General features: G+C 37.4%; 39 protein-coding genes (1 of these 39 cut by a window edge). 23 read left to right on the top strand and 16 right to left on the bottom strand.

The annotated features are described in order from the left end of the window. The 3 genes from KO02_RS17065 to KO02_RS17075 all read left to right on the top strand — a co-directional run. On the top strand, window positions 1-16 hold the 3' end of the coding sequence (locus KO02_RS17065) for a SusC/RagA family TonB-linked outer membrane protein (protein ID WP_235212280.1). Its footprint begins 3,092 nt before the window's first position; 16 of the gene's 3,108 nt are visible here — the last part of the coding sequence; the start codon falls outside the window, past its left edge; the stop codon is at window positions 14-16. Between the two features lie 10 nt (window positions 17-26). Next, on the top strand, window positions 27-1,547 hold the full coding sequence (locus tag KO02_RS17070) for a RagB/SusD family nutrient uptake outer membrane protein (RefSeq protein ID WP_038700227.1): 1,521 nt from the start codon (window positions 27-29) through the stop codon (window positions 1,545-1,547). A 146-nt stretch (window positions 1,548-1,693) separates the two neighbouring features. After that, window positions 1,694-2,617: a glycerophosphodiester phosphodiesterase family protein gene (locus tag KO02_RS17075; protein ID WP_235212281.1), complete on the top strand. Its 924-nt coding sequence runs from the start codon at window positions 1,694-1,696 to the stop codon at window positions 2,615-2,617. Window positions 2,618-2,784: 167 nt separating this feature from the next. On the opposite strand, the gene KO02_RS17080 is transcribed toward KO02_RS17075, so the two are convergent. The 5 genes from KO02_RS17080 to KO02_RS17100 all read right to left on the bottom strand — a co-directional run bounded on the left by KO02_RS17080 (window position 2,785) and on the right by KO02_RS17100 (window position 8,816). Then, entirely contained in the window at window positions 2,785-3,390 is a 606-nt protein-coding gene (locus KO02_RS17080) for a hypothetical protein (protein ID WP_235212282.1), read from the bottom strand. Then, a complete protein-coding gene (locus KO02_RS17085; RefSeq protein ID WP_051960010.1) occupies window positions 3,371-4,192 on the bottom strand; it encodes a metallophosphoesterase family protein in 822 nt (273 codons plus the stop codon). Before KO02_RS17085 ends, KO02_RS17080 begins: the two co-directional genes overlap by 20 nt. A 1,096-nt stretch (window positions 4,193-5,288) precedes the next feature. Next, the gene (locus KO02_RS17090; protein WP_038700229.1) at window positions 5,289-7,346 is read right to left on the bottom strand and encodes a heavy metal translocating P-type ATPase; all 2,058 of its coding nucleotides are present in this window, start codon (window positions 7,344-7,346) and stop codon (window positions 5,289-5,291) included. A 72-nt stretch (window positions 7,347-7,418) separates the two neighbouring features. Next, window positions 7,419-7,844, bottom strand: coding sequence for a Fur family transcriptional regulator (locus KO02_RS17095; RefSeq protein ID WP_038700231.1), 426 nt, complete (start codon window positions 7,842-7,844; stop codon window positions 7,419-7,421). Window positions 7,845-8,423: 579 nt separating this feature from the next. Continuing rightward, the gene (locus KO02_RS17100) at window positions 8,424-8,816 is read right to left on the bottom strand and encodes a group III truncated hemoglobin (protein ID WP_038702902.1); all 393 of its coding nucleotides are present in this window, start codon (window positions 8,814-8,816) and stop codon (window positions 8,424-8,426) included. Window positions 8,817-9,333: 517 nt separating this feature from the next. On the opposite strand from KO02_RS17100, the gene KO02_RS17105 reads away from it, so the two are divergent. Beyond that, a complete protein-coding gene (locus tag KO02_RS17105; protein WP_038700233.1) occupies window positions 9,334-9,771 on the top strand; it encodes an RrF2 family transcriptional regulator in 438 nt (145 codons plus the stop codon). Between the two features lie 53 nt (window positions 9,772-9,824). Here KO02_RS17105 and KO02_RS23845 read toward each other — a convergent pair whose 3' ends face one another. Together KO02_RS23845 and KO02_RS17110 are read right to left on the bottom strand one after the other, a co-directional pair. Next, on the bottom strand, window positions 9,825-9,962 hold the full coding sequence (locus KO02_RS23845; RefSeq protein ID WP_158500309.1) for a hypothetical protein: 138 nt from the start codon (window positions 9,960-9,962) through the stop codon (window positions 9,825-9,827). Window positions 9,963-10,132: 170 nt separating this feature from the next. After that, on the bottom strand, window positions 10,133-10,555 hold the full coding sequence (locus KO02_RS17110; protein ID WP_038700235.1) for an NUDIX hydrolase: 423 nt from the start codon (window positions 10,553-10,555) through the stop codon (window positions 10,133-10,135). Between the two features lie 140 nt (window positions 10,556-10,695). Here KO02_RS17110 and KO02_RS17115 point away from each other — a divergent pair, with 140 nt between their 5' ends. Further along, window positions 10,696-11,022 carry a winged helix-turn-helix transcriptional regulator gene (locus KO02_RS17115; protein WP_038700237.1) on the top strand — a complete coding sequence of 109 codons (327 nt, stop codon included), beginning with the start codon at window positions 10,696-10,698 and terminating at the stop codon, window positions 11,020-11,022. Here the strand turns inward: KO02_RS17115 and KO02_RS17120 are convergent. Then, on the bottom strand, window positions 11,019-11,474 hold the full coding sequence (locus KO02_RS17120) for a VOC family protein (RefSeq protein WP_038700239.1): 456 nt from the start codon (window positions 11,472-11,474) through the stop codon (window positions 11,019-11,021). The two genes, KO02_RS17115 and KO02_RS17120, sit on opposite strands and share 4 nt — an antisense overlap. A gap of 163 nt (window positions 11,475-11,637) precedes the next feature. Between KO02_RS17120 and KO02_RS17125 the strand changes: the two genes are divergently transcribed. From KO02_RS17125 to KO02_RS17175, 11 genes are all read left to right on the top strand, one after another. After that, entirely contained in the window at window positions 11,638-12,939 is a 1,302-nt protein-coding gene (locus KO02_RS17125; RefSeq protein ID WP_038700241.1) for a DUF389 domain-containing protein, read from the top strand. A 168-nt stretch (window positions 12,940-13,107) separates the two neighbouring features. After that, complete coding sequence (locus KO02_RS17130) at window positions 13,108-13,482, top strand: DoxX family protein (protein ID WP_038700243.1); 375 nt, start codon at window positions 13,108-13,110, stop codon at window positions 13,480-13,482. A gap of 705 nt (window positions 13,483-14,187) precedes the next feature. Continuing rightward, entirely contained in the window at window positions 14,188-14,715 is a 528-nt protein-coding gene (locus KO02_RS17135) for an STM3941 family protein (protein ID WP_038700245.1), read from the top strand. 692 nt (window positions 14,716-15,407) lie between these two features. Further along, the gene (locus KO02_RS17140; protein ID WP_038702904.1) at window positions 15,408-22,388 is read left to right on the top strand and encodes a type I polyketide synthase; all 6,981 of its coding nucleotides are present in this window, start codon (window positions 15,408-15,410) and stop codon (window positions 22,386-22,388) included. A 19-nt stretch (window positions 22,389-22,407) separates the two neighbouring features. Then, on the top strand, window positions 22,408-26,688 hold the full coding sequence (locus KO02_RS17145) for a type I polyketide synthase (RefSeq protein ID WP_038700248.1): 4,281 nt from the start codon (window positions 22,408-22,410) through the stop codon (window positions 26,686-26,688). Then, window positions 26,676-26,975 (top strand): acyl carrier protein, encoded by a 300-nt coding sequence (locus tag KO02_RS17150; RefSeq protein ID WP_038700250.1) that lies wholly within the window; start codon window positions 26,676-26,678, stop codon window positions 26,973-26,975. Before KO02_RS17145 ends, KO02_RS17150 begins: the two co-directional genes overlap by 13 nt. Next, a complete protein-coding gene (locus tag KO02_RS17155) occupies window positions 26,966-27,748 on the top strand; it encodes an alpha/beta fold hydrolase (RefSeq protein ID WP_038700251.1) in 783 nt (260 codons plus the stop codon). Before KO02_RS17150 ends, KO02_RS17155 begins: the two co-directional genes overlap by 10 nt. Then, entirely contained in the window at window positions 27,741-30,146 is a 2,406-nt protein-coding gene (locus KO02_RS24150) for a glycosyltransferase (RefSeq protein WP_038700253.1), read from the top strand. The genes KO02_RS17155 and KO02_RS24150 overlap by 8 nt, the downstream gene beginning before the upstream one ends. Before the next feature lie 3 nt (window positions 30,147-30,149). Then, entirely contained in the window at window positions 30,150-31,424 is a 1,275-nt protein-coding gene (locus tag KO02_RS17165) for a condensation domain-containing protein (protein ID WP_038700255.1), read from the top strand. Next, complete coding sequence (locus tag KO02_RS17170) at window positions 31,418-32,665, top strand: condensation domain-containing protein (RefSeq protein WP_038700257.1); 1,248 nt, start codon at window positions 31,418-31,420, stop codon at window positions 32,663-32,665. Before KO02_RS17165 ends, KO02_RS17170 begins: the two co-directional genes overlap by 7 nt. Further along, window positions 32,662-33,213 (top strand): hypothetical protein, encoded by a 552-nt coding sequence (locus KO02_RS17175; RefSeq protein WP_051960011.1) that lies wholly within the window; start codon window positions 32,662-32,664, stop codon window positions 33,211-33,213. Before KO02_RS17170 ends, KO02_RS17175 begins: the two co-directional genes overlap by 4 nt. Before the next feature lie 174 nt (window positions 33,214-33,387). Here the strand turns inward: KO02_RS17175 and KO02_RS17180 are convergent, their stop codons facing one another. From KO02_RS17180 to KO02_RS17215, 8 genes are read right to left on the bottom strand one after another with little or no spacing between them, the layout of a single operon-like run. Further along, a complete protein-coding gene (locus KO02_RS17180; protein WP_081918414.1) occupies window positions 33,388-34,182 on the bottom strand; it encodes a DUF1080 domain-containing protein in 795 nt (264 codons plus the stop codon). 26 nt (window positions 34,183-34,208) lie between these two features. Next, on the bottom strand, window positions 34,209-35,366 hold the full coding sequence (locus KO02_RS17185) for a Gfo/Idh/MocA family protein (protein WP_038700259.1): 1,158 nt from the start codon (window positions 35,364-35,366) through the stop codon (window positions 34,209-34,211). Window positions 35,367-35,385: 19 nt separating this feature from the next. After that, complete coding sequence (locus KO02_RS17190) at window positions 35,386-36,423, bottom strand: sugar phosphate isomerase/epimerase family protein (protein ID WP_038700262.1); 1,038 nt, start codon at window positions 36,421-36,423, stop codon at window positions 35,386-35,388. 24 nt (window positions 36,424-36,447) lie between these two features. Beyond that, window positions 36,448-37,659, bottom strand: a complete 1,212-nt coding sequence (locus KO02_RS17195) for a hypothetical protein (protein WP_038700264.1) — start codon at window positions 37,657-37,659, stop codon at window positions 36,448-36,450. 16 nt (window positions 37,660-37,675) lie between these two features. Continuing rightward, window positions 37,676-38,749 carry an aldose 1-epimerase family protein gene (locus KO02_RS17200; protein WP_038700266.1) on the bottom strand — a complete coding sequence of 358 codons (1,074 nt, stop codon included), beginning with the start codon at window positions 38,747-38,749 and terminating at the stop codon, window positions 37,676-37,678. A gap of 6 nt (window positions 38,750-38,755) precedes the next feature. Next, the gene (locus KO02_RS17205; RefSeq protein WP_038700269.1) at window positions 38,756-41,437 is read right to left on the bottom strand and encodes a c-type cytochrome; all 2,682 of its coding nucleotides are present in this window, start codon (window positions 41,435-41,437) and stop codon (window positions 38,756-38,758) included. A 45-nt stretch (window positions 41,438-41,482) separates the two neighbouring features. Beyond that, the gene (locus KO02_RS17210) at window positions 41,483-42,958 is read right to left on the bottom strand and encodes a RagB/SusD family nutrient uptake outer membrane protein (protein ID WP_051960013.1); all 1,476 of its coding nucleotides are present in this window, start codon (window positions 42,956-42,958) and stop codon (window positions 41,483-41,485) included. Between the two features lie 16 nt (window positions 42,959-42,974). After that, the gene (locus KO02_RS17215; RefSeq protein ID WP_051960014.1) at window positions 42,975-46,259 is read right to left on the bottom strand and encodes a SusC/RagA family TonB-linked outer membrane protein; all 3,285 of its coding nucleotides are present in this window, start codon (window positions 46,257-46,259) and stop codon (window positions 42,975-42,977) included. Between the two features lie 1,448 nt (window positions 46,260-47,707). On the opposite strand from KO02_RS17215, the gene KO02_RS17220 reads away from it, so the two are divergent. From KO02_RS17220 to KO02_RS17250, 7 genes are all read left to right on the top strand, one after another. Further along, the gene (locus KO02_RS17220) at window positions 47,708-48,379 is read left to right on the top strand and encodes a nitroreductase family protein (protein WP_038700273.1); all 672 of its coding nucleotides are present in this window, start codon (window positions 47,708-47,710) and stop codon (window positions 48,377-48,379) included. Window positions 48,380-48,737: 358 nt separating this feature from the next. Next, window positions 48,738-49,958: an efflux RND transporter periplasmic adaptor subunit gene (locus KO02_RS17225; RefSeq protein WP_081918416.1), complete on the top strand. Its 1,221-nt coding sequence runs from the start codon at window positions 48,738-48,740 to the stop codon at window positions 49,956-49,958. Window positions 49,959-50,078: 120 nt separating this feature from the next. Next, window positions 50,079-53,213 (top strand): efflux RND transporter permease subunit, encoded by a 3,135-nt coding sequence (locus KO02_RS17230; protein WP_038700275.1) that lies wholly within the window; start codon window positions 50,079-50,081, stop codon window positions 53,211-53,213. 41 nt (window positions 53,214-53,254) lie between these two features. After that, window positions 53,255-54,685 carry an efflux transporter outer membrane subunit gene (locus KO02_RS17235; RefSeq protein WP_038700278.1) on the top strand — a complete coding sequence of 477 codons (1,431 nt, stop codon included), beginning with the start codon at window positions 53,255-53,257 and terminating at the stop codon, window positions 54,683-54,685. A gap of 96 nt (window positions 54,686-54,781) precedes the next feature. Continuing rightward, window positions 54,782-55,669, top strand: coding sequence for a helix-turn-helix domain-containing protein (locus KO02_RS17240; RefSeq protein ID WP_038700280.1), 888 nt, complete (start codon window positions 54,782-54,784; stop codon window positions 55,667-55,669). Between the two features lie 106 nt (window positions 55,670-55,775). Next, window positions 55,776-56,441: an SDR family NAD(P)-dependent oxidoreductase gene (locus KO02_RS17245; protein ID WP_038700282.1), complete on the top strand. Its 666-nt coding sequence runs from the start codon at window positions 55,776-55,778 to the stop codon at window positions 56,439-56,441. 30 nt (window positions 56,442-56,471) lie between these two features. Beyond that, complete coding sequence (locus KO02_RS17250; protein ID WP_038700284.1) at window positions 56,472-57,359, top strand: NAD(P)-binding domain-containing protein; 888 nt, start codon at window positions 56,472-56,474, stop codon at window positions 57,357-57,359. Window positions 57,360-57,671 lie beyond the last annotated feature (312 nt).

Consider the following 57,671-nt stretch of genomic DNA (forward strand, 5'->3'; position numbering starts at 1 on the left):
AAAAATAACTTTCTAAACGCAATTTCATGAAAAAAATATATTTACTACCCTTTGCCCTCTTAGCTTTTACAAACTGTAAGAAAGATTTTTTAAATCAAGAAAATCCTAATGCCGTTTCGATAAAGAATTATTTCAAATCTGAAAACGATGTCCTATTGGCTATTAACGGAGCCTATCAAGCATTACGTTCAGGAAACACCCTTGGTGAAACTGCAGCGTTGTATAATGAGGAACGTTCTGATAATACCGGTCGAGATGATAATCAATCTGCAGCAGGAGAACCTTTCCAATTTAATGATTTTTCACTTTTACCAAGTAATACGTATCTAAAAACACATTGGGTTGCAATGTATGAGGGTATCAACCGCTGTAATATTATCTTATCGAATATCGATGATGTTAATTTCAGTGTAGTAGAAAATAAAGAGCGTTACAAATCAGAAGTTAAATTTATTCGTGCACTTATATATTTCCATCTCGTTCGTAAATGGGGCGACATCCCCTTATCAACAACGATGTTAGTATCAAAAGATGATGTTGATAAACTCGCTTTTAGGCAAAAGGAAGAAGTAATTTATACACAGATTGTACAAGACCTAAAGGAAGCTTTAACTAGCAACCTACCCAATACCCAATGGGAATATCAAGTAGGTCGTGTGTCCAAAACAGCAATCAATGCACTTTTAGGTCAGGTTTATCTAACTATGGGCGCTGGCTTATCTTTAAATAAAGGTGAAAACTTCAAACAAGCTGAAACATTTCTAGCGACAGCATATCAAATGCGTACTTTCGGAAAATTATCTGAAATCCCTTATGCGGATGTATTTGATGTTAGCAAAAAAATGACCAATAAAGAATTGATATTGCAAATTCAATATATACAAGGTGATCAAAATTATAAATCTTCCATCGCTGCTAATAATCAAGCTAAAGGTGAAAAATTCATTTCCAAAAAAGAGTCAACAGGTGTTGGTGGAAATGTAAAAGCAGATCTAGTGAAGGATTATGAAACAAAAGATCTCAGAAAAGATTTCTCAATCAAATTTGCATCCGACCCACAGGTAAATGATTATTACATCACCAAATTTAGAGATACTTCAGCTACGGCTGGAGTAAATGGATGGGGAGGTAATGATTGGATTTTGATGCGCCATGCTGATGTAATGTTATTATTGGCTGAAGCAAAAATGAATCTAGGAAAAGATGTTGAAGCGATTATATTACTAAATGAGGTTCGCGAACGTGCAGGATTACCATCTTATGCCGACTCACGAAAGGATGCAACTTACTCCGCTAATTATCCGACGTTAAAGGATGCTATATTACACGAACGCCGTGTAGAACTAGCATTTGAAAATCAGCGCTGGTTTGACTTGGTCAGAAATTATAGCGCAGAAGAATTAGTAAAGTACTTTCATTCGAAGAAACAAGAAGATTATGGTAATGCCAAAATACGCAACATTTCTACGAAAGATCGCTTTTTCCCAATTCCATATGATGAATATAAACTGAATCCTGAAAAAATGTATCAAAATCCAGGATATTAAAACTATTCTATTGATCTTGCCCCTGCTATTATAAACCATAATTTCAGGGTCAAGATTTTATCTTTATGCACCCCCTAAGAACGGAGCTTGCAACCAATGAACACTCTCCCTATAATTTTTAATTGACTGAGACAAACCTACCTATAATGAAGAATAAATTAAAGCTAGCACTAATGAGCTGCTCCTTCTTCTGGAGCTTAATATCGATTGCACTTGCACAGCAGAAGGATTTTGAAAAACTGCTCATCGCTTTTGAAAAGACTCCTAGTTCGGAGCAAATATTTGTTGCTGCTCATCGCGGTGATTGGAGAAATGCTCCTGAAAACTCCCTATTATCTTTAAAATATGCTATTGATATGGGGGTAGATATCTATGAATTAGATTTAAAAAAATCCAAAGATGGTGTATTGGTTTTGATGCATGATCGTACATTAGACCGCACGGTAAATGCAAACGGAAAACCAAGTGATTACACCTTGAAAGAATTAAAGTCCTTTCGTCTAAAAAATGGTTTAGGAAGAACAACGCCTCATCAGATACCTACTTTCGAAGAGTTCTTGATCGCTTCAAAAGGACAGATATTAATTGATGTAGACAAAGGGTACGAATATTTTCCAGACGTAATAAATATGATAAAGAAGTACGAGATGGAAAACCAGGTTATGGTGAATATAGATGCCGATATACCCTTTTTTGAAGTAGAAAAAAAGTTTGGTCAAGTTCCGAATGAAATTAAATTGATGCCTGTCATCAATTTAAATCAAGAAAATTATCAACAAACCATAATTTCATATAAGAATAGAAAAAACACCATCTTTCAATGTGTTTTTAAAGAAGAAAATAAAGATGCTTTGACGTACATAAAAGATTTGCAAAGTCAAAGTTATCACATCTGGTTAAATTCACTTTGGGCTTCTTTAAATGCTGGACATGATGATGATACTGCTGTAGACCTACAACAACCCGATCATTCCTGGGGTTGGCTAATAAAGCAGGGAGCTTCGGTCTTACAAACCGATAGACCACAAGAGCTTTTAAAGTATTTGAAGCAGCAAGCGCTTAATCACTAGAATTAAAAATAATTTAACCAATGTAATATATTCACTAGCGTATTGAACTATTTAGTCTAACGAACATTTAAAGTCCAGTTTTGTACAATCGGAAAACTGGACTTTATTTTTATAGAACCTAACGCCCCATATACGGAATACTAATACTTAAATTTAGTAACGATAATTTAAAATTTAAATCTTACCCCAACTCCAAGTTGAAAGACATCCGCGAGTGATAGCGCTTTTATATTTTGAAAATAATTAATGATATAATAATCATTGGTATTAAATTCTGAATAAATACCAACCTTTTTAATTCCTGTACCACTCCATATTCTCTCCATATTTAGCTCGATTTCATTTGAAAAAGATAAATGAGGCCTAAGCGCTGGAGACCAATAGTAGTAACCAGATGGGTATTGCGATGAATGAAATTTAAAAGGTAGATCTTCGTGAAAAGAATAGCTCAGAAAGACCCCTGGATTAAAAGGATACAGCTTCCCCCACTCTTTCATTTTTATCTCAATAGGTTTATACGCAAATTTAGCCGTCAATGTATGCAGTTCTCCCCCCTTAGAAGCTGGCACATACCCATAATTCAAATCAATATAACCTCTTTTATTCTTAAAAATCTCATATCCGAATCCTAGGCTTCCGTAACCAATGCTGCCCGCATATTGCACGATTATTGCATCCGGAATTAAAAAATTCATTCTTTGTGCAACTCCTTTACCGACTAATCCAAAAGTAAGAATACATAACGCAACTAGTTTAGAAAGATATCTGTTCAAAGCTCAATTTTTTATTTACTATTTCCACCAATAAGAATTCATTACTTCCAATAGCATTAGTGGTCACATATGGAGTCGTAAAATTTTCGAACCGAAACTCTTCAAAAACATGATTGTGTGCATGAAACGATGTCAGAAATCCAGTTGCATTCCCGAAAGTCGCGGAATAATCATCGACGAGATTTTCATCAAAATCTGAAGATGTAGGCGGAACATGAGATATCGCCACATAACTACTGACATCAGCCTGAGATCTTAATTGATTTTTAAGCCAAGGTATATTCGATACCTGTCCATCAAACTGATATTCTCGACTATTAGTATCGTGACAAATAAATTTGACACCTCCATATACAAAGGAGTAATTTGCTTTACCATACATCCTTTGGAAAGCTTCTCTCCCTCGCGAGGTAAGATCATGATTTCCAATAACCGCAACATAAGGAATATTTAATTTATTGAGTCTTTCTGCCACCCACTCCATCTCTTTAAGATTCCCAAACTCCGTAATATCTCCTGCCACGACTACAAAATCAATACCTGACATTGTATTTATCTTTTTATAGAAATTGCTCACCGCACTATGAGACCGCTGGGTATCACCTGTTAAGACAAAACGAACTGTATCGTCATGTTGACCATCTCCTAGTTTTCTAAGGTTAATTTCATTAATATCTTGATATGAACTCTTGTTGAAAATTTGATTGGGACTATATTCAAACTCACTGCATCCAACAAAAACGATGGGTAATAATAATAAAGTCGCAGCGATTAACCGCTTAATTACTTCTTCTCTAAACATTAAAAAAAAATAGATAAATCAGATAAAATAAGATAATGCCGAACCAATTGTTCTGTGAGGCATTTGTTCTACTACCATGGTACTGAGTAGGACCTATATTCCCTAACCATTTGTTAAATATCGATAGCATTACAAAGATTAAAATATTTATTGACCTTTTGACTTTAAAATTCAGAATAGGATTTATTCAGACTTTTAAATGACATAAAAACATACATGCAACATCAAAAAAATTGATAAAAAAAAACATGCTATAAAATAAATTTACATAAACAGCAAAACAACATTTTAATTGCTTAAACAACCTAAGTAACCCAACATATACATATCAGCAAAACAGATGGAATTAAAACCATAACATATTTGAAATGTATATAAATATATAATAAAACAGAAATAAAAATGAAAAAAACGTTTAAAACATCACTATCACAACATACTTAATTGAATAATAGATTCAAAGACAACTAGCTTTACTTCATGAAAAACATGAGCACTAAGTTACAGAAACAACCTATTATAAATTTAGATTATGGCATATTTAAACAAAGCACATTCAATCAAATATATCCATTAAATTTACTGACCTTATAAGACAGATTACTTCATTCTATCCAAATAAAATTGATATTAGTATAGGTAGAACGCACAAGAAACGACATCTCACGAGCTATAAAACTTAAAAGATAAATTAGAGTAATTTAGATAATCGATGTTAAAAATAAGCTGTTCAAACCAAACAGCGATTTCTTCACTTTCAGATAAATATCTCAAAGTGAAGAGAGAAAGAATCGTAAATACAGGCACATTTATTAACGTCTTAATACCATTAAAAAATGATAAGTAATTTAACAGGAATAATTCATTTGGATATTTCGAGGGTTATTTCAGATAAAATACACCAATTAAAATCTGCTTGCCAATAATTGGATATAAGCCAAAAAGAAATAAGTTCAGCGATAGCATAACTGAACTTATTTCTCATATAGAATCTCCCACATTTTGACACATAAAAATTATTACTTATTGGTTCGTGTCTATAGAGCAATCATGGTATCATTTGTAATACCATGATTGCTCTTATTTTCGTGAGCTATTAAAATTTCATTTTTTGTATTCTAATTGCATTTAGTATGGCAATCAAGGAAACACCAACATCAGCAAAAACAGCTTCCCACATTGTAGCGATACCTCCTGCACCCAATATCAGCACAATTCCTTTCACTATAAAAGCAAGGGTAATATTTTGCCATACCACACGTTTAGTTTGCTTGCCAATTTTTATAGCTAACGGAATTTTAGATGGTTTATCATCTTGTATGACCACATCGGCAGTCTCAATAGTAGCATCACTACCCAAGCCCCCCATAGCAATACCAACGTCGCTCAACGCTACGACTGGCGCATCATTGACACCATCTCCAACAAATGCAACGCGTTGTTTTTGATTTTTTATTTCTTTAAGCTTGTTAACTTTATCTTCAGGTAGCAAATCTCCAAACGCATAGTCCACTCCTAATTTTTCAGCTACATGACGAACAACGCTACTTTTATCGCCACTCAGCATGGTCGTCTTAACATTGAGTTCATGTAATGATTTGATCGTTTGCAAGGCATCCTCTTTAATACTATCAGCAATCGTTATATAACCGACAAAATTACCATCATAGGCAATGGCAATCAGGGTATACACAATGGCAGCCGAATCGAAATCATAAGTTATGGAAAATTTATCCATCAACTTAAAATTACCTACAAGCAGTTGCTTTCCTTGCACCGACCCTCGCAATCCAAAACCTCCGATTTCTTCCACATTATTCAAGCTTATGCTATGATCAACCTCTCCTGCGTACTGATGAATAGCGGTTGCTACTGGATGGGTGCTGTTACTTTCTAGCGCATTCACCATCTTTAGTATTTCAGCTTGGTCATAAGCCGGATTAAAATTAACTTCCTGAACCTGAAAGACACCTTCTGTCATCGTTCCAGTTTTATCCATAATCACATGATCAATATTGGCAAGTGTATCAAGGAAATTGCTCCCTTTAAACAAAATACCATTGCGACTTGCTGCGCCTATACCTCCAAAATATCCAAGGGGTATGGAAATCACCAACGCGCAAGGACAAGAGATAACCAAAAAAACCAATGCTCTATACAACCAATCATTAAACTGATAATCCGGTACGATTAGTGCCGGTAACAAGCAGATCGCAATCGCTAGTAAAACGACAATTGGAGTATATACTTTTGCGAATTTACGAATGAACAATTCAGTAGGAGCTTTTTGGGCCGTAGCATTTTGCACCAATTCCAATATTCTACTCAGTTTGCTATCTGTATATTCGGCTGTCACCTTCACAACACTAACGGTATTTAAATTAATCATTCCAGCAAACACGGGCTCCCCTTTGGATTTGCGATCGGGTTTGCTCTCCCCTGTCAAAGCCGCAGTGTTGAAAGAAGCTGTATCTGATAATAATTCTCCATCCAAACCTAGCTTTTCTCCAGGTTTAAGTTGAATTATAGCACCTACCTGGACCTCTTTAGCTTTAATCGTTACGGGTAGATTATCCATCAAAACCGTCACTTCATCAGGCCTTTGATCCAATAGCGATTTGATATTTCCTTTAGCTTTAGAGACTGCTAAAGTCTGAAACACCTCGCCTATAGCATAAAATAACATAACCGCTACTCCTTCCGGATATTCACCAATAGCAAATGCACCAATAGTGGCAATAGCCATTAAAAAAAATTCAGAAAAGACATCTCCTTTACGTATACTCACGAAGGCATCCTTAATTACCGGCATTCCAACCGGTATATAAGCTACAAGATACCATAAGATACGAACCCAACCGCTAAACCAATCTTTCATTATCCAATTATCCATAGCGACAGCGGACATCAGCAGAACGAAAGATATCAATGCAGGAGCAAACAATCCAAAGGTACTACCAGCTATAGTATCGTGATCATGTCCGTCATGATCGTCATGTACACTATGGTCATGAGAGCTGTGGCTATCCTCTGAGCGTGCACTAGAGCCTTCAATCAATTCCTGAGCGCCAGCTTCTCTGTATATTTTCGTCGTTTGCGTGCAGCAAAGTTGATTACCTGCTGCATCATAAGTATGCTTATGTTGTGTACTCATCTTTTATTATTGTCTAAGTCCATTTAACGAATTAATTATTGAAACAAATATAAGAGACACATCAATGCAATGCTATTGCATAGTTTGATCCATGCAGTCTTGACATATACCTTTGGCAAACAATCTTACCTCATCAATACGAATGGAATTATTATTCGGTAAGGAAAAGACAATATCCGCCCGACATGTAGTTTGTTTACATAATTTACAATAGAAATGTAGATGTCTATCTTTATGCGTTACTTCATTACAGTCATCGTTACAAAGCATATACTTGCTCGTATTATTTTCTTGAATACTATGAACAATTCCTTTTTCTTCAAAAGTCTTAAGGGTGCGATATAATGTTATCCTATCTGCTGGATAAAAATGTGCCTCAATTTCGGAGAGCGATAATGCAATAACCTGTGTCGCCAAAAAGTCATACATCAAAATCCGCATACTTGTCGGTTTTGTGTTTTTATCCCGTAGCTTATTCTCTATTTCATTATTTAACATACACACTTACTTTTTAATTACATCTTGCCTTGAGTCCAGAAACAACTATTCATACATGGTACCAATATCACTTACCCTATTATGCCATAAAGAAAATTCCATCATAAATATATGACCTGTGCTATTCACCAACATATAAATATAGACATAAATACATATATTGTTTTTGCAATAACATAACCTGTTAGCTAACCCTATACAATTTAGATACCATTATTTTTGCATGACCATCATGTGCTGTAATTTTAAATATAAACCGGGTATTTAACTAGACTACAATACATGACTTCCTGCATAAATACTTTTGAACACTATTGAGGTTTCAAAAAAATAAATACACGAATTAAATGGAGGGATTAATTGAATAAAAAATTGGCAAAAGATTTAAGGAATAATCGTGCCTAAATTTAAATTCTGATAATAAGATAGATATAACTAATAGAGTAAATACTAACCCTTTCAATCGCCAATTAAAGAACGTCACAAGGACCTTTCCCACTCGTGATTACTATACTCCTTTTTAAGTGTAAAATGCGACTTACTAACTTATTTTAATCAAAAAAAAGGACTATCATGAATTTAAGTTAATGGCTTTGTGTCTAATTTATTAAAATAAGTGATTTTTGAAAGAAACATCGTTGCCATTTTTTCACCTCTCAATATTGCTTCTTCTGCTTTTTGTCCATCAAAAAATTCACGTACAGTGCTACGCCAAAGGTCCAACCAGGCATCAAAATGTGCTTGGCTTAACGCCATAGTTGCATGTGGTGGAAAAGGACTCCCAAAATAAGTGTGCTGTTCAAGAAGGATAGTTTGCCAGAATTTATACATTTTCCCTAAATGCTCTTCCCAGCGCCCCTCTAAAGAATTTGTAAAAATAGGACCAATGAGATTATCCAATCGAACTCTACCATAAAATGTATCAACAAGTAGTCGAATATCTTCCAATGAATCTATGTCTTTCTTTTCCATATTGCGCATCCTTTAATTACTGTTGATTACCTGATATCAAACGAGCATGTACTTACAAATATACCAATAATTAAAAGAGTATAACGTCTTTTATAATAGTATTTGTTAGGCTTAAACAAAACTGATATGAAAACAAAATAATGTTCCGATTTTGCTGTACAATACCGTATTATTTGCCGTAACACTCCCCATTGCGCTAAAAAAGCATTAAAAAAGGAGATAAACAAAGGCATGACCAAAAGCTGTTTGCTCATGACCTAACATAAATTTCTTTTCCCAATCATCGAACACAACCAATAAGCTTTTATCTAATTAGGTATAGAAAAAAGCATCTTTAAAATAACTAAAGCAGAAATTATCATAATAGATAGCTAGAAAGTTCAATACCCAAGCGCACTAAAAAGTGAATTGTCTAACAATCCATATGAATGACACTTTGAACGTGCATGATATGTAATAAATACCAATTAGATCAGTATCTTTGCACTCTTGGTTACAATTAAAAATAAAGTCAAAAATGGGTGTTTTTTCCAAAACTTGTGAATATGCCATGCGCGCTGTATTTTATATCGCGCAAAGCTCCCATGAAGGTAGAAAAGTGGGAATAAAAGAGATTGCTGAAAAAGTGAAGTCTCCCGAACCTTTTTTAGGAAAAATTCTTCAAAATCTGAGTAAGGTGGGGGTAATACAGTCATCGAAAGGACCAAATGGGGGATTTTTCATTGATCCTGAAGGATTAAAAAAACCCATTGCTGACATCGTCCTTGCCGTAGATGGAGAACAAATTTTCATAGGATGTGGCATGGGGTTGGATTATTGTTCTGAAAAAAATCCATGCCCGCTGCATAATGATTTCAAAAAAGTAAGAAATCAACTTAGTATCATGCTTAGAAACACCAGTATTGGTCAATTTAACCTCGAATTAATCAAAGGAAGCGTAACCCTGTATAAGTAATGCTAACTTAGTTTTTATCTACTACAACAACTTGAAGCAGCTCTTTTTTGTGTTTATGTGCTACCGCAGCACCGATAAGCATTGACATAATAATTGATTTCAAAATCTGCTTTAGCTATATTAATTCCTTTTTCAGAACCTTCAACTTCCAAGACAAAAGTAACGACTGCTAACAATATTGATCTGTACATACTTCTACGAACTCCTTTATTTTATAGACTAAGCTTATTCGTATTTAACTCACTGATACACTAGATTCTACTTTCTGATTCGAAATTAAAAATAAGAGAATACCCTTTTATTACATTTATACCACTAACAGATAAAATTCCGTAAATGAAAGAAATATTAGGGTGAAACATTATCTAATAATGAGACCGTCGGTCTCGAGCTGGTCAAATACCATTAATACACCAATAACTCGAATTTGCTCTTGCTCATATTCAGTCCGGGAAAAATAACGCACAGCACCAATTTCGTTACTTGGCTGGATCTCTTCTCGAAGATCATAGATAAAACAATCCTGCTCCATGATGACACTTGGATTTTCACCATAAGCTGGAGCTGTGATATGACAATAATAACGTAACCTTTCGTTATCCAGATCAACCAACAATTCTTCGAGTACCTCTCGCCTCAGAGATTGTACGGAATCTTCCCCGTGATCTACCTTACCTCCAGGAAGATACCATGCTTTTTTATTATTACTATAAGCTAAGAGTAATTTCCTGTCCTTTAATGTAACAAGACCTGCGGTGAGAAGAGTGGAATTTAATTTGTGCATATAAAAAAAGTCTGATAACAATTCATCAAATAAAATACAAATAAACTATTTAAAGTATGAAATTCATTTGCTTTTGTCCACTAATTTAGAAAATTAATATAACTTTATTACACTTACTATAACGCTACACAATGATATCTATGCGCAAAGAAAACTCAACAAATTCTCTAAATGAAAAATCGTTGCAGACATTTTGTAACGTTCATAGGGTACTTTCTCAAATCAGTGGAAGATGGAAAGTATCGCTCATTCTTGCCTTACAATATGAAAACTTGAAGTATTCGAGTTTTAAATCAATACTTCCTGATGTATCTGACAGAATTCTCGCAAAACAATTAAAGGAATTGGAAGATGCTAGCATCATTTATAATGAAAAAGATAAAACCCAATCGCTTTATATATTAACAGAAAAAGGAAAGAAAATTGTGACAGTGCTCATTACTTTAGGGAATATTGATAAAAATTAGAATTTAACTTGCTCTAAAAACTCAATCACTTCTCCATTCGGACTATAAACCAAACTATTATGGACATTAACCGTCTTTTGTTTATTCACTAAATCAATATCAAAAACGCCATGACTCAAATCTCTCGCACCTATTTTCAGAGCTTCATCCCTCGCCGTAGCCGCATCCTTAACTACGAAACAAATATGAAGAATTGAATTTTCTAACATCTCCTCATCGATTTTTCTTTTTCTTCCTTGTGCAGGTATATCCGCATTCCCGTCACAGATTTCGATATAAGCGTTTATTCTTTCATGAAATAACATCACGCATCTCTCAAGTTTAAATTCCGGTAAAGACCACTCATGCAGCGTTTTAAAACCTAAGTGTTTGTAAAAATTTACTGTCTCATCAAATTTAGGAGCCTTCAATGAATAATGATGAAACCCAATAATGTTTTCTGATAATTTCATACTGAATATTTTAAACAAACTTATGAATCACTTTACATTCGGTAAAGAACTTACAAAATTGTTAGCATATCATTACTGCATTAACAAGAACTAACTTCCTAAAAAACAATTTAAAAAAAAACGATTCTCACAAAATATTGTTAATGTGTAAAACATGCAAATAATGGCAAAATCTAAATTTTTACGATTCTTTAATCTACATAGTGGCGAAGATAAGAAGGAAAATGTACTCGAAAATGTTGTAAATAACATTTCTTTCCGCGGTGCAAATCTTTGGATTTTGGCTTGTGCCATTGTAATTGCATCCGTAGGATTAAATGTAAACTCGACCGCAGTCATCATTGGTGCGATGCTCATTTCTCCTTTAATGAGTCCGATTGTAGGCGCCGGATTTGCTTTAGGAGTATATGATTTCCCATTATTAAAAAAGTCATTAAAAAATTTATTAATCGCCACCTTTGTAAGTTTATTGGTATCCTTTTTATATTTTACATTAAGTCCTTTTAAAGATGCACAATCTGAATTATTGGCTAGAACGTCGCCCAATATATATGATGTATTAATTGCCTTTTTTGGTGGACTTGTTGGCGTTATCGCGATAACACGTGTCGAAAAAGGCAACCCCATACCTGGAGTTGCAATTGCGACAGCATTAATGCCTCCTTTATGTACAGCTGGCTATGGTCTCGCCATAGGAAATTTCTCCTATTTTGCAGGTGCATTATATTTATATACTATTAACTGTTTCTTTATTTGTCTCTCTACCTTTATCATCGTAAAATACCTCAATTACCCAAAAGTAAATTTTGTGGATTCAAATCGGGAAAAGAAAATAACACGAGTTATTACGCTTATTATTCTCGTACTTATCGTTCCCAGTGTATATTTTGCCTACACATTATTACAACAAAAACAATTTGCTCAAAAAGTCAGCAATTTCATCCAAAATTCCTTTACAGATAAAGGATATACTGTCGTCTTTGAAAGAACTAACTATAACACCAATCCCAAAAAGTTAGAATTAGCATTTCTAATCAAAAAATTCAGCAAAGAGGAAGTTGAGGGCTTAAAAGAGCAATTAAAGGATTACGGCATAACCAATACAGAATTAATCATCCGCCAAGATAATAATGATCTAAAAGCAGATATACTCAATGAGATTAATAAAAAAGAGCAGAATCTTTCTGATAAAGACTTAAGAATAAAACAATTAAATGCCGAACTGAACAAATATCAAATCAACACACCAAATTTGCAACAAAATATCCAGGTATTATTCCCTCAAATAACGAGTTACAGCATAGGGATCCAAAACAAAATAATTAGTCAAGATAGCGTCAACAACACAATTTCATTAATCTATCAGACGGATAAAAAACTAAGCCCAGAAGAATCCTTAAAACTAGAAAATTGGATGAAAATTCAATTTCCAGAAAGAGAAGTTACAATCATTGAGAACAACTAGAATATCGACCATAAAAACTTGAAATAAAAGTATTTATAAAACTTATTTTCTTGCCATATGCCAAGTGCAAGCATAAAAATATGATGTAAATTACAACGGACAACTATGGGTAAAACCTCACTTTTGCCTCACTAAAATACTGGAGTAAATGTTCCTAAATATAAATAAATGAAAAAGAATAAAATAATTTTTTGGTCCGCTACGATTGTTATATTTTTATTTGAAGCAATCATGCCGCTATGCACCCTCATCTTCTCTCCCGAAAACTTTAATGTCGGAACGAAACCTTTGGGATATCCCGATTACTTCACTTATGCCCTCATTATTTGCAAATTACTTGGAGCGACTACTCTAATTATCCCCAAAATCCATCCAAAAATAAAAGAATGGGCATATGCCGGCCTAACCTTTAATTTGGTATTTGCTGTTATCAGTCATGCTGTTGTAGATCATAACATTAGCTATATACTAGCTCCGGTTGTAGTGGGTGCTATACTAGCAGTGTCTTATATCTATAACCAAAAAATAAAACCCATAGACTAAAACAAAGAAATAATAGCTACAAAGGTTTGATCATCTTTAAAACCAACACGTAAAATAATATTCTCTTTACGAGCTTTCATTAATAATGATTTTTTGATAAAACCATTATTAATGAAAGCTTTTATATAAAAACTTGCGCTAACAATCCTATTTTTCAGCTCAGTTTCTTCGGGTTTACGACGATATAATCTGAAAAATTATTTTTTTTATATTATTCTTTGCATCTTTTTTTGTTACCTGTCAATCTGTAGGTTCCCAACATCATTTTTTGAGATTGCTATATTAAACACCAATTATACAATGATTTTTTTCTGAAGTTCTGGTAAATGATTGTGCCAAGTAAGAGTTGAATATCCAGATATCGCATCAATTAAAACAAAGGAATGAAGCTAATCAAATTTTGAAGTGAAAATTCTTTCTATTGAAAAAGCAACTGTAAATATAGAAAGGATACGTATAACCGATGAAAAAACCATCCTTTACAGAAAAGTTGATTGAGATATTCGAAAAGTACTCCTGTTTATAAAATGGATATGCGAACTTGAACGACAGACAAGGTTCTTGAAGGTAAACAAGTATAATCTTACAACGAATTCAAAGTAACTACATACCTAAAGTAGATTCTTTATTTAATGAATTTTATACCTTTGAAAAAAATGTTCTGAAAAAAGTCAATTATAATTTAAACAGGGAAAAATAATCGTAATGGAAAAAGAAACAAAAATATATCGGAACTCAAAAAAGACAAAAAAACTATTATTGACTTCTATAGGAGTATGTATCATTTTGTTAATTGTTATTATATACAGCGCAGGAATATTTGATGGCGAGTTGAAAACTAAACCACTTGTATTTTCGTCTGCCGCATTTTTAATCATGCTCATTCTTCTGCTGAAGACCCTCCTAAGTTTAAAAGATAAAAGTCCCTTAATTGAATTAAATAATCAAAACTTTTATGGGAAGACCACGCCCTTGTCAAAATCTTTTGGAATTGTGAATTGGGAAGATGTCGCTGATATCCAATTACAAAAATCAGGGGGCGACACGTTAGTCGTTGTCACGTTAAACAATCCTGAGAAATACGAGGGCAGACTTTCAAAAATGCTTTGGAATATGGCCTATAATAACACGACTAATCAGTTAATGCTAATGTATTCATCTTCTGAGATTGACATTGACCACAATGCACTATTCGACCTATTTAGTAACTTTTGGAAGAAAAGTACGGATTAAAAAGCTTAAATCATTTCTTTCAAGTTTTACAATTGTTAAAAGTCCTGAAATCTAAGACTTTTAACAATTGTAAAACAAAAGCCTTATTAAAAGACACCCATAATTCCCTGCATTTGAATCGAACCTATGTCCCCCCTATGTCCAAACCATAGCATGATAAAATTGTTCTAACTCAAAAAAAATCCTACAACTGCTAATGACCTTATATAAAATAACAAATCTTTAAGCAGCCATCGCACAAATGACTAATCAGCAATTTACAAAAAACAGGAACATACTATTTCTTACAATTTTGGAATATTAATTTTTAACCCTATTCTCTTTTCTGAAATAACAAAATTTTAAAAAATAAATTACGCCAATAATCTGGGCTAAATGGTGCACTTCTAAAAGTTATTTTAATTTCCAGCATTAGTCATAGCTGACAAAATAATGTACTGAGAGCCCATCTAAGCCCAAAACATACCAATAAATTAATATTCTCCAAAATAAATCAAACTATAACATCTTAGTTAATCATACACAAGCTATTAATACTTTTTTGTTAAAAAACTATTATCAAATTTCCCTTATTATTAAAAACACGATAAAAATTAGCTATTTTTATGGCGCCATAACCATCTACCGCTATTAATACCGAAAGGTGTTACTGCTTTGTTATGGAAGCTCCTGCTATCATCTCAAAAACATCAATGAAAAATTTAACAATAATTGGATTAACGCCATTTGAAAAGCCTGACGTCAACCTTATGCCAAAATTGTATCAGGCAGGTGCATATCCATTTTTAAGCTTAGGCAATCAGTTAACAAGTGCTCAAGAATCTCTAGATGAACTTGAACAGTTAGCTATACCTGCATGTGGAATTTACATTCCTAACGCTGAATTTAAATCACTCCAGATTCCAGAAAAAGTAAAGTATATCATACTTCCTGCTGGTAGTTCGATACAACTGACTTCGGATATACCGATTTTGTATCAAGTAAATAGTATTGAGGAAGCTAGACAAGCCGAGAAATCAGGTGCAAAAGGTATTATTATAAAAGGAAACGAGGCCGGTGGTTTAGTCGGTTACGAATCAACTTTTGTGTTATTTCAACGCGTAATTAAAGAAATTCAGACCATCCCAATATGGGTGCAAGGAGGGATAGGGCTCCACACAGCTGCGGCGGCCAAAGCCTTGGGAGCTACTGGAATTGTATTGGACAGCCAGTTGGCATTATTCCCTGAAAGTGTAGTTCCCAAGACATTCAAAGAACTATGTTCAAAGCTGAATGGCACAGAAACTAAGGTTATTGCGAACCATCGGGTATTGGTCAGACCAAATTCCCCTAAATTACCCGAAAATATCAATGCTCAAGATCTCGTACAATATTTCAGTGATTTAGACCCTACCCAAAGCTATATCCCCATGGGACAGGATATTTCACTTGCCATAGATTTATATGAAGATTTCAAAAATCTAAAGAAAATGATTTTTGGATTCAAGGAAGCTATGTATGGGCATTTAAAACAGGCGAAGACGTTAAACATCATCCGTCAGGACAATATTATGGCGAAGCAACTTGGCTTACGTTATCCGATTGCTCAAGGACCAATGACACGAGTTAGTGATGTTCCTTCATTTGCCAAGGCCGTTTCTGAAGCGGGTGCACTATCTTTCGTTGCCCTATCTTTACTTAAAGGAGAAGCAGCAAAAGCTTTAATTACAGAAACTAAAGCCCTTGCTGGGGGAAAAACATGGGGTGTTGGCATTTTAGGATTTGCTCCTCAAGAATTAAGAGATGAACAAGCTTCCTATATCTTAGCGGCAAAACCTCCTGTGATACTAATTGCCGGAGGAAGACCTGCACAAGCGAAAATATTCGAAAAAGCAGGAATACAAACCTTCCTGCACGTTCCTTCACCTGCGCTATTAGATATTTTCTTAAAAGAAGGTGCTAAAAACTTCATCTTTGAAGGTCGTGAATGTGGTGGTCACGTTGGACCACTCTCAAGTATGGTCTTATGGGAAAAACAAATTGAGCGCATTTTAAAAGAAGAGCATCCTGAAAACATCAGTGTATTTTTTGCAGGTGGGATCCATGACTCTTTTTCAACTGCTTTTGTTTCCATCATGGCAGCTCCATTAGCAGCTAGAGGTGTCAAAATTGGGGTATTAATGGGAACAGCTTACCTCTATACACAAGAAGCGGTAAGTACTGGGGCCATCCAACAAGAGTTTCAGAATCAAGCCCTCGATGCAAAAGATACGGTCTTATTAGAGACAGCTCCGGGACATGAAACACGTTGTTTGAATACTGCTTTTGCGGCTCATTTTAATACCGAAAAAACGAAACTACTAACCGCTGGTGTAGATAAAAAGCAGGTCTGGGAACAACTCGAAAAACTAAATGTAGGTCGCTTACGCATAGCGGCTAAAGGTGTGGAACGTCAAGGCGATAAGCTTATCGATATACCTAAAAACAAACAATTAGACTTAGGTATGTATATGATCGGTCAAGTCGCTACGATGCAAAATCAAGCAATGTCCCTTGCCGAGCTCCATGAAAACGTGAGTACAGACAATTTTATACATATTCAAGAGGCCTCCTTACCTGAAGAACCCACATCATTGGAAAAACCATTGGATGTGGCTGTAATTGGTATGGAATGTATTTTCCCAGGTGCTAAAAACTTGGAAGAATACTGGCGCAATATTATTTTAGGAAAAGACAGCGTAACGGAAGTACCTGATGAACGCTGGAATAAAGATTTATATTATCACCCAGATGTAGATGGTCCAGATGTATCCCATTCAAAATGGGGTGGATTCATTCCTAAAATAGATTTTGATCCTTTGGCATTTGGAATCCCACCTCAATCTCTTGCTGCTATCGAGCCGACACAGTTATTAACATTATTGGTCGCTAAACGTGCCATGGACAATGCTGGATATGGAGATAAAAGTGTTAACAGAGAAAATATATCGGTTATTATCGGTGCTGAAGGAGGTAACGACTTAGCCAATAGCTATAGCTTTAGAGGATATTACAAGCAGGTTTTTGGAGAGCTCCATGAAGAAGTAAAGATTGCATTACCGCATACTACTGAGGATTCCTTCCCTGGTATTTTAGCCAACGTTATCGCTGGTCGTATTACGAATCGTCTCGATCTTGGTGGGCGAAATTTCACTGTAGACGCAGCTTGTGCATCATCTCTAGCAGCTGTTGATTTAGCCTGTCAAGAATTGATTTTAGGTAAATCGGATATGGTATTAGCGGGTGGCGCCGATTTACATAATGGTATCAACGACTACCTGATGTTTTCAAGTACTCACGCTCTTTCTAGAAAAGGTCGGTGCGCGACATTTGATAGTGATGCCGATGGTATTGCATTAGGTGAAGGTGTTGCCATCATGGTATTAAAACGATACGAAGACGCTATACGGGATGGTGACCGCATCTATTCTGTGATAAAAGGTGTGGGCGGATCAAGCGACGGTAAAGCTCTTGGCCTTACTGCTCCAAGAAAAATTGGCCAAGTACGTGCGCTAGAACGGGCATATGCGCAAGCGGGCATCAGCCCAGCACGTGTTGGATTAGTAGAAGCTCATGGAACAGGAACAGTCGTTGGAGATAAAACGGAGCTGAGTGCACTGACAAATCTATTCAGCCGCTCGGGTGCTTTGCCTGGCCAAACTCATTTGGGATCTGTAAAAACACAAATTGGGCATACCAAATGTGCTGCCGGATTAGCTGGACTAATTAAGGCTTCATTGTCCGTATATCACGGGATAAAACCCCCTACTCTTCACCTTCAGCAACCAAATGCTTATTATAATGCAGAAACTAGCCCCTTTGCATTTTATGCTGAAAGTGGATTATGGACAGAAAAGAATCGTTATGCTGGAGTTAGTGCCTTTGGTTTCGGTGGAACAAATTTCCACACCGTAATTGCAAATCATCCTATAGAGAACAGTACCGCTACTCTTCAAGCTTGGCCATCAGAACTTTTTGTCTTCCGTGGGAATACCTACGATGCAGCTAAACATCAATTGATACAGATTAAATCCATATTAGACACCAACGATGATATCCCTTTAAAAAATATAGCCTATAGCTTAGCCACTGGATCTATAGATCCAGTTCAATTAAGCATCGTTGCCGATACTGCAGAGGATTTGATGATGAAAATCGAATTGGTACTCTCTGGTATTGAAAGTAAAGACACATACATCGTCAAACAAAAAGCTGGAAAAGTTGCCTTTCTATTCCCTGGTCAAGGTAGTCAACGTATCAATATGGCTCGCAACCTATTTGTATTATTCCCTGAAATGCGCAAACTACTAGTAGGACATCCTGAACTGGAACAAGTCGTTTTCCCTTCTGCTACTTTTGATGACCAGACACTGAAACAACAAAAGGAAACCATTAAAGATACCCGTTTAGCGCAACCATTATTGGGTATTATCGATCTTGCTATTGCTAAATTTCTGCAATCTTTAGGTATCATTCCAGATATGCTTGCAGGTCATAGTTATGGTGAATTACCTGCTCTATGTTTTGCTGGTGTATTTGCCGAAGATAAATTGGTAGAATTAAGTACCAAAAGAGCTCAAGCTATTCTAGACGCAGTAGAAGATGGTGATGCAGGCACGATGGTGGCCATAAACGCAACAGCAGGTCGTTTAAAATCTATTGTTGAACAAGTAGAAGATTGCTATTTGGTCAATTTTAATGCGCCATCACAATGTGTAGCAGCCGGAAGCACAATCGGCATCCATAAATTAATGGACCTGTTAAAGCAGGAACGCATTTCTGCTAAAAAACTGGAGGTTGCTTGTGCTTTTCATAGTCCCCTGGTCAATCAATCTAAAGAACTGTACCAAACGGTCCTAAATGATATTTCTTTCCAGAATATGAAAATTCCGGTTTGGTCCAATACCTCTGCCGCATTATATCCAACAGATAGCACGGAAATCAAAACAAGATTAACAGATCATTTAGTTGAACCTGTTCGTTTTGTTGAAGAGATTGAGGCCATGTATGATGATGGAGCCCGTATATTTATCGAAGTGGGTCCTGGAAAAGTATTGACAGGCTTGACTAAATCTTGTTTAGATAAAGACGAGGTAACGCTCCATGTCGAAGATAACAGCCATGATAAGCTGCCCCATCTGCTGGGAATGCTGGCACAATACTTAGGTACAGGGCGTAGCTTTAACATTAGTCAACTTTTTGATGGTCGTGATGTTGCTTTTATCCATATTGACCAACCTGAACTTTATAAGAAAAATTCTGCTATTTGGCGTGTTAATGGACAATCTGCCCTACCTACTACGGGTACATTGCCTACCAATGGCGCTTTACCCATATTAACTCCTTTGCAAATGAACAACTTTGCCAATCAACCGGCATCTGCATCTGAAAGTCAACTTGCTACCGAACGCATGTTGCAAGAGTATTTGAATAGTATGAAACTACTGATACAAGCGCAACGTGATGTCATGCTGACCTTTTTAGGTCAAAATCCAGGTGTAAATCCAATGCCTGTTCCTACTCCAATCTTGCCTAATGTCGTTATTGAACGTCAAGCAGCATTACCTGCAGCTCCAATTGTACAACAATTACCAAGCGTAAGCCAAGTAAGAACAGCTCCGGTAAAAGATATTAAAACGATATTACTACAGGTTGTAAGTGAAAAAACGGGCTATCCGCAAGAAATGTTGGGTATGGAAATGGATCTTGAAGCGGATTTAAGCATTGACTCCATCAAAAGAGTGGAAATCATTGGAACTCTCCGTACTGAACTGAACCTTTTCTCGGGTGGTAATAGCAACGAAGATACGATCATGGAACAGTTAGCAGCGATTAAAACCTTAAGTGGTTTGGTCTCTTGGTTAACAGAATTAACGGGTGAAACAGTCTTAACGGAAATACCGATAGCAACTGAATCTACAGGTTCAAATATAGCAAATTCGCCACTTACACTTCAAGAACTACAATCGGAAATTTTGGATATTGTAAGTGAAAAAACAGGCTATCCCAAAGAGATGCTTGGACTTGACTTAGATATGGAAGCTGACTTAAGTATTGACTCGATTAAACGGATGGAAATCATCAGTGACCTTAAGACCAAAATTGGTTTTGGTAATGATATGGACCAAGCAGATGATTTAATGGAAAAACTGGCTGCAATCAAAACATTGAATGGATTGGCTACCTGGATTAAAGACATGAGTCAAGATGATGAACCTGTTCAAAGCACCCTATCACGTTTGAGCCTCGGATTAGCTCCTGCAGCATTGCCACTCACTCAAAACATGGAACTCATCAAGGGAAAACGTTTTGCCATTACAAAAGATAATAGTGAGCAAGCGATAGCGATAAAAAACAGTCTGCAGAAGTATGGAGCTTTTGTAGAATTAATCGACATCGATGCTAATCTTTCTGATTTTGATGGACTGATTATGCTTCATCTTTTCACTTCAACAGTTAAACATAGTATCATTGATTATATTTCATTGATTCAGAAACTTGATTTTGATAAAGCGAAGTGGATTTATTTAATCTCAGATACTTCATCACATCTCAATGAGTTAAAAGACATCAATGTACTAAGGCATTATCAAGGTTTCTCAGGTTTATTCAAAAGCTTAGCTAGAGAATTTGAACAGACAAATTGTAGATTAATTAATTTAAGTACAATTCAAGAAACTGAACAGATTGCCGAAATAGCGCTTAAGGAAATACTGACGACAGAAAAACAAGCTGAAGTTATCTATAAGAATGAGCAACGACACCGTATGGATTTGACACCTACACCATTTCCAAATAGTTTAGAAAAGGCACATATTCAATTGGATTCTAAATCTGTCGTATTGGTACTTGGTGGTGGACAAGGTATTACCTCCGAACTCGTCAAACACATGGCAGAAGCGCATCCCTGTACCTATATTCTTGTCGGTCGATCAGCAGACCCAAGAACTGGAGCTTCTCATATGAAAGAAATAGAAGGTCTGAAAACCAAAGAGGAGATTAGAAGTCATCTCATTCAATCTGGGAAATTTAATGCTCCTGCACAAATCGAAAAGGAGACCGTAAGAATTTTCAAGAACAACCAAATCCTACGGACTATCCGTCATATGGAGCAACTTGACAGTACTGTTGTTTACGAATCGTTAGATCTTTGCGACGAACAAGGACTAAGGACCTTGTTGCGTGACATCTATGGAAAATACGGAAAAATTGATGGTGTCATCCATGGCGCAGGCTTATTGGAAGATAAACTTTTCAGACAGAAAACGACGAGTTCTTTCAGTCGTGTCTTTGATACAAAAGTAAAACCATTGCGTGTATTAGCAGAACAGTTACACACGGATTGTCAATTTGTTGTTCTATTTTCAAGTATTGCTTCCGTTTATGGCAATAAAGGTCAGACCGATTATGCTGCCGCTAATAGTGTGATGGATGACTATGCTCAAGCATTGAACCAACGCATAGCTGGTAAAGTCATTTCAATCAACTGGGGGCCTTGGAAAGGTGCGGGAATGGTATCGCAGACTTTAGAAACAGAATATGAACGTCGCGGTATTTCATTAATTCCTTTAGAAGAAGGAAAAGAAGTTTTTCTGAATGAAATAAATTACGGAACTGAGAATCAAGTATTGATTATGTCGGGAAACAATTGGTAAACATCGGTACAGAATAGTTATGAAAAATACAGATGTTGCGATAGTTGGACTATCTTGTGTCTTCCCTGGAGCAAAAGATGCACATACTTTTTGGCAAAATATTGTCAATAAAGTAGATGCTACGCAAGAAGCTCCGGAAGACCGGATCGATCCCGTTCACTTTGACAAAAACAGCAATGCGATTGATCGTTTTTATTGTAAGCGTGGAGGTTTTATACCTGACTATACTTTTGACCCAACTGCCTTCGGTATATTACCATTGGCAGTTGAAGGGACAGAACCTGATCATCTACTTACGCTCGATCTAGTACAAAAAGCGTTGGAAGATGCTGGTGTATTCCGCAAGCAAACCTCGCTTGAGAAAACAGGTATCATTATTGGCAAAGGAAACTATGCGGGTCCGGGTGCGACACGCGCTATCGAAATCGTACGTACTGGTGAGCAGATTTCTTCTTTATTACAAGAACTGTTACCGCAAGTATCTGCTGCAGATTTAGAGAAAGTTAAACATGCCTTTCAGGAAAGAAAAGGGCGATTTAGTGCCGATACAGCAATGGGGTTAATCCCCAATCTAGTTGCTTCTTTAGTTGCCAATCGATTTAATTTAGGAGGAGTTGCTTTTACTGTTGATGCAGCATGTGCGAGCGCCTTAATTGCAGTCGACCATGCGGTACAAGAACTCCATCGCGGACGTTGTAATATGGTAGTCGCAGGTGGCGTACATACTGGTCAAAATGCTGCCTTTTGGAGTATCTTCACACAATTAGGTGCTTTATCACGTCAAGAACAAATCAAACCATTCAGTCATGATGCAGATGGATTATTGATTGGAGAAGGTTGTGGCTTTGTAGTCTTAAAACGAATGGAAGATGCGATACGTGATCAAGATAAAATCTATGCAGTCATTAAAGGTGTAGGCGTAAGTAGTGATGGTAGCGGTACTAGTGTGATGAGTCCCTCAGTCAAAGGTCAATTAAAAGCCTTACAGCAGGCTTGGTCCAATTCGAGTTTAGATAAACAACAAATAGGATACTTAGAAGCCCATGGTACTGGAACCCCACTTGGAGACAAGACTGAGCTCCAGACTCTAGCACAATTTTTTGGTAAAGAAGATTCGTTTCCTATCGCTGGAATCGGATCTGTTAAATCAAACATCGGTCACGCCATGCCAGCAGCTGGCATAGCGGGATTGATAAAGACCTGTTTAGCGCTTCATCATGATATTTTACCCCCAACACTATACTGCGAAAATCCGACAGCAGACATGCAATTTACCAGATTTGCACCCGTACAGGATGCTAAAAACTGGTCCCAGTCGGGCTTACCAAAAATTGCTGCTGTCAATGCATTTGGATTTGGAGGGATCAATGCACACGTCGTACTCGAAGGCTATGATATGCCTAAAAAAGATACAGTTTTACTACTCGCTAGAACTAGCCAAGAGGAACTTCTAGCTGCATTAGGAAACAACGAGAGCACAGTAGGCCATGGCGACCATCGGCTTGCTATTTTTGATCCTACACCAGAAAGAATACAAAAAGCGATAAAGATTGTCTCCAAAGGCAATCCTTGGCGTAACAAACAGGATATTTGGTATACCGCTGCCCCTTTACTGAAAGATGGTGGCAAAATTGCCTTTGTGTTTCCAGGCTTAGATGGTTTAGCCAAAGGTGAAGTAGAAAGTGTAAGTCGCTATTTTGGATTAACAGAACCTATCGAAACAGAAGGAGAAGGTTTATTGACAGATGCTTTAGCCATTTTCAACAAATGTAGCATACTAGATAGTGCCTTGAAAAAACTGGGTATTTTCCCCGATATGAATGCCGGACATAGTTTAGGTGAATGGCTCGCTGGCTACTCATCCGAATTAGCAGAAGCCAGCTCTGTAACAGCATTAATCAATGTGCTCCATCCATCAACGTTTGAGTTAAAGGATTCTAAATTTATTGCCATAGGTACGGGTATTGAACAAATAACGCCAATCATAGCGCAAATACCCAATCTTTATATCTCGAACGATAACTGCCCACACCAAGTCATACTTTGCGGCAGCAATGCGGCACTAGATGAATTAGTCCCAGTATTAAAGTCGAAACAAATATTTCATCAAATATTACCGTTTCAATCGGGATTTCATACACCCTTTGTAGCGGACAAACTCGATGTGATTTTAGCGGGGATGGATCAGGTTCGTTTTCAACAAACAAAAATCCCATTATGGTCTGCAACAACTTTAGCCCCCTACCCCAAAGAGCAAGATGCCATCAGGCAATTAAGTGCAGAACATCTCGTTCAACCGGTTCGTTTTAGAGAACTGACTGAAAAACTTTATGAAGAAGGCGCAAGATTCTTCATCCAGGTCGGTGCCGGAGGATTAATTGGTTTTATCGATGATACCTTAAAGGGGAAAGCTTTCAGTACAATAACTTCAAGTGGACCTACCCGATCTGCACTAACCCAATTGCAGCGTGTAATCAGCGCTCTTTTTGTGGAAGGAAAAGAAGTGGCATTAGACTTTCTAGATGTAAATACTAAACCAATAAAGTCGTCAACAAATAGGATTAAGTTGCAATTAGGTTTACCTATTATTCGAGACTTTAATGAGATGAAGGTTTTAGCCAAGTCTTTTGAGACTTCGAAAAAAGTAGGTACTACATCAAACAAAGCGAATCACCCACTTGTACAAGCTTTTCAAGATAATATAACGGATATGATCAGTATGCAAGAAGAAGTACTGGCGCTCTTCCAACAGCGTTCTGAAAACAGGCTATCGAATCAGACAACTTTTCCGGTTCCAGCACAGACTAATATTGTAAGCTTACCTGCAAATACATCCGTCCTTAATAGACCCACAAGTACAAGTTTCGATAAACTTTTACAAGTCAGTTTGGCAAGTGACCCTTATTTAATCTATCATAGTTTGCTTAGACAACCTGCGGGATGGACTCCTGTAGCGGATATGGAACCCGTTATTCCGATGACTATGATCTTTGAACTATTGGCAGAAACTGCACAAGCTGAAATACAGGGAACACAAGTGCATAAAATTATGCATGTGAATGTATTCCAATGGATGAATGTGGCGAAAACATTTGAGAAAACCATAAAGGGTGAATGGCGTGCACTCCACCATGCTTATCTAGATATTGAGAATTTTGCGAATGCCGAAGTGTTTTTAAAAACATCTCCAATTCAAACTCCTGAATTCAACCTGTCTATTGGAGATCTGTTACCAATCCATAGAACGCCAGAAGAGATCTATGAGAATCACATGTTTCATGGTCATGCCTACCAAGGTATTACAGAAATCGTAGCTGTGGGAACTAAAGGCATTATAGGAATGATCAAAGGTAATGGTGGTAAAGGGTCATTATTGGATAATGCAGGCCAATTATTTGGTCTGTGGCTACAACTTACGCTAACACAAGATAGGATCGCTTTTCCTGTTAAAATCAAGGAAATTGAGTTCTTTGAAGAGATGCTTGATCAGGAGGGTATGTTTGAATGTACCTGTATGCTAACAGAGTTGAACGCAGAATTTGCTATCGGAAAAATTGTACTGAAAAGAGATGGAAAAATATGGTGCGCCATCAGCGGATGGCAAAACCGAAGACTGGAAATAGACGACGCTTTATGGAACGTTTCCATGTCTCCTTCACATAACCGCCTTTCTGAACAAATTACACCAGAAGTATTTTTCTTTCATCAGGCTTATTCTCGCGTTGCTTCCTGGGATTTTGTGCTCAAGCGTTATTTCAATCAAAAAGAAAAACAATACTACCAACAGTTGATGCCTAATAAACGAAAAACCTGGATGATCAGTCGTGTTGCGGTAAAAGATGCTGTACGTCATCTTTTACTCGAACAAAAAGGGTATGCACACTACCCGATTACTTTTGAAATAAGTGCTGATGAGGCTGGTAAACCATATCTAATTGGCGATGCTACAGATCAAATACATGTTTCATTAGCCCACAAAGGAAAAGACGCAGTAGCTATCGCACGATATGATAGACCAGTTGGCATTGATATGGAAATTATCGAAGAGCGTAGCTCGGGCTTTTACCCATTGGTATTTACTGATGCTGAACGCGCGTTATTAAAAGACAGAGATCAAGCTGAATGGACCACCCGCTTTTGGGTAGCTAAAGAAGCTTATGGGAAATATATTGGAAAAGGACTCCAAGGAAACCCTAAAGCATACGAGGTGACGGTTATTCAGAACGATCACCTATGGATCAACAATATTGAAATTAAAACTATAAAACACAATAATTATATTATCGGATGGACACTGTAAATTCAACATTAAAAATGAACCACGAAGAGTTATTCACCCTTTTAAAAGGTTTTATTACGGAAGTGATAGGAGAAGAATTTGTAGAAGAAATGGATATTACGCCAGAAAGTTCTTTTACGAAAGATTTGGAAATGGACAGTATCGAGATTGTCTCTTTTTCAGAGAAAATCAAAACACATTTTGGAGAGCAAATTGATTTTACGGGCTGGTTATCTTCCATGGATTTGGATCAATTAATCAACCTTGACCTCCGCATGATTATCAACTATATCTACGAATGCCAATAATTGACGTAAACAATAAAAAAGTTCATATACAAGAACTAAACAAAGGAGCTAAACAAACCGTGGTATTGATCCATGGTATGTTTAGCAATCTTTCTGTTTATTATTTTAATATCGCGCCCATTTTGGCGCAACACTTTCACGTGGTGATGTATGACTTGAAAAGTCATGGTATGAGTGAACGTATTTTGACTGGATATGATCTGAATAATATGTCTACCGACTTATTAGACCTGATGGACAATCTTCAGCTCGAGCAAGTTTTTCTAGTTGGTTATAGCTTTGGTGGACTAATTGCCCTGAAAACAGCCCTACTAGAGCCCGATCGTATACAAAAACTGGTCATCATGGAGGCGCCTGATCCACAAGATGAAAAAGCGCGTGATATCATCGAGGAGTATAGTAAGGAGTTTCTGGAACATTATGTAGCCAATTTCACCGACACAACAAAGGTAAAAATGGGTAAAAGACAAATGGAAAAAAATCACCGTCAATATGAATTCTTATTTCAACAGACCAGCATCAAAACAGATATGGTCACGGAGAAGCATTTTCTAGAAAACATCATTACGGCCCAATTGCCTATACCTACCTTGTTATTGTACGGAGCAGATTCCAATTGTAGACCTACTGGCGAATGGCTGAAAGAACAGATTGATGAGTCAACACTTGAATTGATACCAGGCGATCATAACATTCCTATACAAGAACCGACTCGTATAGCAGAAACCATCGTTCATTTTTTTACCAAAATCTTTATCAAAAACTATGGCTAAATATGTATTCGTTGTTCCACCTTTGACAGGCCATGTCAATCCAACTTTAAGCATCGGCGCCGAATTATTGAAAAGAGGCCATGAAGTTGCATGGATCAGCCTCGATAAAAATCTGATTTACAAGCTACCAGAAGGTGGACAGCTCCTGCTTATTCAATACGATCAAACCGACAAAGAAAAACAAGAAAGCGAGCAATACTTAGATATCATCTCTCAAAAGGTTGTTTATGGTATTGATAGTATCAAATTCTTATACGAAGAGGTTCTTATCCCATTAAATAGACATTGCTATAAGGGTATCATTGCTTTATTAAAGACCTTCCAGCCCGATTTGGTCATTACAGACCAGCAGTTATTTGCGGGTCCGATAGCGGCAAAGATGCTTGGAATACCTTATTGCACCTCTGTTACGGCTCCTGCGGCGATTAAAATCATGAATGAGCTACCAAAGGTTCACGAATGGGAAATCAATCAAATCGTATCCTTGCAACAGGAATTAGGCATCATGGGACATCATTCGCTCGCTTGCTCGGATTTACTCACATTAGTATTGACTTCCAAGCATTTCTTTGGCGAAATGGACTTACCACCAAATTATCAATTTACTGGCCCTGTCTTAACCGAACGCCGTACTTCGTGTTCATTTGATTGGGACAGATTTCATCAAGACACCAAGAGAAAAATCTTGGTCAGTATTGGTACAACATTCGACCATGAACATAAAAAAGCTTTTTTTCAAAAAGTAATCGATGCATTCCAAGGAGAGCAAATTACTGTTATCGTTGTATCAGACCCGCAGCTTTTTGATTATTGGCCAGAAAATTTTATGGTCTATGAACAAGTTCCTCAATTGGAATTACTGGCTCATTTGACGGGGGTCGTTTGTCATGGCGGACACAATACCGTATCTGAAACATTACTTCATGGATTACCCCTCGTTGTTATCCCTATTGCTTATGACCAATCTCATGTAGCCGGACGCGTGGTACGTACAGGTGCTGGAGAACGACTAAATTTCAATAGATTCAAATCACATCATTTAAAAGAAGCTGTAAATACGATTTTGGATAATCCAAGTTATCGTGAAGCTGCCCAACTCGTTAGCCGATCATTCATTAATGCAGGAGGCACTTCTACTGCCGCCGATATTTTAGAAAGAACACTTCACTCCATTTCAACTCATTCCATGGTAAAATCAAAATTCTTATTTGTAGTTCCACCATTTTTTGGACATATAAGCCCAACATTAAGTGTGGGAGCAAGTCTTATTGCTCGTGGGCATGAGGTAAAATGGTTTGGTATTACCCCTTTGGACAACAAACATATTCCAGAAGGTGGAAGCTACTTTTATCCTGAAGAAGATCTTATTCCGTATCAGGATGAAATCAAACGTATTCTAAAAAGACAGGATGACGGACCTGCTTGTTCTGGTCCTGAGGTGATGAAACTGGCATTGGAGGAAACTTATGTACCATTTGCCAAGATGATGATGCCAGGATTAGCGCGTTTGATAGAAAACTGGAAGCCCGATGTGATTGTCAATGATTGTATTGCATTTGGGGGAGCACTCTTTGCTCATAAACACAATATTCCGTGCGTAACGACAACTCCAGTCCCTCCAGACGTCATGGGAGACACCGAGAAAAGCGCTCCAAAAATATTCGAATGGCAGCAAAACCTGATTAAAGGTCTCCAAAAAGAAATAGGGATTTATGAAGATGGAATTTTCATTCATTCTCATAAATTAAATTTGGTGTTTACTTCACAAGCTTTTGCCGGTTTTGATACCGTTCCATCACATATGAAATTTGTGGGCCCAGTAAAAGGACGTCCAAACGATGCTTCATTTGATTGGGAAAAGTTAAATGCGTCTACCACACCAAAAATATTTGTATCGTTAGGTACACTCTTGGTCGAAATCCGAAAAGCCTTCTTTGAAAAAATCATTGCAGCCTTTGCTGATCAGCCTGTCACGATTGTAGCAGCTACTCCGCCCGAAATTTTTGAAGAATGGCCTTCCAATTTCATCGTAAGTAGCTTTGTCCCCCAATCAGCATTAATGCCTCATATGGATATGGTCATCTGTCATGGTGGTTTCAATACCGTTAATGATACCTTCCGCAATGGATTGCCAATGTTAATTACTCCAATTGCTTATGATCATTTTCATATTGCAAAATTAATTGAACAAGCAGGTTGTGGTATCAGTATCCGATACAAACGATTACGTGTGGAAGCGTTACGTGAAACCGTTTTTGAATTATTGGAAAATCCTAAATACAGGAATGCTGCCAAAGAAGTGCTAGACACCTTTACCGCTGCTGGCGGAAATGACAAGGCGGTAGAATTGTTAGAAAATTTTGCAGAAAAAGAACAAGCAACATTAGCTACTGTATAGAGTATGAAGAGAAAATTGTTATTTGGAGAGCGTATGCTTTTGGGCGATGGAGCAGAACCGTTCAATGCTGTTATTCCATTTAGACTAAAGGGTTCCTTTAAAGAGGCAGATATACAACATGCCTTATTTAAAATTCAAGAGAAACATCCTTGGTTAAAAGCACTCATTAGTCTTGATCAGAAACAAACACCTTGGTTTGAAGTGCCCGAAAAGGGCATTTCAATACCTATACGTGTGATGACTAGAAAAACTGAAGAAGATTGGCTGCAAGAATCAAAAAAAGAATGGAATACCTCATTTGATGGTAGTAAGCTGCCAATGATACGATTCATCTGGATAAAAGGGGAAGAAGTTTCCGATATGTTATTGGTTTTTCATCACTGTATATGTGATGGCGGTTCTGCGATGTCGTTATTGCGCGAATTTCTTGCAGTACTGGATAACCCAACGGTGGATATTGGCGTAGAAAAACCCATACTCGGCATTCAAGACGTGGTGCCCCAAAACTTACTAGCTAGTCGTAAACAACAATTCAAAGCCAAGTTTATCGGCCGTCTAGCCGCTACTGCTATTAAATTTATACCGACAGGCAAAAGAGCTATCGAACGTAAGGAAGATTATCTGATTCACTGGAAATTTGATCAGGATTTAAGCCAACAAATCATCACCCATTGCAAATCAAATGGTTTTACGGTCAACACATTCTTATGCGCAATCTTACTTCAAGCATTTTTAAAAATAAGAGGTAATGCGGCCTTCAACAAAGTCTCCTGTCCTGTAGATATTAGACGATTTGCTCCACAGATAAAAGATGATCATCTCTTTGCATTTGGACTAATGATTGTATTATCCTCAAATAAAAAAATGAGTTTCGAAGAAAATCTCCGTTTGATGCAAGCAAGCGTGGATCGTAAAACAGCCAAGCTCAATCCATACATCACCATGATGGTTATGGAATCAGCCCATGATGCCTTAGGTAATTTTACCAAGTTATTGAAAAATGGAAAATCATCCAATGATTGTATGTTTTCCAATTTAGGTCGCATTCAAATTCCACATCAATATGAATCCTTTACATTGGATACTATTTTCAGTCCTACTGTCATTGGTCCTTTAGGGAACACGACTACACTCGTTACATCTACCTTTAGAAACGAAATGGACTTTTCTTTTGTTGGAAGTGAGGGTTATCTACCTCATTTTGAAGCATTGGCTATTCGCGATGAAATAAACCGAACAATAAAACTACAACTAGACTCTTTGAAGATATCATGCTAAGACGAAAATTATTGATGGTAGAAAGGATCATGTATGTGGATTCTACCACACCTTTAAATGCTGTATTCACAGCGAAAATCAAAGGAGCACTATCTGAAGAAAATTTTCAAAATGCATTAGCTAAAATTCAACAAAAGCATGCATTACTTAGAGCAACAATAGACAATAGCAACGAAAAGCAGCCGCTCTTTGTTGAGCAAAAAAATATTGATTCTATCCCTCTCCGTATCATTCAACGAAAAACGGATAAGGATTGGTTTACTGAATCGGAAAAAGAATGGTCTCGTTTATTTGTAGAAAAAAACAAACCATTAGCACAACTTATCTGGATTAAAGGTGATGGAGTATCCGAGATTCTTTGGGTCATGCCTCACTGTATCTGTGATGGCACAACAATCGCCAACTTAATGAGAGAATTTCTTTGTTTATTGGATGAACCATCCTTATCCCTAGCGACTTATGAACCCTACGAATCTATCCAAGAGTTTCTTCCAGTGGAATACAGTAAAAAAAACAAGAAATTCAAAGCGGAGTTCTATTTGGGGTTAGCGCGATTATTTTTTCTAATAAAACGATGCTCGAAAAAAAGGGCTTCAGGAGACAATTATGCCCTGCATTGGAAATTAGATCCACAAACAACAAAGCACATCACAGAAAAGTGTAAAACTAATGCTATCTCTGTGCATGCTTTTATTTGCGCTGTTTTTATGCAGGCTTTTCAACAGATACAAGGAAAGGCTGCCAAGGGCAAAGTGATAAGTCCTGTGGATATCCGACACTTTATTCCGGAAATAAAAGAAGACTATATATTTGCTTTTGCACCGACAGTCGAACTCACGCTAAAATCAGGAAGTCTGTTAGAAAATGCAAAACGAATCAAACAAGACCTCGTACATAAGATAAACAAAATGAACGTAAGAGAGCTTCTTTGGCTAGGAGAACAAATGCATCCTATCGTACAGAAAATGATAGCCATACTTCGATCAAGTCCGGGAGGTCATGATATTACCTTATCGAACATGGGTAAACTCAATATACCAAATGACTTTAAAAACTTTGAACTTGAAACACTATACAGTCCAACGGTTGCTTTCCCTTGGCTTAACTCCAATACGCTGGTTGTAAGCACCTTCAAAAACCAAATGGATTTCATATTTATGTCTAATGCCGATTTTCTGACTAAAGATCAAGCTATTGCAATTAAAGATAAGGCGACTCAATTATTAACCTCGTCCATATGAAATTTAAATTCCCCTCCCCTCGTCCAAAAAAAATAGCAAAAACGACACTCAGACTCTTTTTAAGAAAGCGTATGATGTATTATGTTGTTCCAAATATAGTGTTCAATACCCTCGTTGCGTACGCTAGTTTTCAGGAAGTGGGTTATACACATTTCTTCGCGGGTTCTCAAAGTTTAGCTCGACTCACGCTTCCCATGGCGATATTTCTACCCTTAATCCTAACAGTGGACATCATTAAAAGAGTTTCAGAGGCTGCCCATCAAGGGGCGATTGAATATCGTATAGTCGACGAGCTCAATAAAAACAGATTCATGGCTAAACTGGCTATTATGCATGCGCTGTCAACTGGCCTCTTGATTTTAAGCTTCTTAGTACTTGCACAACTCAGTTTATCCGAATATTACAAGTTAGATCCAGCTCCCATGGCTATTCTTGATGGTTTCCTCGCTGGTATACTTTCTGTATTATTTACCTATCTGCCCATTCGGAAATTGAAAAAACATTTTTATAAACCGGTATCAATTGTCACGGTGAATGAAAATGAATAAAATACATTTTACATTAAATTTGCGAAGCAATCACATGTCATATTGTTAAAACAACTTAAAGCAAATCTGTTTTAAAATAAAAAGCTCAACTAATGCTGAGCTTTTTATTAAATCTAACGTATCGTTATACAATCTTCCCGACTATCATCCAAATAACGCTGGCTTTTTATTAATTTACTTCAGCATCTTGATTTGCATATCTTTGTATTCAATCTTCATTGGAGGACCAACGTGAACTTGTACTCCGATTAATCCTTTTTCCTTGCGATTCACTTGATCATTATCCAATACCTCCGAAATTAACTTCCCATTGATATAATGCGATAGCTTATTATCTTTTGCAACAATCTCAATTTCATTCCAATCGCCTGCTTTTACCACATCAGCTAATTCCGCTGCCGTCGCTAAAGTATCCAAGACAATCAAACTACTCCAAGCATTACCTTTCGACTCACCAGGCATGCTCGCTGTTGGATTAGGAATTTCAGTTTGTTGTCCACGATAGGCCAAAGTCGTTCTGTTTCGTTCCTCATAATTTTGACCAGTATACTGATGCTTACCATCAATATCAGCCTGGTACCCTTTCAATGCATAAGGCAATTCCGTAAAACGTTCACTTCGGTAATTAATGCCACTATTGCCATTTTCGGAAATCCGGAATTGAGATTTTAACACAAAATCACCCGGTTCTCCACCTTTCCAGATCAAAAAAGTATTACTCTTTAAAGGTTCTGCACCTTCCTTAATTTCGCCAACCAATACACCACTATCCATATGCCAATAGCTGCTATCACCTTCCCATCCCGTCAATGTATTAGGATCAAGCATGGCAATAAAGCCTTCACCATTCATTGCACTATCCGCAGCAGCAATTTGACTTTGGCTTTCTTTAGTATTCCCAGCATTACAGGACACCAGCAAAAAAGAGGCTGCAACTGTCAAACAACCATATTTTATCATTTTGTTCATCTTAATGAGCTAAATCTAATTTCAAATTAATTGTTCCAATCTACGTCTGTATCCGCCCAACATTTATTCTTAGCTGATAGTAAAACAGCCTCACAGACTTTTTGTGTTTCATAGGCATCTTGGAAAGTTGGGTGACATTCTTCACCAGTTTCTATACTCTTTAGAAAATCAGCTACCTGATGAACAAAAGAATGTTCATAACCAATCGATAATCCTGGTACCCACCATTTGTCCATGTAGGGTTGATCGCCATCAGTAACATGGATGGATCGCCAACCTTTCACTATTGATTCATCCTCATTGTTGAAATATTCCAATTTATTGAGGTCATGAAGATCCCAACGTAGAGAGCCTCTTTCACCATTGATTTCAAATGTAAAAAGTGCTTTATGCCCTCTAGCATAGCGGGTAGACTCAAATAACCCTAAAGAACCATTATCAAAATGACAGTGAAAAATACAAGCATCATCAATTTTGACATCTTCCATTTTACCTGTATCCTCATGCAATCGTTGCTTCACAAAAATCTCAGTCATGGCAGAAACATCTTTAATACCACCATTCAGCCACATAGCCAAGTCAATACAATGCGCAAGAAGATCTCCTGTCACGCCAGAACCTGCAGCTTCAGCATCCATACGCCAGAAAGCTCGACCACCTTGCGGTAGGTTTTCATTTATGGTCCAGTCCTGTAGAAAATTGGTCCGATAGTGGAAAACTTTCCCCAGTTTTCCACTATTTATGATCTGTTTAGCGAGGGTGACAGCTGGTAATCTACGATAATTGTACCATACCATATTCTTAACATTGTTTTTTTCTACCGCATCAACCATCTTCCCTCCCTCTTCCAGAGTTCTGGACAAGGGTTTTTCGCATAAAACCATTTTTCCTGCTGCTGCTGCTGCCGTAGCTATTTCCATATGCATATTGTTAGGTGTACAAATATCAATAGCATCGATATCATCACGATTGATCAATTTTCTCCAATCCGTTTCAAAAGATTCGTACCCCCATTGTTCCGCAAAAGCTTTGACCTTATCCTCACTACGGGAACAGACAGCCTTTAGTATAGGTAAATATTCCAGATCAGGAAAAAAATTACTGACACGTTGATAACCATTAGAGTGGGTTCTTCCCATAAATCCACAGCCAATCAATCCTATTCTTAATTCTTTTTTCTTCATAACAAATAACATCTAAATTTTATACTGACCAGCCGTGTGCATCCCGCACTTTAATCAGTGTTTCTAGAATTGAATTCCAGGTTTCTTGCTTATGCATAACTTCATTGGGAAACATACATCCGTCCCAACAGATATGGTCAAAAGCCTTGGTCGGATTACCGTTTGCATCACGAAGCCAGTATCCTGCATCCTTCACAATATCCAGTTTACCATTCGGGTCAGTCGGCAAGCAATGTCTTCCAGTTTTATCATGCGTACCAGAGCCAAATACTGTTCCATCATTCTGTGCAACATGAAAATCAATCGTCCAAGGACGAAGCTTATCTGTCAAGAATTGAAGACCTCGTTCCAGCTCGGCTCGATCTTCCCATTGGAAATCCGTTTTAAGAATCCGATCCTGAGGCTCATTGTATCCCAGTAGGTATAAAAAAGTATGAGACATATCAGCTTGAAATCCCATATTGTCCCTATCCACCATCTCTAAAGTTTCCAACATAATTTTCCAACTTTGCATTCCACCCCAGCAGATTTCTCCTTCCGCCGCAAGCCGCTCTCCATACTCAGCAGCTACATCACAAGCACGTCTAAATGTTTCAGCAATTATCTTTGTGTTTTCAACCGGACTCTTAGCCCATTCTGCTACACTAGTAGCAGAATCTATACGAATGACATTATTGGTTCGAATACCTTGTTTTCTCAATTTGTAACCAAACTCACTTGCCTTTTGTACAACTGCAACAAAGCGGTCTCTATCTACTTGAGTACCCATCGCCGAACCACCATCAGGTGGCCATATCGGCGCAACCAGAGTACCTATTTCTAGACCATAGCCCCCAACTTTATCCACAACAAGACTTACATTATCATCTGAAGAATCCAGTTTTACGTGCGGAGTGAATAAACCAAGGTCAATACCATCAAATTTAATACCGTTGACATTTGCATTCGCTGTTTTTTGCAGTAGCTCATCTAAAGAGATGATAGGTTCATGATCCCCCTTCCCCACAATACCCGGCCAGGTCGCATTGTGCAATTTCGGAAAATTGTTCTTGCTCATATGTTCTATTTTTATATCCAGTAATTAATCCTCCACTACCAAATCCGGGTTATCTGGTCCAAAATGCTTCAACATGACAATCGGATCTGTTTTCGAATCATTTCTAATTACAACGCCCTGCATTGCTGCCATTTCCGAAACAAAAAACTCATCATAAGTCAACTGTCCGTAACGTATTAGTGCCGGTGTTTCCAACGCCCAATCATTCAACTTTCCATGCCCTTGCATCATAATCAATCCATATGCAGCATTATCCTTAATCGTAACAGTCTCTCCAGGAAAAACTGTCAATTCTTTTGCACTAAAAGCTGTGGATTTGTAACAGACCCATTTCTCACTGTAACCCTCGATTTCCATTTCCGCTTCTGGTATAACTGGTTTCGGATTCATAAATCGATTCTGCATCATGTTGGGATCCACATTAAGTTCCCAATCGATGATATCCATTAATGCATTGTAATCGCCTTGTTTATTTTCGGGAACACCCTTCCATAACAATTCCTCTGGAATGATGGCCTCATTAACCAATGATTGATACATAGCAAATACATCGGAAGCTTTTTGCGGTTCATAAGTACACATACTTCCTGGCGCATGCAATAACCCTGGAGGAACATCCCATCCCGTCCCTGGTTCTAAACGATAGGCTTGGGAATAATTGGTTATTTTATTGTCTCCTTTACTGAAGTTTTCCAAGCATTCTTTTATCTGTGCTTTAGACGTACCGGGAGCAATTCCCATGAAGGTATAAGGAAAATCTCCTCCATGATTATTGAGCTGTGGTGGAAAATAGTAAGCTTCCGGCTTCCCCTTTTGTTCAATCAAAGCGGCTTTCTCATCATTATGATGGATATGATGTGGCAGAGGCCCCATGTTATCAAAGAATTTGGAATACATTGGCCAACTTTGGTATTCAGACCAAAGCCGATCACCAATTAATCTCCCCTTCAGATGCGCAACACAATCCGATAGTAACAGTTGCTTCGTTTCGCCATCTTCCTCATAGACCACGAAACTAAGTCCTTCAAATTCTCCCGTCAACGGTCCGTTTTTAGCAGGAGTTGTAGAAGAAAACCATCGCTCATCAATTCCCCCGCGCTCACCACCTAATATATAATAATCATCCGGGTGAAGTTTTATCCTTCTTCCAGGCACACAAAATGACCTCGGTACCCAATTGGGCGCCAACCTGAAGATTCCTTTTCCTTGTTCAAAAGCTTTTTCTATGTTTTCCATTCCAACGTATTTATTTTTATATGTTTTGCATGTTATTTTTAAATGCCTGAATTGCTTCCTGTTTATCCAATATAGTTAAAGCGAGCTGATATACTTTTTTCTCCTTTGGTTTAAGAAAGACGAGCTCTTTGCATTCTCGCATCTGCTTTTGTCCCAGTGGTGGATGTGTACCAGGTTCCAAACCAGTAACATATTCACCTTGTCCCCAGTGCTGCCAATTGGTCAACCAGGGAAGTTGTTCTTTCTTAAAAGTTAGCATAACCGCAAAATTCAATTTCTCATTAAACAGACCGCATTGACAGTTTCCCTCATCGTCACTTATTGGTGATATAAATGCTGCTTCTTCTCCAGATCCTCGATGATCTTCACGCGGTTCTGGACAAATCTTAAAATCATTGCCCTCTTTAAATATCTTATTAGACTCACCAGATTCCCGCGGTTGCCATTTTCCATTCCACAGTATTTGAGTACCGGCATCCACTAAAGGCCAACCAAAATTAAAATGGTAGAGTAACATATGTGGGGCATCGCTGTTTCCAACATTTTGTACCTCATCCTCGATATATAAGGTAGGATCTCCTAAATAACAACGAATTGTACGAATCAGTTCAATATTATGACCCAGCGCATGTCCCTGCAGCATCTTCCCAGTAATGGACATTTCACGATCTCCATTTAACAGGTCGGGTTGTTTTATATGGATAATTTCAGCGGGGATATTACTAATCTGATCATGGAGACCTCGGCTTCCAAACGCATCCGTTTCAGGACCACCCACGTGAGTAAGTCCACAAGTGACCAACAATCCTCCTCCAAAAGTGCGTAACCAATCAGTATCTCTATCTGAAAAAGGTTGTGGTCCAGTTACCCCCAACTTACTGATCCAACTCAAGTTAAATTGGTTGAAATAAGCATCCGAAATGTCCATAGCCCTATCGATAACGACTTTAAAACGTAATCCTGTACCTGTATTGACCCAGGCAATACGAGTACCACGTCCGCGTCCATTATCCAGTATCGAAGTTTCGATACCTCCGACCTGTGCCACATGAGACACTTTATCCAACCAATCTTTCTTTGAAAAATCCACTTTAATTTATTTGTTTTTCTTTTTGTAAACGTCACTGTTCTCGTTTCCCCCTGCCATCAAATAGGCCATTATATCACTTAATTCCTCTGGATTTAGGACATTCAATGTTCCTGGTGGCATGATGGATACTTCCGAAACTTTGATATCCTGCACCTCTTTTTTAGCGATTTCCTTCGTTAGATGAGGTGCATATGGGTTTTGCGATATGATATAATTCTTCTCATTTTCACCCATCAGTCGTCCCATTTGCTTGGTCCCATCTTTCAAATGGAAGACCTTAGACTCATATTGATCGGAAATCACCTTGCTAGGCTCAATCATTGCTTCCAACATATCTTTGGTCGAGAAACGAGTACCCAGCTGGGTCAAGTCAGGGCCAACAGATCCACCTTCACCTTTAATGGTATGGCAAGAAGCACAGCGCAAGGCGATAAAAAGTTCACTTCCTCGTTTGAAATTTCGTATACCAGTGTTGTCATTAATATATTTGAGGGCTGTATCAATCTTCCAGTCTCTACCCGGTCCTTTGGCACTTTCTACTTTTTCTGCCAGTCTATTACCCGATTGGCTAACCAAGGAATCTCCGGAAATCTTATTATAATGAGCCAGTTGATCTTTACTTACATTGCCCAGAGCAATTTTCCGCGCTTTATCGATAAAGCCGATGTAGCTATTTCCACCTTTATAACCAAACCCTTTATAGAACCATTTGAAATATTCATCATGTAACTCTGGAGTCCAGCCTGTATGAGCTGTACTCAACATCGTTGCTAAAAAAATCTGTTGCGCAGGAGGAATATTGGCCAACATGTCGGCTATATCCAAGCCATATTGTGGATTACGTAAAATTAAGTTAGAAGAACTCATAAAATTGGTGTTGGTCGAATCATCCTTTGCCGAGTATAACAGCGGCACAGTCTTACGCACGACACCCTCATCGCCAATAGCGACCAATACTTTTCCGAGTTCACGATTGACAAGGTTTATTTTCGAAGGATATAAATCCCCTAATCGTTGCGAAAGAAGGACACGTTGTGCATCAACTGGATTACCCATTCTTGCGATACTAACCTCATAGACACGTAACAAATTTAATAACATCTGTTGCGGAAGCTTCGAAATATCAATAGTTGCCAACTTATTGAACATTTCAGCTTGAAGCGACTTATCTCCATTTCTTGCTAAAGCTAACATCGCTTCAGTCAAGCGGACTACATTTCTCTCCTCAAATACAAGGTGTTTCCATGTTTCCACTGGTTGATGTTCCACTGCTATACGTGCCGCGTAACGGATGAAGCGATCTTGATTACCAAGGTATTTCCATACTTTTTCAACCGTACCTGGCGCCGAAAGCTTGTGGTATTGCTCGATTTCTCTACGTAAAGCAATATCTTTAGGAAGTTCCTTCTTTGTTTTATTTTCTTTGATATCAGCATGTCCTGTGTAATAAACCCGATATAAATCCGACTCCAATTTTCTACCTCCAGTCAAGAAGTATAATGCGCCATCGGGGCCAATCTCGCCATCTGTCAATGCAAGTGGAGATCCTGAGACAAATTCTTCCGCTTTTGCAGAGTAACTTGCTCCTTTTGGATTTAACTGAACAGAATAGATAATACCGAAACTCCAGTCAAACGCCAAGAGACTATTTCTATACTTATCTGGAAATTTCGCTTTGCTAGCATACAAAAGATTCGTTGGAGAACCCTGTCCTATATTCAAAATACCTGGAAGATTATCCGGATAACTCGGATCCCACTTACCGTTACCAGTCCGCCAACCAAATTCACCTCCGCTGATGACATGGCAAATTCTCGTTGGACGGTACCAAGGCATCCCAAAATCCCATTCCATATCCGAATCGTAGGTAAACATTTCACCATCATCATTAAAAGTAATATCAAAAGGATTTCTATATCCACCACTAATCATCTCCCAGTGTTTACCCTCTGCATCGGTCTTAGCTATCCATCCCCCAGGTTCTTTCCGATCGGTCGCATGACCCTGTGGATCTACAATATGAGGGAATAGATTATCGTGATGCCAATTTGATGGCAAACGGTATGCATCCATCTTCGGCAGATCCGTGTGATTACCTGCAATTAAATATATAGCCGAATCTGGTCCAAGCACAACACTATGTGGTCCATGTTCACCCTCACCATTTAAGGCTAATAATTGTGTTATCTTATCCAGTTTATCATCCTGATTTGTGTCCTGTAAACGGTATAAACCACTACCTTTCGAAAACTGTTCATTAGGATTATGGTTCACCACAACATACAGACTATTGTGCGCCCACAACAACCCTTGAGCAAAACCAATCCCTACTTTCGTTGAACTGGTATCTGCAGGATTATCTGTTGGAAAATCCAATTTTTCAATCTTTGGTTTAATAGTACTATCCGAACCAATTGGCGGCAATTCTATGCGGAACAATGCACCATATTGATCGGAGGTAATCATTCTACCTTTATCATCAAAGGTCATCGCTACCCATGATCCTTGTTTATTATCCGATGGGCTATAGATATGATCTACAGCAAAACCCTCAGGTAAAACAATTTTCTTGGTCTTTGGATTCTCATCTTTGACACCCTCATCTTTAATCTGTTCACTACATGCTCCTGCTAAAATGAGCAGAAAAATGGCAAACAACATTAGCAGTATGTTATTAATTTTTCTCATTGTTATTCTTTAAGCTGATATACTGTTTTGTTTATTCATCATTGATTAATATCCCGTATTTTGTGGAATTCCATTGGTCAGCACTTCACGTTGTGGAATAGGAAACAATAACTTAAAAGGTTGCACATTATAAGAAGCCGTACTCAAACGAGAAAGCCGTTTTTTCTCCTCCACTCCGTGAGCGTTTAGGACTTCTTCAGCTTTTCCTGTACGCAATAACTGATACCATCTGTGATCCTCAAAAGCAACCTCAATACGTTGTTCTTTTGCAATTGCATCCCGCAATCCTTCTTTAGTCAACCCCATTAGCGGTTTTAGACCAGCACGTTTGCGCACCAAGTTCAGATTGGTATAAGGATCACCTACACCCGCTTCGTTTTGTGCCTCTGCCAATAGCAACAGTACATGACCATAGCGATATATTGGCCAATTTTCATTGGATCGTCCATCTTCAATATACGGTGCATGGTAAAACTTTTTGATAAAAGGTATTTTCCCACCAAATGCGACAGCCTCTTGATATTGTGTATTTGAAGGGTCGTCAAACAAGGCAATTGATTTATCTTTTCGAACATCACCAGTCTCATACAAATTGTAGATACTAGGTGTCGGAATATTGGATCCCCCCAGATTACCAGAATATCCCACTAATTTCAGCTTCCCATTTCGTGGTCCAAACATATAGATGAAATTACTGTTTTCCCCCTCCACGGATTGATCATACTGCACTTCAAATATGGACTCTTCATTATTTTTATTATTCGGATTGAAACAGTTTGCATAATCAGGCAATAAAGCATAGCCCAATTTGGTAACCTCCTGAAAAGTTGAAGCTGCTTCAGCATATTGCTTTCTTGTCAAATACACATCTCCCAATAATGTCAATGCAGCACCCTTCGTAATTCGTCCTGCATTATTCTTATCATAACTATCCGGGAGACTCGCTACCGCATCTTTAGCATGCTGCACGATTACCGAGTACACCTCATCCACCGATGCTTTTCCATCTTTAAAAGCATCAGTAGGATTTGCCACTTCCGTAGTATGTAATGGGATTTCCCCAAACAAGCGTACCAAATGGAAATATGTCAATGCCTGTATAAATTTCACCTCACCAATATATCGCTTTTTCAACCCCTCATCGGTAAAAGGGACTTTATCAATGCGACTTAAAATCACATTAGACTCTTGCACCACGCTATATAATGTTGCCCAGATTGTATTAATATAAGTATTCGAAGAGGTTATTAAAAATTCATCGATCTCTTCCCTTTGCTGTGTTCCTCTATCCGTCTCATCATACTGATAGTTGGTATTATCCGAAACCATTTCGGTCATGGCCCAAAAATCACTTGTATACAAACCTTGCAAGCGGCCGTACACTCCATTTACAGCACGAAGGACCTGTCCTTCATTTTCATAGTAATTATCACCGCTAGAAAAGCTGTAAGGTTTAACATCTAGTAGGTGATTACATGAGGATAGACTCAGTAATCCAAAAGCCAATAAAATATATTTCATGTTCATAACTGTAGACTTAAAAATTGAAATTCAATCCGAGAGTATAGATTCTTGGAACCGGATAGGCCGAATAGTCAAGGCCCTGTACTAATGGACTAATATCACCTCTATTGATATTGGTCCCTTCTGGGTTACCATCATATCCTGTGATCAAGAAAGGATTCTGAATATTTCCATAGACCCTGATATCCTTGATTACCCCTTTGATACTTTTAGAAAATGTATACCCTAAAGTGATGTTACGGACCCATACATAATCTGTTTTTTCAACAAATAGCGAGTGCGTATCGCGATACATAACACGACCTCTACCGGTACCATTTGTAGTTGGAACTAACCCACTACCTGGATTATCTTCAGAGCGCCAGCGGTCTGCCACCTCTTTCCGTACATTGAATACCCCATCAATATTATCCGTATAAAAACGAGTAGCATGCAACATCTCTTGTCCCATAGCACCTACCATCATAAACCGCAGGTCTAAGTTTTTATAAGAAAGTGTATTGGTCATGCCCCAAGTAAAATCGGGATAAGGATTACCGATTACGTCAAAATCATCATTCGGTGTTATCTCGCCATCGCCATTGACATCCCGCATACGCAAGTTACCTGGGATAGCTCCCGGAAAGGCTGCGTATTTATCTAAATCTGCTTGATTTTGATAAATTCCTTCAACCACATAACCGATAATCATCCCTACAGGTTGACCGATACGAGTGACGTTGGTAAAGTTACCTTCAGAGCTCGCTCCTGAATAAATAGGATCAGTGCTTCTTCCTAATGCAATTACTTTGTTTCTATTGAATGAAATATTAAAATCGGTGTTCCATTTAAAATTATCATGCACGATGTTAGCCGAACTTAACGAAAATTCAAATCCGGTATTCTCCACATCACCACGATTTTCCGTTACAGATGCAAATCCAGAAGACTGCGGAATCGGCGTATTAAGCAATAAATCTAGCGTATTACGCTTATAATAGTTCGCAGTAAATGTCAAGCGGTTATTTAAAGTTGCAAAATCCAAACCGATGTTTAGTTCTTTCATCTTTTCCCACCCTAAATAACTGTTTCCTAAACTGTTCATAATACGACCTGGTGCTAAACTTCCACCAAATACATAATTGCCTGTCCCGATACTGCTTAATGGTGCATAGTTAGAGATATTAAAGTTACCACTTCGTCCATAAGAGGCTCTTAATTTTAACTCATCCACCCAAGTCACATCTTTCAAGAAATTTTCTTCGGATGCTCGCCAACCCAATGCAACGGACGGGAAAGACCCCCATTGATTATCCCTACCAAATCTAGATGAACCATCCGAACGAAAAGATGCCGTCAAGATATACCGCTCTTTATAAGTATAATTTACCCTTGCCAAATAAGAGATCAATGCCCAGTCTTCAATACCGGTACCACCTGTAATGCGGGCGGCTCCATTTAAGGTCTGGATATCATCATCCGGGAACTGTGAACCGTTAAATCCTGCAGATTTATCTTTTTGAGACTGCACGGAATAACCTGCCAAGGCATTAATGCTATGACCATTTTCCGATCTATAATCATAAGTCAAGGTATTTTCATTAGCCCAGTTGATATATTGACCACGGGTGTAGTTACCACTCGGAATAGACAGGCCAGGTGCATTTTGGTTTGGTATCGTAGATGGACGGAAGTATTCTCCACTTTCATCTTGATAATCGACGTTAAAAGTCGTCTTAAACTTGAGATTGGCAAGTATGCTGTATTCAGCATAGGTGCTCATCAACATTTTCAGTTTATTACTCTTATCTACACGCTGATTCAAAAACATAACCGGATTGGGGTTACCAAAAGCCCCTGGTGAAACGATATAGGGATTGTACGTACCGTCTGCGTTATAGATGCTGGAAACTGGCGTCGCAATTTCAAAAAACTCATCCCTCCCTTGTCCACTAACACCACCTTTAAGGTAAGAAATAGTTGGTGCGATGTTCATTCCCAATTTTAACTTATTAGCAATATTGCCATCGACATTGGCCCGAACAGAGAACCTTTCAAAACCTGTATTGAGCATGACTCCGGACTGATTCAAATAGCCTGCAGAGATAAAAGAACGTACCTGTTCATTACCACCACTAAGGCTCACATTGAAATCCGACATCGGTGCGATTCGGGTGACCGCATCATACCAGTCGACACCAGCCCCCAAAGCTGCAGGATTCCGATATTCTTCTGGAATATCATTTATTGTTGGTTCACGACCTTCCTCAAATCGAATTTTATCTTCAATAGACTCTTTGCGAAACTGAGCGAACTCCGATGCATTCATCATACTGGGTCTTCCTTTTTGTGGCACTTGTTGCAAACCAGTACTTGCCGCAACACTGATTTGCAGTTTTCCAACAGCACCTTTTTTTGTGTTGATTAAGATAACACCATTAGACCCCCTCGATCCGTAAATTGCTGTTGCCGAAGCATCTTTTAATACCGTCATAGATTCAATATCGCTGGGATTGATCGCAGTCAATGGATTAGATCGTTCACTTGAAGTAGAAGGAACTGGAAATCCATCAATGACATATAAAGGTGATGCCCCCGCTCCAATGGCACCAATACCCCGGATACGGATCCTGGGTCCACCTCCGGGCGTACCATTAGAGGTACTGACCTGAACGCCAGAAATCTGGCCAGTCAAGGCTTGATCAGGACTGGCAATCGCTTGTCCACGTACGTTATTCATGGAAACTGAAGCAATCGATCCAGTAACATCCTTTTTCTGTTGACTACCGTAGCCCACCACGACCACTTCATCGATTTCTTGAGATGAGTTTATTAAAGTCACATGCTGTTCTCCTGACTTTTTAACCTCGATTTCTTGATTGGTATAACCTATATTTCGGAATGATAAAGTTTGTCCCTTATTTAGGGTTATCTCATAATGACCATTCTCATCGGTAGAAGTGGCTGTATCGGTACCTTTCACCCGTATCGTAACGCCAGGAATAGGACGTCCTTCCGCATCACGGACGATGCCGCTAACGGTAAACTGTTCCTGAATACTAACACTCGTTACCCCCGAATTATTTTCAAATAGTCTCCCATGATTTGATACCAAATCAGCTTTAATACCCACAGTCCCTGCTACTGAAATATGAGCAGAAGACAGCTGTATGAAAAAGATACCTGGAAACAATAGTGATACCTTCAAAAGACTAGATCGCCCCCGAAGGAAATTTGGATATTTTTCAGTCTGCGCAATGCGTAAATTATTGACTGTAAAATTCTTAGTTATTTTTTTGTTAAATTGATCATATTGCATAACTTTGCAAGGTTTGATGGTTTTAAGATTAAGAGTTCGACACTCTACTATTAATTTTATATAAGGCCTTAGATGAATACCGATGGTGCTACAACACTATCGGGTTTTTATTCAAGCTAGTTTTAGTACAATTTCTTCCCCCATACCTAAACCTCCTTTTTTATTAAAGTTTTCCATTCTATATTCTATAAAGATATTAGGGTCCAGAACAAAAGACACCTATAAGTTGTTTATAATCAAAAGACTAAGGCTTGCTTTTCTAAAGCTAGTTCAAATATAAAAATCCATTATAGCTTAAGCATCCTGCACTATCCTGACTGCCAATAAAAAAGTAAAAGCAATTACTTGAAAAATGGTAATGAATTAAAGTACAATCATGTTTTATATATAAAGTCACTCATTTTTCATCTCACAGTTGGAGAATAGCTAGCGCGAATAACAATTCGTAAAAATTAGAATCCGAGACTTTACGACAATGTCCCATATACTGATTACGTACGCTAAAACTTAGAAAAAACTAATCATAGTCTAGGACTAGGTTCTATTAATTTATATATACAAGGAATCGCATTAGCATTTTTGGAGAATATACTCGGAAATTACCTCCTTTAGTTTAATCATTCTAATAGCTAATGGATCTTTCGCTAAATTGAAGTCGTGACTTTGTATGCTTTTTTATTTAAATAGTCATGGGGATACTAAAACAAAAAAAGCTATCTGCTGAACAGAGAGCTTAAATATAACAACGTCGAGGGAAAAAATTAATCCAACTCAGAAATCCGAGTCTTAAAAATAAATAGTTCTCATTTTTATTCCAAAAAAAAAGCCCTAACTTTCGTTAGAGCTTTTTTGTCGTCCTCTCGGGACAATTTTCGAACCATTTTTTGGACGATCTAAAAATGCTTACATCAATAAAAAACTATTAAATATCTGAAAATCAATAACAAAATAATTTTCTGATATTTTTAGATCATGATTAGAAAGGAATTACTAATATGGTTCGAACTATTTTAATTTTTACTCTTCCAGAGTAGTGCATAAAGATGAACTTATAAAATTCCGTGTTCATATGAATGGTATTAATATTTTATTTGGATTCAGGAGATATGTGCTTCCCTAAATTCCTTTTTGTGTTGAGAATACCATTTTTGAGACCATAATATCTAATGAAAAAAGTCATTTTTTTGATGACATATATTTTAGGGGTCATTTTAACTAACCATCTCGGTGCATTTGTAATTTGAAGAACTCTACTCTTGAAGGAATTCACACTAATTATCCTCCTTTTATAGTGATCTTTCAATTATTCGCAAACGTAGCAAAGATCACTTATGGTTTGTATCTCGTCTCACACATTAAGTTTTGGTCAGTACTAGAAAGCTTATGGTCACTGAGTTCAGATGACCATAATGTAATTTTGATACGAATATAGAATTAAATATATAATCATGAGTTTGATAGAAGATTTAAATTGGCGCTACGCCACAAAAAAAATGAATGGTACAATGATACCACAAGAGAAATTAGATTACATTTTAGAGGCTGCAAGAATGGCACCTTCTTCCTCTGGATTACAGCAGTACAAAATTATTGTTATTTCGGATAAAGGTTTGCTAGAAAGAATTAAACGAGTAGCCTATAATCAAAGTCAGGTTACGGAATGTTCTCACCTATTAGTCTTTGCGGCATGGGATGAATATACAGATCAACGGGTTTCAACCGTATTTAACTATACAATGGATCAGCGTGACTTACCCTATAGCACTATGGATGATTATAAAACCACTATTTTAAACCTTTTTTCTTCAAGGGGTAAAGAATGGGAAGCCCATCATGCGGCAAAACAAAGTTACATTTCGTTTGCTATGGCAATCGCGGCAGCTGCAGAACAAAAGATAGATGCTACACCTATCGAAGGTTTTGATTCAGATACATTAGATGAACTTTTAAAGCTAACGCATAGCGGTTACAAAAGCACTGTAATTCTGCCTCTGGGTTATAGAGATGCGGAAAATGATTGGTTGTTAGACATGAAAAAAGTTCGTACACCACGAGAATCATTTATAACAGAAATGACTTTAGAAGATATTGTTGATTTAGAAGATTTGTCTAGGAAATAAAATCATGATGTTGCCCTTCTAAATCAAAAAACTACATCACTTATGGTTAGTAAAATCATCTATTTGAAAAATATGAGCAGATACTAAAGTTATAGATTTTACTAATTTGAATAAGAAAACCGTCTCCTTAATAGTCACAGTTATCGAAATACAGTCTATGAGTTCCGATTAGTACTTATTAAAGCAATCTGTTTGTAATCACCTCTTTACTAGAACCTTTGAGAAGAAACCCAATAAACTAATGTTCAAAACAGATGAAAATTTATTAGGTTTTGGTCATTACTTGAAAACTAATGGTCACCGAATTTGAATGACCATAATGTAATTTTGCCCAATACATATAATAAAATACAGAATTATGAAAGAATTTAAAGTTAATAAAAAAAGATACAGCATCACTGCGCTAGCCAGTTTAATTATATTATCATTAGTTGTCGTCGCTTTTGCGACAGTCAGAGATGATGAAGAGGTTCCTGTAGCGGAAATTGTACCACTGAGCGTGGAGTTTGCGTTACCCGTGTATAAAAAAATCACCATGTGGGACGAGTACACAGGTAGGTTTGAAGCTAGCAGTCGTTCGGAAGTTAGAGCCCGTGTAAGTGGTTTTTTAGAAGAAGTAAATTTTAATGCTGGAGAGTATGTAAAAAAAGGTGAAGTGCTTTTTGTCATAGACCAAAGACCATTTATAATTGAACTAAATCAAGTCAAGGCTAACTACACTCAAGCGTTGGCGTCCTTAAAGACTGCACAAGATAATTATACCAGGATAGAATCATTGAGGGAGACAGGTGCTTTGTCTACTGAAGAATATGACCGTAGGAAACAAGCTTTGGTACACGCAGAGGCAAGCATACAATTTGCACAAGCTAAAATTGATAACGCCAAACTAAATTTAGAATTTACCAAGGTCAGAGCCCCGATCTCCGGACTAGTTAGCAGAGATAGAGTAAACGCAGGAAATTTAGTGGATGGTGGCAGTGCAAATTCTACTTTACTGACGACGATTGTATCAACCAGTCCTATACATTTTTATTTTACAGGGAGCGAATCCGAGCATCTAAAATATGTTAGACTGGCATTAGATGGAAAACGCGGATCCATAAGATCTCAGGGGTTTCCGATAAAGATTAAATTGGCAGATGAGAAGTTTTTTTTACATAATGCCAAAATGGACTTCGTTGATAACGAGATTGACAGGCAATCGGGCACCATTGAAAGCCGCGCTATACTCCAAAATGCTGACCGTTTATTAGAACCTGGTATGTTTGGTAAAGCAAGGCTAATAAGTAGTGATGAGCATGAAGCTATCATGATTCCAGATGAAATAATCGGCACCAATCAGTCTTTTCGTTATGTATATATTCTTGGTAAAAACAATGTTGTAATAAGCAAAACAGTTACTCTGGGACCATTGCATACCAACGGTCTTAGAATCATCAAAGATGGTCTTTCATCAAGGGATAAAGTTATTACTAACAACATTCAAAAGATAAGTCCAGGGATTACAGTAAGCCCCAAAGAAATTCAAATTAAAGAAAATTCCGAAGAGGAAACTAAAGCAACAGCGAGAACTGAATAAAGATCAGTCAGCAATAAAAATTATATAGAAAAAATACTGGATTTACTTCTAAGCTTGGTGTTTAAATATTAAACACCTAAAAATAAAAGCTTCAGAAGCTAGTTCTCAAATATCTGAAAAATGAAATTTAGTCATATTTTTATCAAAAGACCAATTTTGGCAGCTGTATTGAATATTCTCATACTTATAGTTGGAGGATTATCATATATATCCCTGCCAACCTCTCAATTCCCGGATGTAGCACCACCAACTATAGAAGTGGTAGCAACATACCCCGGAGCAAATGCAAAGATTCTTTCCGAAACGGTCGGAGCACCACTTGAAAAAGAGATAAATGGAGTAGAAAACATGATTTATATGACTTCACAATCATCTGCAGACGGTCGTGTAATTCTACAGGTAGCCTTCGAACTTGGCACCGATCTAGACAAAGCTCAAGTACAGATACAAAACCGTGTTGCAATTGTAGAGTCAAGGTTACCGGAATCTGTGAGAAGGTTGGGTATTACCACCAAAAAAGTGTCCCCAGATGTACTTATGATGATAAGTCTATATTCACCAAATCAAACTTATGATGATTCTTATATGGGTAATTATGCCCTCTTACAGTTAAAAGATGAGCTTGCACGTATTAGAGGAATTGGAGATATAGTACCCTTTGGCACAGCAGAATACGCCATGCGAATTTGGCTAGATCCTGACAAGATAGCCAACTTAGATATTACTGCTCCAGAAGTGCTAGCCGCTTTAAGGGCTCAGAATGTTGAGATAGCTGGAGGTACCCTCAATACATTACCATCTGGGAACCAGACTGCGTTTGAAATAAATATTCAAACTCAAGGGAAACTGGTTTCTACTAAAGAATTCGAGGACGTAATTGTTAAATCCCAAGACGATGGGCGTATTGTCAGATTAAAGGATGTGGGAAGGGCAGAATTAGGTTCTCAGAATTATGCGACTCGTGGATATTTAGGGAAGAGTCCATCTATTTCACTGACAATCTTTCAACAACCAGGTGGGAATGCTTTGGAGACTGCTGCAGAGATACAAGCTAAAATGAAAGACCTTTCTAAAAGCTTTCCTGAAGATCTCAAATACGATATTGCCTATAACCCGACTGAATTCATTCAAGAATCCATAGACCAGGTTTACTATACTATTTTTGAAGCAGCTGTATTAGTAGTTCTAGTAATTTTATTATTCCTACAATCATGGCGAGCAGCAATAATACCAATCTTGGCTATCCCTATTTCTTTAGTAGGAACATTTGCAGTAATGCAACTAATTGGTTTTTCGTTAAATACTCTTACCTTATTTGGTTTAGTACTTGCCATTGGTATTGTTGTAGATGATGCCATTGTAGTAGTAGAAAATATGGAGCGGTACTTAAAAAAGGGATTCTCTCCCAAAGAAGCTGCTATGAAAACTATGGATGAAGTGGGTGGCGCATTGGTTGCAATTGGCTTAGTTCTTATAGCCGTATTTATTCCTACAGCTTTTCTAGAAGGTATATCGGGTCAGTTCTATAAACAATTTGGGTTAACCATTGCGATAGCGACTACAATTTCAGTTTTCGTTTCTTTGACCTTAAGTCCAGCCTTAGCAGCGTTACTATTACGCCGACATGAAAAGAAAAGCACAAAAAAAACCTTTTACCTGTTAAAGCCATTCATCTTTATAGGAGACAAATTCAACCTGTTTATGGAAAACCTTTCCGATAGATATGGTAAAGGAGTTCAAAAGTTGATTAGGAGTTCAGTAATAGTTTTAGTGATTTACTTTATCCTAATCCTTCTTACGGGGGTGGAATTCAATAGAGTTCCTAAAGGGTTCATCCCAGGAATGGATCAGCAATATTTTATCACTGTTATTCAATTACCTCCTGGATCTTCCTTATCCCGGACGGACGAGGTATTAAAAGATGTGATAGATTCTTCACTAGAAGTTGATGGGATAGAAAATGCTATTTCATTTACAGGATTTGATGCTGCATCCATGACAAACTCATCGCATTCTGCGGTTGTATATCAAACTCTTGATGACTTTAAGGTGAGGAAAGATAAAGGAATTAAATATGAAGACCTATTGGCAACAATACGTGAGAAAATGTCCCAAATTGATAATGCATTGGTATTGGTTGTCCCCCCACCTTCGGTAAGCGGAATAGGAAATGCAGGAGGATTTAAAATGATGGTTCAAGATAGGGAAAATTTAGGTACAGAAAAATTACTAGAAGCAACAAACGAACTTGCAACGGCAGCAAATCAAGATCCTGTACTGAGCAATGTGTTTACTTTTTTTAATAATGAGACCCCTCAACTACATCTGGATATTGATCGGGTAAAAGCGGAAAAACTAGGTGTAGATGTTCAAGATGTTTTTCAATCATTAGAAATCTTATTGGGTTCTGCCTTCGTGAATGAATTTAATTATTTAGGCAGGACATATCAGGTAACAGCACAAGCAGATGCGCCACAACGTTTAGAACCTGAGGATATATCAAAAATCAACATTCGTAATAACGCGGGACGGATGGTTCCTTTAGGAACAATTACTAAGCAAGAGAATACAGCTGGTGCTTCAAGAATACCTAGGTTTAACATGTATCCTTCCGCCTCTTTAAATGGTGACTTTTCGCCCGGTTATAGTTCTGGACAAGCCTTAAAAAGAATGGAGGAATTAGCGGAAGAAATTCTGCCACAGGGCATTTCATATGAATGGACAGAGATTGCGTATCAAGAGAAAAAGGCGGGTAATACTGCAGGAATAGCTTTTCTTTTAGCAGTAGTATTTGTTTTCTTATTACTTGCTGCCCAATTTGAGAGTTTAATTCTTCCACTTGTAGTAATATTAATTGTGCCCATGGTGCTTTTATTTGCAATAGTGGGCGTAGACCTAGCTGGATTAGACAATAATATTATGGTCCAAATTGGACTAGTTGTATTGGTTGGTTTAGCAAGTAAAAATGCTATACTAATCGTTGAATTTGCCAAACAACTTGAAGAACAAGGAACTGATCTAAAAACTGCCATTATTGAAGCTTCCAAATTAAGGCTTCGCCCAATCCTAATGACCTCCTTAGCATTTATTTTGGGGGTAGTTCCACTTGCATTTGCTACAGGTGCAGGAGCTGAACTTCGTATTTCACTAGGTATAGCAGTATTTAGTGGTATGTTGGGAGTTACCATATTCGGGATTTTCTTAACCCCTGTGTTTTATTATCTGGGAAGAAAATGGACGACCAAATTAAAATAAATAGAAGCTTGAATACAAAATCAGCATAAATATTAAGAAAAATGAAGAATTCAATTATCATATCAATTAGCGTGTTATTCCTAGTATCTTGTGGAGTGACAAAGCGAGATTATAAGGTGCAGAACAACATAGTTATAGCAGAGAGTTTTATTAATGATGAATTAACAAATGAAGTCTTTTTAAAAAATAAAATAACAAAAAATTGGTGGTCAGAATTTAATGATCATGCTCTAGACACTCTTATCAAGAAAGCAAGAAATCATAATCTAGATATAAAATCATCAGTTGCCAACTTACAAGCAGCTCGCGCATTCTTGAAGGAGAGCAAATTGGATAGGCTTCCAACAATAACAGCAACTGCTGATTATACAAGGACACGCCTAGGGGAAAATATTTTTGTCCCAGGAAGTAACCCTGCATATAGCACATATAATACAGGTTTTGATGTCTTTTGGGAAGCTGATGTTTTTGGAAGGGTATCTCATAAAATAATGGGGGCAAATTCAAACAGTAAACTAGCAATGGCGGATATGCAAGATATATACATCAGTATTTTTGCAGAAGTGGCCAATAACTATATGGAATTTCGCGGTATGCAACATCTACTGGACATTGCAGAGCGCAATTTAAAGGGGCAAAAAAAAACATATGACCTTACTGTAAAACTATCGGAAGCAGGAACAAGTAATAACCTTGACGTGGTTAGGGCATTGGCCCAATTAGAAATAACTCGGGCCAGTATACCTCCTTTTGAAGCAAGGATTGAGGCTTTGAAGAACAGCCTCAGTGTATTGATAGGTGAAGTTCCTGGTAATTTAGATTCTAGTATAACAAATAAGCAGCCATTGCCTAGCTTGCCAACTTCAGTATCATTGGGGGACATTGAAGAAATGTTGCGTCGTAGGCCTGCTGTTCGCCGTGCTGAGGCCACTTTACAAGGTAGGATTGCCAAATATAATGTTTCAGTAGCTGAGTTATATCCAAAAATAGAATTCGGAGGTTCAATAGGCTTCTCGGCTATTGACTTTGCGAATTTCGGAAATAAAGAATCTTTTACTTGGAGCCTTTTACCCCGTATAAGTTGGGCGGCCTTTAACTTAGGCCGTGTAAAGCAGCAAATAAAAAGGGACGATGCACTCACACTGGCCGCCCTTTACCAATATGAAAAAGTAGTTCTTGGCAGCTTAGAAGAAATCAAAACATCTTTAAGCAATTATACCCAAGGGCTAAAAAGAAGGGATATTTTGCATAAATCCTCGCAAGCTAGTGCGGAGGCTGTAAACTTCGCAAGACAACGCTATAATGCCGGCCTTGATAGCTTTATAGATTATTTAACCGCCGATAATGCTTTGCTTATATCTGAAAATTCACTTGCTTTGAGTGAAATACAGTTAGCGACCTCCTTAATTGCAATATACAAGGCTCTAGGTGGTGGATGGGAGATTGTTTCTGAGAAAGAAATAATAAATTAGAAAAAGCCGGGAATTTGATGGAAATTAAATAAGAAATAAAAAAAAACGAACTTTTAAGGGCCAATTTTGGGGTCATTTTAAGAAATAAAATAAATTATGAATAAGGCCGAAATTCTTGTTTTTGAAAACCCTCATGATTATCATGATGCAATTGGTTTTGCACATAGAAGCCACATCCCGAACTTTGATATTTTCGCTATAGAAGATATGGGGTGCCCTACTAAGATATGCATGCCTCCTTACCGTCAAGGATTTTATCAAATAGGATTACTTAACTTTACTGGAGAAAGCAAGCTCAATTTAAATACGGATTGGCTACAATTTGACAAGTACCCACTTTGGTTTATGGTCCCAGGTCAGGTAATTTCATGGGTAAGAGATGTTAATATTTCCGGGTTTTATATTATGTTTAAAAAGGAGTTTTTAATAAATTCTTGTCCTGATTTCACCACTGAGTTTCCATTTTTGAAGATGTCTGAAAATAGTTTGATGATGCTTACAAAAGATGAGCATGAAATACTTAATTTGGATATAGAGCGAATGCACTCTGTTTTCAAGAATCCACATCCTTATCAAGAAAGAATGCTTGAGGGGATACTAAGCTCGCTTCTTTATTTTTGCAAGGCAATTCATGAGAGACACAAAACTATAGAAAACCATTTATCTAGGGCACAGATTATCACAAATCAATTCGAAGCCTTAATCGATAAAATGTATGTCGATAGAAAAAACGTAAGCGACTATGCGGAGGAACTAAATATTACACCAAACTACCTGACCACAACCATTAAAAAACTCACCGGTAAAAGTGCTAAAACTATGATTCAAGAAAGACTTTTAATTGAAAGTAAGAGCCTTTTAAAATACTCGGGACTAGATATAGCAGAGATTGCATATAGGTTAAACTTTCAAGAGCCTACGCATTTTACTAGGTTTTTCAAAAATATGAGCGGAACCACTCCCAATGAATTTAGAAGAATGTAGAACCAAGTGTGAGGTTTAAGATCTATCAGTTGGTAAATATTAAAATGCTTGTGCAGTGAGAAATTGAATTTGATAAAACTGAGAATATATTATAAAATTTATTGTTATGAAAAATAAAAAGATTGCATTAGTCACTGAAGCTGGAAACGATTTGGGAAAACAATTCGCTCATATTCTTTTGGAGAACGGATACGAAGTAATTGTTGCAGCTTGCTCAGATAGTTTAGAAAATTTGTCCCAAGACAAAGATGCTTTACTTTCCTATGATCTGGTGGAAATAGATTTCACTTCTGAGCAACACTTATATATTCTAAAAGAAAAAATAAATAACACTTATGGTAAATTAGATCTTCTTATTAATAATGCGGAGATAGTGAACGGATTTGGGCATAAGATAGACCAATTGGATGTTGATGATGTGAGAAAAGTTTTTGAAATAAACTTTTTCTCCATTATTAAAACCATCCAGGTTTTAAAACCTTTATTACTAAAATGCGCATCCCCTAGAATTATTAACATAACAAGTTCTTTGGGGGATATCGACAAGATGAAGGATGAGAATTTTTGCTACTATGATTATTGTCTCACAGCGTATTCTACCTCAAAAGCCGCTTTGAATTTGTTCACACAGCTGCAGACCAAGGAGTTTGAATCTTCGAAAATAAGTATGTCCAGTTTTGATCCCATATTAATGGAGAATTGCACCCACAATTCCGCAACTATTTCTGACGCCATAAAAAATGAATTTATCTCATTGTTGACTACAGAATAAAACTTCTTAAAATAATAAAAATAAATAATTATGAAAACAACATTTAAAAATAATAAAAGGATTTCAGTGCTTGGTCTAGGACAAATGGGAAGAAGAATTGCGCAATTATATGTAGAAGCAGAATATCAAGTAACCGCTTGGAATCGGACTCCAGGGAAAGTAGATGGACTTGGCAACATTCGTCTTGCTGAAACAGCAGCCCAAGCAATCTTGGCCAGCCCATTGATTATATTGATTATATCGAATAATAAAAGTGTGTTGGAGATATTAGCAGACCTGCCAGATATTCAAATTTTCAAGAATAAAACATTGATTAATTTCACTACTGGTAGCCCAGGAGAAGCGGAATCTATCGAAAAAATCATCTCGGATGTCCATGGAGCTTATATTCATGGAGCCATACAGGCATCGCCCGATCAATTAGGATTGAAAAGCGCAACCATTCTCAGTTCTGGAAACAAAGAGGCATTTGAAAAGTATGTTAATGATCTGGCCATTATTGGTGGTAATATCCGTCAACTTAGTGAGCAAGCAGCTGCTTCTTCAGCAATGGACACGGCAACATCAACTTGGATCTATGGCTCTTTTTTAGGTCTGATTTATGGTGCGGAATTAAGTAGGCATTATGGTCTATCCCTCAAAGATTACGGAACCATCATAGGCGAAATAGCACCAGAATTCATCGACTATTTCAAATATGAAGTTGAGTTAATCGAAAGGGGCGATTTTCGAGCCACGCAAAGTACATTATCAAATCACCTTGCAGCCACTCAGCGCTTAGCCGACAGCTTTAAAGCAATCAATGTAGAACAGACCTTTCCAACTCTAATTAATAATCTACTTAAAAAAGCCGAGCAGAATGGATTGGGTGATGAGGAATTAGCGGCTCTCTCAAAGATTATTGTCAAACATTCTTAATTGCCGCTATTGGGTTAAAAAACAAGGAATACAAGACGAGAATTTTGGTTCATTTAATAAAATTTAGTTGTCCTCAAAACATTCTATAAATGTAATTGGTCTGCCTCTTTGTAGGTTTGTCTAAAAACAATATAAACTTTATTGTTTTATTCATAGAATATAAATGAGGTACTATATTATAATCATCAACAATCTCTAAATGAGTGCATTTTTGATGGTTTTTATAAAGGGAGATATAGTATCTAATTGAATGTAATTGTACTTAATCCCAAAAGTATATTTATTGAACATTATATATTAGGTGTTTTTTCA

Origin of the sequence: Sphingobacterium sp. ML3W (assembly GCF_000747525.1) — a bacterium.
In the GTDB taxonomy this organism is placed as follows: Bacteria; Bacteroidota; Bacteroidia; order Sphingobacteriales; family Sphingobacteriaceae; genus Sphingobacterium.

Coding starts and splice junctions, on each gene's coding strand:
- KO02_RS17225 (WP_081918416.1), top strand. CDS start 48,738: ATGAAAGAATTTAAAGTTAATAAAAAAAGATACAGCATCACTGCGCTA.
- KO02_RS17100 (WP_038702902.1), bottom strand. CDS start 8,816: ATGGAAAAGAAAGACATAGATTCATTGGAAGATATTCGACTACTTGTT.
- KO02_RS17115 (WP_038700237.1), top strand. CDS start 10,696: ATGCGCAAAGAAAACTCAACAAATTCTCTAAATGAAAAATCGTTGCAG.
- KO02_RS17155 (WP_038700251.1), top strand. CDS start 26,966: ATGCCAATAATTGACGTAAACAATAAAAAAGTTCATATACAAGAACTA.
- KO02_RS17110 (WP_038700235.1), bottom strand. CDS start 10,555: ATGCACAAATTAAATTCCACTCTTCTCACCGCAGGTCTTGTTACATTA.
- KO02_RS17095 (WP_038700231.1), bottom strand. CDS start 7,844: ATGTTAAATAATGAAATAGAGAATAAGCTACGGGATAAAAACACAAAA.
- KO02_RS17105 (WP_038700233.1), top strand. CDS start 9,334: ATGGGTGTTTTTTCCAAAACTTGTGAATATGCCATGCGCGCTGTATTT.
- KO02_RS17190 (WP_038700262.1), bottom strand. CDS start 36,423: ATGAGCAAGAACAATTTTCCGAAATTGCACAATGCGACCTGGCCGGGT.
- KO02_RS17140 (WP_038702904.1), top strand. CDS start 15,408: ATGAAAAATTTAACAATAATTGGATTAACGCCATTTGAAAAGCCTGAC.
- KO02_RS17205 (WP_038700269.1), bottom strand. CDS start 41,437: ATGAGAAAAATTAATAACATACTGCTAATGTTGTTTGCCATTTTTCTG.
- KO02_RS17165 (WP_038700255.1), top strand. CDS start 30,150: ATGAAGAGAAAATTGTTATTTGGAGAGCGTATGCTTTTGGGCGATGGA.
- KO02_RS17135 (WP_038700245.1), top strand. CDS start 14,188: ATGGAAAAAGAAACAAAAATATATCGGAACTCAAAAAAGACAAAAAAA.
- KO02_RS17210 (WP_051960013.1), bottom strand. CDS start 42,958: ATGAAATATATTTTATTGGCTTTTGGATTACTGAGTCTATCCTCATGT.
- KO02_RS17230 (WP_038700275.1), top strand. CDS start 50,079: ATGAAATTTAGTCATATTTTTATCAAAAGACCAATTTTGGCAGCTGTA.
- KO02_RS17250 (WP_038700284.1), top strand. CDS start 56,472: ATGAAAACAACATTTAAAAATAATAAAAGGATTTCAGTGCTTGGTCTA.
- KO02_RS17195 (WP_038700264.1), bottom strand. CDS start 37,659: ATGGAAAACATAGAAAAAGCTTTTGAACAAGGAAAAGGAATCTTCAGG.
- KO02_RS17120 (WP_038700239.1), bottom strand. CDS start 11,474: ATGAAATTATCAGAAAACATTATTGGGTTTCATCATTATTCATTGAAG.
- KO02_RS17090 (WP_038700229.1), bottom strand. CDS start 7,346: ATGAGTACACAACATAAGCATACTTATGATGCAGCAGGTAATCAACTT.
- KO02_RS17130 (WP_038700243.1), top strand. CDS start 13,108: ATGAAAAAGAATAAAATAATTTTTTGGTCCGCTACGATTGTTATATTT.
- KO02_RS17240 (WP_038700280.1), top strand. CDS start 54,782: ATGAATAAGGCCGAAATTCTTGTTTTTGAAAACCCTCATGATTATCAT.
- KO02_RS17215 (WP_051960014.1), bottom strand. CDS start 46,259: ATGCAATATGATCAATTTAACAAAAAAATAACTAAGAATTTTACAGTC.
- KO02_RS24150 (WP_038700253.1), top strand. CDS start 27,741: ATGGCTAAATATGTATTCGTTGTTCCACCTTTGACAGGCCATGTCAAT.
- KO02_RS17175 (WP_051960011.1), top strand. CDS start 32,662: ATGAAATTTAAATTCCCCTCCCCTCGTCCAAAAAAAATAGCAAAAACG.
- KO02_RS17180 (WP_081918414.1), bottom strand. CDS start 34,182: ATGAACAAAATGATAAAATATGGTTGTTTGACAGTTGCAGCCTCTTTT.
- KO02_RS17220 (WP_038700273.1), top strand. CDS start 47,708: ATGAGTTTGATAGAAGATTTAAATTGGCGCTACGCCACAAAAAAAATG.
- KO02_RS17185 (WP_038700259.1), bottom strand. CDS start 35,366: ATGAAGAAAAAAGAATTAAGAATAGGATTGATTGGCTGTGGATTTATG.
- KO02_RS17170 (WP_038700257.1), top strand. CDS start 31,418: ATGCTAAGACGAAAATTATTGATGGTAGAAAGGATCATGTATGTGGAT.
- KO02_RS17085 (WP_051960010.1), bottom strand. CDS start 4,192: ATGTTTAGAGAAGAAGTAATTAAGCGGTTAATCGCTGCGACTTTATTA.
- KO02_RS17070 (WP_038700227.1), top strand. CDS start 27: ATGAAAAAAATATATTTACTACCCTTTGCCCTCTTAGCTTTTACAAAC.
- KO02_RS17150 (WP_038700250.1), top strand. CDS start 26,676: ATGGACACTGTAAATTCAACATTAAAAATGAACCACGAAGAGTTATTC.
- KO02_RS17145 (WP_038700248.1), top strand. CDS start 22,408: ATGAAAAATACAGATGTTGCGATAGTTGGACTATCTTGTGTCTTCCCT.
- KO02_RS23845 (WP_158500309.1), bottom strand. CDS start 9,962: ATGTACAGATCAATATTGTTAGCAGTCGTTACTTTTGTCTTGGAAGTT.
- KO02_RS17235 (WP_038700278.1), top strand. CDS start 53,255: ATGAAGAATTCAATTATCATATCAATTAGCGTGTTATTCCTAGTATCT.
- KO02_RS17075 (WP_235212281.1), top strand. CDS start 1,694: ATGAAGAATAAATTAAAGCTAGCACTAATGAGCTGCTCCTTCTTCTGG.
- KO02_RS17245 (WP_038700282.1), top strand. CDS start 55,776: ATGAAAAATAAAAAGATTGCATTAGTCACTGAAGCTGGAAACGATTTG.
- KO02_RS17125 (WP_038700241.1), top strand. CDS start 11,638: ATGGCAAAATCTAAATTTTTACGATTCTTTAATCTACATAGTGGCGAA.